Source organism: Streptomyces sp. GC420, assembly GCF_009916105.1.
Lineage (GTDB): Bacteria > Actinomycetota > Actinomycetes > Streptomycetales > Streptomycetaceae > Streptomyces.
Window position 1 is genome coordinate 1 of record NZ_JAAAXQ010000018.1, and the last position, 40991, is coordinate 40991.

Genomic DNA, 40991 nt, shown 5'->3' on the forward strand with positions numbered 1-40991 from the left:
CCCGCGACGGCGGCGACCCCGCAGGCCCCGCCGACCCCACCAGCCTCGCCGGCCTCCTCCGCGACTACCCCACCGCCCTCGAGACCTCCGCCCGGCTCCGCGCGCCCGACCGGCTCGCCCGCCACCTCGAAAGCACAGCCGACGCCCTCCTCGGGTTCCAGCACACCGTGCTGCCCCGCGGCGACGAGAAACCCTCGGCCGCCCACCGGTCCCGGCTCGCCCTCGCCGAAGCCGCCGGGACGGTGCTCGCCGGCGGCCTGTCACTGCTCGGCGTCAGCGCACCCGAACACCTGTGAGACCTGAGAGAGACGCAGAGCATGAGCCGATCCGCACACCCCGCCGGGCCCCGTCATGCCGACGTACTGCCCGACGGGCACTACGTCGCCCCTCCCGCCGACCTGAACTCCCTTGAAGAGAAGGTGTGGGCGCGCACCGTACGCAGGCACGACGACGGTGTCGTCGCCGTCGGCGGCATCCCCGTCACCCGTCTCGCCGAGGAGTTCGGCACCCCCGCCTACATCCTCGACGAGGACGACTTCCGCGGCCGCTGCCGCGCCTGGCGGGAGGCCTTCGGGGACGACGCCGACGTCTTCTACGCCGGCAAGGCCTTCCTCTCCCGCGCCGTCGTGCGCTGGCTGCACGAGGAGGGCCTCAACCTCGACGTCTGCTCCGGCGGCGAGCTGAGCACCGCGCTCAGCGCCGGGATGCCCGCCGAGCGCATCGCCTTCCACGGCAACAACAAGACGGTGCACGAGATCGAGCGGGCCGTCGAGGCCGGGGTCGGCCGCCTCGTCGTCGACTCCTTCGAGGAGATCGTCAGGGTCGCGCACATCGCCAGGCGGGCCGGGCGCCGCCAGCGCATCCAGATCCGGGTGACGGTGGGTGTCGAGGCTCACACCCACGAGTTCATCGCCACCGCGCACGAGGACCAGAAGTTCGGTTTCTCCCTGGCAGGCGGGCAGGCCGCCGAGGCGGTGCGCCGCGCGCTGAAGCTGGACGGCCTGGAACTCGTCGGCATCCACTCGCACATCGGCTCGCAGATCTTCGACATGGCGGGCTTCGAGGTGTCCGCCCGCCGCGTCGTCGGCCTTCTCGCCGACATCCGCGACGAGCACGGCATCGAGCTGCCGGAGATCGACCTCGGCGGCGGCCTCGGCATCGCGTACACCGCGGACGACGACCCGAGCGAGCCCCACGACATCGCCAAGTCCCTCGGCGAGATCGTCACCCGGGAGTGCGAGAGCGCGGGACTGGCCACGCCGCGCCTCTCGGTCGAGCCCGGCCGGGCCATCGTCGGCCCCACCGCCTTCACGCTCTACGAGGTCGGCACGGTCAAGCCCCTCGAAGGGCTGCGCACCTACGTCAGCGTGGACGGCGGCATGTCGGACAACATCCGCACCGCGCTCTACGACGCCGAGTACAGCGTGGCGCTGGTCTCCCGGACCTCCGACGCCGAGCCCATGCTGTCCCGCGTCGTCGGAAAGCACTGCGAGAGCGGGGACATCGTGGTCAGGGACGCGTTCCTGCCCGGCGACCTCGCTCCCGGCGACCTGCTCGCCGTGCCCGCGACCGGTGCCTACTGCCGGTCGATGGCCAGCAACTACAACCACGCGCTGAAGCCGCCCGTCGTGGCGGTCCGCGACGGCGGGGCGCGTGTGATCGTCCGGCGGGAGACGGAGGAAGATCTCCTGCGTCTCGATGTCGGGTAATTGAGAAACATGTCTCGCAATCTGGACCAGGCTTAGAAACCGCCGTCCGGTGAGTGAGACTGGTCCAGCCAAAAGGTGTAGAGGAAACGAGGTCGGATGATGCGTACGCGTCCGCTGAAGGTGGCGCTGCTGGGCTGTGGAGTGGTCGGCTCAGAGGTGGCGCGCATCATGACGACGCACGCCGACGACCTCGCCGCCCGGATCGGGGCCCCGGTGGAGCTCGCCGGTGTCGCCGTCCGGCGCCCCTCGAAGGTCCGTGAGGGCATCCCCCAGGAGCTCATCACCACCGACGCCACCGCCCTGGTCAAACGCGGGGACATCGACGTCGTGGTCGAGGTCATCGGCGGCATCGAGCCCGCCCGCACCCTCATCACCACCGCTTTCGAGTACGGCGCCTCGGTGGTCTCCGCCAACAAGGCGCTCCTCGCCGAGGACGGCACCACCCTGTACGCCGCGGCCGAGGAGCACGGCCGCGACCTCTACTTCGAGGCGGCCGTCGCGGGCGCGATCCCGCTGATCAGGCCGCTGCGCGAATCCCTGGCCGGCGACAAGGTCAACCGCGTCCTCGGCATCGTCAACGGCACCACCAACTTCATCCTCGACCGGATGGACACCCACGGCGCCGGGTACTCCGAGGCGCTGGACGAGGCCACGGCCCTGGGCTACGCCGAGGCCGACCCGACCGCCGACGTCGAGGGCTTCGACGCCGCCGCCAAGGCCGCCATCCTCGCCGGTATCGCCTTCCACACCCGTGTGCGCCTCGACGACGTCTACCGCGAGGGCATGACCGAGGTGACGGCCGCCGACTTCGTCTCCGCGAAACGGATGGGGTGCACGATCAAGCTGCTCGCGATCTGCGAGAGGGCGGCGGACGGCAAGTCCGTGACCGCCCGTGTGCACCCCGCGATGATCCCGCTCAGCCACCCGCTCGCCTCCGTCCGCGAGGCGTACAACGCCGTCTTCGTCGAAGCCGAGGCGGCCGGCCGGCTGATGTTCTACGGACCCGGCGCGGGCGGTTCTCCCACCGCCTCCGCCGTTCTCGGCGACCTCGTCGCCGTCTGCCGCAACCGGCTCAACGACGCGACGGGGCCCGGCGAATCCGCGTACACCAAGCTTCCGGTCAGCGACATGGCCGAGGTCGTCACGCGGTACCACATCAGCCTCGACGTGGCCGACAAGCCGGGCGTGCTCGCCCAGGTGGCGACGGTCTTCGCCGAGCACGGCGTATCCATCGACACGGTGCGCCAGCAGGGCAAGGACGGCGAGGCGTCCCTCGTCGTCGTCACCCACCGTGCCGCGGACACGGCCCTGTCCGGGACCGTCGAGGCACTGCGCAAGCTCGACACCGTGCGCGGTGTCGCCAGCATCATGCGGGTTGAAGGAGAGTAGGAACCATGGCCCACCAGTGGCGCGGGATCATCGAGGAGTACCGGGACCGGCTGCCGGTCAGCGACACGACACCGGTCGTCTCGCTCCGCGAGGGCGGTACGCCGCTCGTGCCCGCGCAGGTGCTGTCCGAGCGCACGGGCTGCGAGGTCCACCTCAAGGTGGAGGGCGCCAACCCGACGGGCTCCTTCAAGGACCGCGGTATGACCATGGCGATCTCCAAGGCGAAGGAGGAGGGCGCGCAGGCCGTCATCTGCGCCTCCACCGGCAACACCTCCGCCTCCGCCGCCGCCTACGCGGTACGCGCGGGCATGGTCAGCGCCGTCCTCGTCCCCCAGGGCAAGATCGCGCTGGGCAAGATGGGGCAGGCGCTGGTGCACGGCGCCCGCATCCTCCAGGTCGACGGCAATTTCGACGACTGCCTGGACCTGGCCAGGGCGCTGTCCGAGAAGTACCCGGTGGCGCTGGTCAACTCCGTCAACCCGGTGCGGATCGAGGGGCAGAAGACCGCCGCGTTCGAGATCGTGGACATGCTGGGCGACGCGCCGGACATCCATGTCCTGCCGGTCGGCAACGCCGGCAACATCACGGCGTACTGGAAGGGCTACAAGGAGTATGCGGCCGACGGGATCGCCCGGCAGCGCCCGCGCATGTGGGGCTTCCAGGCGTCCGGCTCCGCGCCCATCGTGCGCGGTGAGGTCGTCAAGGACCCGTCGACCATCGCCACCGCCATCCGGATCGGCAACCCGGCCTCCTGGGCGTACGCCGAGGCCGCGCGTGACGAATCGGGCGGTCTCATCGACGAAGTGACGGACCGTGAGATCCTGCGTGCCTACAAGCTGCTGGCCGCGCAGGAGGGCGTCTTCGTCGAGCCGGCGTCCGCCGCATCCGTGGCCGGTCTGCTGAAGGCCGCCGAGCAGGGGAAGGTCGACCCCGGTCAGCGGATCGTCTGCACGGTCACCGGCAACGGGCTCAAGGACCCGGACTGGGCCGTCGCGGGCGCGCCGCAGCCCGTCACCGTACCGGTGGACGCCGACACGGCGGCGCGGAGCCTCGGTCTGGCCTAACCCCGGCACTGCCCGGGGTGCCGGTTCCAGCCATCTGTGATCGTATGGATCAAGGGACTGGAACAGACGACAGGGGGCACGGGAGACATACGACACGCATCGTGCGCCTCCCGTGCGCCCTATGTCGCCACGTAACCCACCTTCGATAGGCTGTACTGAACCCGCCCGCGCGTAGAGGCCCGCCGCATGTGCCGCGGAGCCGTCCAGGGCGTCGGTTCGAATCCGAACACACCAAGGAGAGTCATCGAGCGATGGCCGGTCCAGCGTTCCGCGCCGCCGCCGTACGGGTGCGCGTCCCCGCCACCAGCGCCAATCTCGGTCCGGGCTTCGACGCCTTCGGACTCGCGCTGGGGCTCTACGACGACGTCGTCGTCCGGGTGGCCGACAGCGGGCTGCACATCGACATCGCGGGCGAGGGCGCCGAGACCCTGCCGCGTGACGAGAGCCATCTGCTCGTACGGTCCCTGCGCACCGCCTTCGACCTGCTGGGCGGCCAGCCGCGCGGCCTCGAGGTGGTCTGCGCCAACCGCATCCCGCACGGCCGCGGCCTCGGCTCCTCCTCCGCCGCCATCTGCGCCGGCATCGTCGCCGCGCGCGCCGTCACGATAGGCGGCGAGTCGCGGCTCGACGACACCGCGCTGCTGGAACTGGCCACCGAGATCGAGGGCCACCCCGACAATGTCGCCGCCTGTCTGCTCGGCGGCTTCACCATCGCCTGGATGGACGCGGGAGCGGCCCGGGCGATCAGGATGGACGCATCGCGGTCCATCGTTCCGGTGGTTTTCGTGCCGTCCAGGCCGGTGCTGACCGAGACCGCGCGCGGCCTGCTGCCGCGCACGGTGCCGCACGTCGACGCGGCGCACAACGCGGGCCGTGCCGCACTGCTCGTCGAGGCCCTGACCAGGCGCCCCGAGCTGCTGCTCCCCGCGACGGAGGACCGGCTCCACCAGGAGTACCGCGCACCGGCGATGCCGGAGAGCGTCGCACTGGTCAACCGGCTGCGGGCGGACGGCGTCCCCGCGGTCATCTCCGGCGCGGGGCCCACGGTGCTCGCGCTGGCCGAGGACGGCGCGGCCGACAAGGTCGCGCGGCTGGCGGGAGAGGGCTGGGCGGCGAACCGCCTGACCCTGGACGCGGCGGGTGCGAGCGTCCTTCCGCTGTCCGGTTCCGGCAACGGGACCGGTTCCGGCAACGCGACAGGGGCCGGTGGGGGCACCGGCGCCGGGACGGACGCCGGTGAACGGGCGGCGGGCGCCGACAGGAGCGGCGATTGCCGGTGAACGAGAGGGGGAATGTTTGTTGGGTCGGGTAGTGTTAATCTCAAGTCGGCACCCAGCATCCTCGTGGTGCGGTGTCTGGTGTCCCCTTTCGGGACCGTCATTCTTCCGGGAGCCTCCCAAACTGCCTGAGCAACCTGGCTGAGCAGTGCCGAGCACGCTCCGGAACCGGCGCGACACCTCCATTCTCGCGTCGTAACCATGCATGTATTCCTCCGCCGTAATTGTTGGCGGACCACCGCCCCGGCCGGTCCACGAACCCAGGGACCACAGCCGGACAGCACAACCGGTCGCCGAGCCAGAAGGCCGACGTCCGCTCCAGGGAAGGACCCTTCGTGAGCGACACCACCGATCTGATGGGCGTGACTGCCGACAGTAGTGTCGACACCACTGCCGCGCCCGCCACGGGCGCCACTGCGGGCACTGCCCCGCGGCGCCGCCGTTCCGGCACCGGCCTTGAGGGCATGGTCCTGGCAGAGCTGCAGCAGGTCGCGTCCGGCCTCGGGATCAGGGGCACCGCGCGGATGCGCAAGAGCCAGCTGATCGAGGTCATCAAGGAGGCGCAGGCCGCAGGGGGCTCCGCCCCGGCCAAGAGCGCCGACGCGTCCGAGGCCGAGGCCAAGCCGAAGCGCCGCGCCACCTCCCGGGCCCGTACGGGCGACACGGCCGCAGCGGCCCCGGACAAGGCGGACACGGCCGCGCAGCAGGACAAGGCCGAGAAGGCCGTCGCCGTCGCCCAGCAGCAGATCGAGATTCCTGGCCAGCCGGCCAGTGACGACCAGCAGGCCGGCGAGCGTCGCCGGCGCCGGGCCACCGCGCCCGCCGGCGCCCCCGAGGCCGCCCACGAGGAGGCGCCGAAGGCCGCCGAGGGCGAGGCCAGGGAGCCGAAGCAGGCCGACCAGAAGGCCGAGTCCGCCGCCGACACCGCCGAGGGCAAGGGCGGCCGCCGCGACCGCCGGGACCGCGGCGAGCGCGGTGAGCGGGACCGCGGCGAGCGGGCCGAGCGGGACCGCGGCGAGCGTGGCCAGCGCGACCGCGACCGCCGCGGCAAGAGCGACGAGCAGGGCGGCCAGCGCCAGCAGCCGAACCAGGGCGGCCAGCAGCGCCAGGGCGGCGGCGGCCAGGGCCAGGACGACGACGACTTCGAGGGCGGCAGGCGGGGACGCCGCGGCCGCTACCGCGACCGCCGCGGCCGCCGGGGCCGCGACGAGTTCGGACCGGGCGAGCCCCAGGTCGCCGAGGACGACGTCCTGATCCCCGTCGCGGGCATCCTGGACATCCTCGACAACTACGCCTTCATCCGGACCTCCGGCTACCTGCCGGGCCCCAACGACGTGTACGTCTCCCTGGCCCAGGTCCGCAAGAACGGCCTGCGCAAGGGCGACCACGTCACCGGCGCGGTGCGGCAGCCGAAGGAGGGCGAGCGCCGCGAGAAGTTCAACGCGCTGGTCCGCCTGGACTCCGTCAACGGCATGGCCCCCGAATCGGGGCGCGGCCGCCCGGAGTTCAACAAGCTGACGCCCCTTTACCCGCAGGAGCGGCTCCGCCTGGAGACCGACCCGGGCATCCTGACCACCCGGATCATCGACCTCGTGTCGCCGATCGGCAAGGGTCAGCGAGGGCTGATCGTGGCCCCGCCGAAGACCGGCAAGACCATGATCCTCCAGGCGATCGCCAACGCGATCACCGTGAACAGCCCCGAGTGCCACCTGATGGTCGTCCTGGTCGACGAGCGTCCGGAAGAGGTCACCGACATGCAGCGGTCGGTGAAGGGCGAGGTCATCTCCTCGACCTTCGACCGTCCCGCAGAGGACCACACCACCGTCGCCGAACTGGCCATCGAGCGTGCCAAGCGCCTCGTCGAGCTGGGTCACGACGTGGTCGTCCTGCTGGACTCCATCACCCGTCTGGGCCGCGCGTACAACCTCGCGGCGCCCGCCTCCGGACGCATCCTGTCCGGTGGTGTCGACTCCACCGCGCTGTACCCGCCGAAGCGGTTCTTCGGCGCCGCGCGCAACATCGAGGACGGCGGCTCGCTGACCATCCTGGCCACCGCGCTGGTCGAGACCGGCTCGCGCATGGACGAGGTGATCTTCGAGGAGTTCAAGGGCACCGGCAACATGGAGCTCAAGCTCGACCGGAAGCTCTCCGACAAGCGCATCTTCCCGGCGGTGGACGTCGACGCGTCCAGCACCCGCAAGGAGGAGATCCTGCTCGGCGGCGAGGAGCTGGGCATCGTCTGGAAGCTGCGCCGGGTGCTGCACGCGCTCGACCAGCAGCAGGCGATCGAGCTGCTGCTGGACAAGATGAAGAAGACGAAGTCCAACGCGGAGTTCCTGCTGCAGATCCAGAAGACGACCCCGATGCCGGGCAACGGCGACTAGCCGCCGCTCGAAGGGACGTCACAGCAGGTCCACAGGGCCGCCCCCGCCATCCGGTACGCCGGAGGCGGGGGCGGCCCTGAGCGTTGTCAGGGGCGAGGGGTACGATCGCGGCTCACTTCGATTCTTCGAACAGATCTTTCACAGGGGGGACTTGAGTGCGTTTTTCCCGTTCCGAAGGCCGTCACAGACGCCGCCTCAGCCGGATAATCCCCGCCGCGGCGGCGGCCCTGGCACTGCTGACGGGCGGGACGCTCGTCGCCACGTCGTACGCGGGTGAGACCGGCTCCGAGAAGGTCGGAAAGCTCCAGGAGGGCATGACCCTCGCCGAACCGGAGACGGCGCAGGAAGCCGACGCGGGCGTCTCCACCCGGATCATCGGCGGCACGAGCACTTCGGCCTCCTGGATGGTCCAGCTGTTCTACGACGGCTACTTCTACTGCGGCGGCACACTGGTCGCCCCCAACAAGGTCCTGACCGCCGCGCACTGCCTGTACGACGGAAGCGGCAACAAGCTGGACTGGGGCACGTACGGCGAGGTGCTCGCCGGTACGAGCGTCAGCGGCACCGTCGCGGGCCACGGCGGCACCTGGGTCGACGTCACCCGCGGCTGGACGCACAAGAGCTACAGCGACGCGACCATCCAGAACGACGTGGCCGTGCTCACGCTGGCCAAGCCCCTGAGCTACTCCACGCTGGAGATGGCCAAGCCGGCCGATTCCGCTCTGTACGCCCCGGGCACCGATGCGACCGTGTACGGCTGGGGCATGACCTCGTCCACCGACCCCAACAGCATCGCCTCGAACCTGCTCAAGACCACCCTGCCGCTCAACTCGGACACCGACTGCACCGAGTACTTCAACGAGGCGATCGGCGGCGGCTTCGTCAAGGACAAGATGCTGTGCGCCGGGGAACCGGCCACGGGTGACGACGCGACGGCCAAGACCACCTGCCCCGGGGACTCCGGCGGCCCGCTGGTGGTCGGCAACAAGATCGTGGGCGTGGTCTCCTGGGGCATCGGCATCGAGGGCAGCAAGTACTGCAACGTCGAGGGCAGCTACGAGGTCTTCTCCAAGGTCTCGACGTACCACCGCGACGCCCGTCCGCGGGTCGACGACACCGACATCAGCCGCAACGGCAAGGCCGACCTCTTCCTGCGCTCCGACTCCGCCCACGGCGGCAAGGGCTACGTGAAGTACTCCACCGGAACCGGGTTCGGCTCCCGCAGCCAGCTCTCCGGCTCCTGGAGCGCGTACAACCTGATCATCCAGGCCGACCTCAACCGGGACGGCTACCAGGACTACGTGATGCGCCGCAGCTCCGACGGCGCGATGTACTGGCGGCACCGCTCGGCGTCCAGCTCCACCTTCACCGACACCAAGATCGCGTCGGACTGGGGGACCCGGAAGTTCAACGCCGTGCCGGGCGACGTCACCGGCGACCGCTTCCCCGACCTGGTCTCCGTCACCTCGGGCGGCACGCTGTACGTCTACCCGGGCAAGGGCAACGGGACCTTCGGCACCAGGGTCACCGGCGGCACCGGCTACGGCGCGTACAACATGCTCCGCGGCAAGGGCGACTTCACGAACGACGGCAAGTCCGACCTGATCGTGCGCGGCAGCGGCGGCAAGGTGTACGTGCTCCCCGGTACCGGCAAGGCCTCCGCGCCGTTCGGGACCGCGATCCACGTCCGCACCTGGGACAACTTCAACGCCTACGCGGCCCCCGGTGACGTCACGGGCGACGGCAGGCCCGACTTCGTCGTCCGCTCCACCGCCGGGAACCTGTACCTCTACCCGGGCACCGGCAAGGCGACGTCCGAGATCTTCGGCACCGCCGTCAAGATCGGCAGCGGCTACGAGCAGTACAACATCTTCGGCTGAGACCGGCACCGGGGCGGGGGCGGCTGCCGTCCCCGCCCGCCGGTCCTGCGAACGAGGGCCCACCGCCACCGGCGGTGGGCCCTCGGCCGTGAGGGCCGCCGGAGGGCTCAGCCACCTGGGGCACCCCGCCGGTCCGGTACGACCTTGCGGACCCCGATCGGGTGATGATCCCGCCGGAGAAGCGGTCCCCGCACGTCGGCGCCGCGCTGCGGCGGGACCGCGCCGTCCCCGCCGTCCCCGCCGTCCGCCGCCGGACCGCGCGGGGCAGCGGGGCGGGAGACCCGCCACCGCCTCCTGAGCGCCGCCTCGGCACCCGCCGCCCACCCGGGAACGAGCCGGGAATAGATCACTTCACTCCCCGGTTTTGGGAGATACGGCCAGTCCTGGCAGACTGGTACGTCGGCCCCGGTTCACGTACCCGCATCCCGCGCGTGCGACCCGGCGCCCTCCCGAACCTAGGAGAAACCTTGAAGCGCGACATCCACCCCGAGTACGTCGAGACCCAGGTGAGCTGCACCTGCGGCGCGTCGTTCACCACCCGCAGCACGATCGAGTCCGGCACCATCCGGGCCGAGGTCTGCTCCGAGTGCCACCCGTTCTACACGGGCAAGCAGAAGATCCTCGACACCGGTGGCCGTGTGGCCCGCTTCGAGGCCCGCTTCGGCAAGAAGGCCGCTGCCGGCTCCGCCAAGAAGTAGCGAGCCACCGCGCCGGTCCTCGGCCGCCCCGCTCCACGGGGTGTCCGGGGCCGGCGCTTTTGGCGTCGCGGCCTTCCGGCCTTCCGGCGCCGGCCCCGAGCAGCAGCGTTTTCCCTCAGCAGTACGATATTCAGGAGCCCGGAGATGTTCGAGGCGGTCGAGGACCTGATCGGTGAGCACGCCGATCTGGAGAAGAAGCTCGCGGACCCCTCGGTCCACGCCGACCAGGCGAACGCGCGCAGGATGAACAAGCGCTATGCCGAGCTGACCCCGATCGTCAGCACGTACCGCGCGTGGAAGCGGACCGGCGACGACATCGTGACGGCCCGCGAGTTCGCCGCCGACGACCCGGACTTCGCCGCCGAGGTCAAGGAGCTGACCGAGCAGCGCGAGGAGCTCACCGAGAAGCTGCGGCTGCTGCTGGTCCCGCGCGACCCGAGCGACGACAAGGACGTCATCCTGGAGATCAAGGCGGGCGCGGGCGGCGACGAGTCCGCCCTGTTCGCCGGCGACCTGCTGCGGATGTACCTGCGCTACGCCGAACGGATCGGCTGGAAGACGGAGATCATCGACGCCACCGAGTCCGAGCTCGGCGGCTACAAGGACGTCCAGGTCGCCGTGAAGACCAAGGGCGGCCAGGGCGCCACCGAGCCCGGCCAGGGCGTCTGGGCCCGGCTGAAGTACGAGGGCGGCGTGCACCGCGTGCAGCGCGTGCCCGCGACCGAGTCGCAGGGCCGCATCCACACCTCCGCGGCCGGTGTCCTCGTCACGCCGGAGGCCGAGGAGGTCGACGTCGAGATCAACCCGAACGATCTGCGCATCGACGTCTACCGCTCCTCGGGGCCCGGCGGCCAGTCCGTCAACACCACCGACTCCGCGGTGCGCATCACGCACCTGCCGACCGGCGTCGTCGCCTCCTGCCAGAATGAGAAGAGCCAGCTCCAGAACAAGGAGCAGGCCCTGCGCATCCTGCGGTCGCGGCTGCTCGCCGCCGCGCAGGAGGAGGCCGAGAAGAACGCCGCGGACGCCCGCCGCAGCCAGGTCCGCACGGTCGACAGGTCCGAGAAGATCCGTACGTACAACTTCCCCGAGAACCGCCTCTCGGACCACCGGGTCGGTTTCAAGGCGTACAACCTCGACCAGGTGCTCGACGGTGACCTGGACGCGGTCATCCAGGCTTGCGTCGACGCCGACTCCGCCGCCAAGCTCGCGGCCACGTCCTGAAAAGCCCAGGGGCCAAAGCCGGCTCCGGCACCCCGAAGACCCCTGTACGTTCCGGCTGGAGGAAGAGCGTGAACCTTCTGCTCGCCGAGGTGGCCCAGGCCACCCAGCGGCTGGCCGACGCCGGTGTGCCCTCGCCGCGTTTCGACGCCGAGGAGCTCGCCGCGTTCGTGCACGGCGTCAAGCGGGGTGAACTGCACAACGTCAAGGACGCCGACTTCGACGCCCGCTACTGGGAGGCCGTGGCGCGCCGCGAGGCCCGCGAACCGCTCCAGCACATCACCGGCCGCGCGTTCTTCCGCTACCTCGAACTCCAGGTGGGTCCGGGGGTGTTCGTGCCCCGGCCGGAGACCGAGTCCGTCGTCGGCTGGGCCATAGACGCGGTGCGGGCGATGGACGTCGTCGAGCCGCTGATCGTCGACCTGTGCACCGGCTCGGGTGCCATCGCCCTGGCCATGGCACAGGAGGTGCCCAGGTCGCGGGTGCACGCCGTGGAGCTGTCCGAAGAGGCACTGCGGTGGACCCGCAAGAACGTCGAGGGTTCCCGGGTGGTGCTGCACCAGGGCGACGCGCTGACGGCCCTGCCCGAGCTCGACGGGCAGGTCGACCTGGTCATCTCCAACCCGCCGTACATCCCGCTGACCGAATGGGAGTACGTCGCGCCGGAGGCCCGTGACCACGACCCCGAACTCGCCCTCTTCTCGGGCGAGGACGGACTCGACACGATCCGCGGCATCGAACGGACGGCGCACCGGCTGCTGCGGCCGGGCGGGCTCGTCGTCGTCGAGCACGCCGACACCCAGGGCGGCCAGGTGCCGTGGATCTTCAACGAGGAGGCCGGCTGGACGGACGCGGCCGACCACCCCGACCTGAACAACCGGCCCCGCTTCGCGACGGCCCGCAGGGCGATGCCGTGACGATGCCCGAGCTTCACGCCGGCTTGGCGGCGCCGGCCGTCCGCATGCCCGCGGGCGGGCCGCAGCGGCACGCCCCCGGCCACCGCCGGGGGAGCCGCCGCACGGGCACCGGCGCCCCCGAGGAGAACCGAGTACTGGAGAACAAGGAGGCCGGCGAGTAATGGCTCGGCGATACGACACGAACGACGCGACCGACCGTGCGACCGGCCTGCGCGAGGCCGCTTCCGCCGTGCGCCGCGGTGAGCTGGTCGTGCTCCCCACCGACACCGTGTACGGCATCGGCGCGGACGCCTTCAGCTCCGAGGCCGTCTCCGACCTGCTGCAGGCCAAGGGCCGGGGCCGCAACATGCCCACGCCCGTCCTCATCGGCTCCCCGAACACCCTGCACGGACTGGTCACCGACTTCTCCGAGCAGGCGTGGGAGCTCGTCGACGCCTTCTGGCCCGGCGCACTCACCCTGGTCGCCCGGCACCAGCCCTCGCTGCAGTGGGACCTCGGCGACACCCGCGGCACGGTGGCGGTGCGCATGCCGCTGCACCCGGTCGCCATCGAGCTGCTGACCGAGGTCGGCCCCATGGCCGTGTCCTCCGCGAACCTCACCGGCCACCCGGTCCCGGAGAACTGCGACGCCGCGCAGGAGATGCTCGGCGACTCCGTCTCCGTCTACCTCGACGGCGGCCCCACCCCCGGCATCGAGCCGTCCTCGATCGTCGACGTCACCCGCAGGGTCCCGGTGCTGCTGCGCGCGGGAGCGCTCTCCGCAGACGAGCTCCGCAAGGTGGTACCCGACCTCGAGGTGGCCAATTGACGGCCCCTGAGGGGCGTGGCATAGGCGAACCCGGAAGCGACACCTTCCGCATCCTCCACGTCAGCACCGGCAACGTCTGCCGCTCGCCGATCACCGAGCGGCTGACCCGCCATGCCCTGGTGGACCGTCTCGGCGACCCCGTCGTGCGCGGCATGATCGTGGAGAGCGCCGGCACCTGGGGCCACGAGGGTGCGCCCATGGAGGCCAACGCGGCGGCCGTCCTCGCCGAACTCGGCGCGGACGCCACCGGTTTCGTGGGGCGTGAACTCCTCGACGAGCACGTCATCACCGCCGACCTGGTGCTCACCGCGACCCGCGACCACCGGGCCCAGGTCATCTCCATGGGCCACTCGGCCGGACTGCGCACCTTCACCCTGAAGGAGTTCACCCGGCTGGTGCGGGCCATAGACCCCGCCACCCTCCCGGACGCCCGGGAGGAGGGCGTCGTCGAACGCGCCCAGGCACTGGTGCGGGCCGCGGCCGCGCTGCGCGGCTGGCTGCTCGCGCCGAGCGTGGACGCCGACGAGGTGCTGGACCCTTACGGGGCGCCGATCACCTTCTTCCGGTCGATCGGCGAGGAGATCAACCAGGCCCTGGAACCGGTCGTGACGGCCCTTACGGGTGTTCCCGCGAGGATGTGACCGTACGCCGCGGGCGGAGGCGCCCACGCGGGCCTACATTGGCTTTCGAGAACCCCTCGAGGCCCGGAGTCACGCCATGCTGCCGGATACCGCTCATGCCCCACGCACGCAGCTCCCCGCCCCCCTCGGGGGCCCGGACTTCGAGGCCCTGCGGCGGCAGGACCCGCAGCTCGCCGACATCGTCCTCGGCGAGCTGGACCGCCAGTCGACAACCCTGCAGCTGATCGCCGCGGAGAACTTCGCCTCGCCCGCGGTGCTGGCGGCGCTCGGCTCACCGCTCGCGAACAAGTACGCGGAGGGATACCCGGGCGCCCGCCACCACGGCGGCTGCGAGTTCGCCGACGCCGCGGAACGCCTCGCGTGCGAACGCGCCACCACCCTCTTCGACGCCGAGCACGCCAACGTCCAGCCCCATTCGGGCTCCTCCGCCGTGCTCGCCGCCTACGCCGCGCTGTTGCGGCCCGGCGACACCGTGCTGGCCCTCGGCCTGCCCTTCGGAGGGCACCTCACCATGGGCTCGCCCGCCAACTTCTCCGGCCGCTGGTTCGACTTCGTCGGCTACGGCGTCGACGCCGAGACCGGCCTGATCGACTACGAGCAGGTGGCGGCGCTCGCCCGCAAGCACCGGCCCAAGGCTCTCGTCTGGGGCTCGATCTCCTACCCCAGGCACCCGGACTACGCGGCGTTCCGGGAGATCGCCGACGAGGCCGGCGCCTACTTCATCGCGGACACCGCGCACCCGATGGGTCTGATCGCCGGGGGAGCGGCGCCCAGTCCAGTCCCGTACGCCGACGTCGTCTGCGCCACCACGCACAAGGTGCTGCGCGGGCCGCGCGGCGGCATGATCCTGTGCGGCGAGGAACTCGCCGACCGCATCGACCGGGCCGTCTTCCCGTTCAGCCAGGGCGGCGCGCAGATGCACAGCGTCGCCGCCAAGGCCGTCGCCTTCGGCGAGGCGTCGGGGCCCGCGTTCGCGGCGTACGCCCGGCAGGTCGTCGCCAATGCCCGGGTGCTCGCCCGGGCCCTGGCCGCCGAGGGCTGCGAGATCACCACCGGGGGCACCGACACGCACCTGATCACCGCCGACACCGCGCCGCTGGGCGTGGAGGGCCGGGCCGCCCGCGGCCGGCTGGCCGCCGCCGGGCTGGTGCTGGACACCTGCGCGCTGCCGTACGCCAAGGACCTGCGCGGGCTGCGCCTGGGCACCGCGGCGCTGACCACGCAGGGGATGGGCGAGGCGGAGATGGAGCAGGTCGCGGCGCTGTTCGCGGCGGCGCTGCGGGAGGAGCCCGGGGTGCGTGAGCGGGTCAGGGAACTCGCGGGGAGATTTCCGCCCTATAAGGGGTAGAGGGGGACGGGTGCAACCGATCCCGCTACCCGGAAGTCCACATCATTATGCGTACGAAGCTAGGGTGTGGGGCTGAGATGGCCAGCGATACCTCTGGGGCAGCCCGTGCGTGAATACCTGCTGACGCTCTGCGTCACGGCCGCGGTGACCTACCTGCTGACCGGGCCGGTGCGGAAATTCGCGATCCTGACCGGGGCGATGCCGGAGATCCGCGCGCGGGACGTGCACCGGGAACCCACACCGCGGCTCGGCGGCATCGCCATGTTCGGCGGGCTGTGCGCGGGCCTGCTGGTCGCCGACCACCTGCAGAACCTCAACAGCGTCTTCGAACTGTCGAACGAGCCACGGGCACTGCTCAGTGGCGCCGGGCTGATCTGGCTGCTGGGCGTGCTGGACGACAAGTGGGGCGTGGACGCGCTCATCAAGCTCGGCGGGCAGATGATCGCCGCCGGTGTGATGGTGATGCAGGGCCTGACGATCCTCTGGCTGCCCATCCCCGGCGTCGGCACCGTCTCGCTGACCTCCTGGCAGGGCACGCTGCTCACGGTCGCGCTGGTGGTCATCACCATCAACGCGGTGAACTTCGTGGACGGCCTGGACGGCCTCGCCTCCGGCATGGTGTGCATCGCGGCCGCGGCGTTCTTCATGTACTCGTACCGCATCTGGTACGGCTACTCGATCGAGGCCGCGGCGCCCGCGACGCTGTTCACCGCGATTCTGATGGGCATGTGCCTGGGCTTCCTGCCGCACAACATGCACCCGGCCCGGATCTTCATGGGCGACTCGGGCTCGATGCTGATCGGTCTGGTGCTGGCGGCGTCCGCGATCTCCGTGACGGGCCAGGTGGACCCGGACGCGATGAAGCTCTTCGCCGGCGGCGAGCGCGAGGCGACCCACGCGATGCTCCCGGTGTTCATCCCGCTGATGCTGCCGTTCACGATCATCGCGATCCCGGTCGCCGACCTGGTCCTCGCCATCGTCCGCAGGACGTGGAACGGGCAGTCGCCGTTCGCGGCGGACCGCGGGCATCTGCACCACCGGCTGCTGGAGATCGGTCACTCGCACAGCCGAGCGGTCCTGATCATGTACTTCTGGTCGGCGCTGATCGCCTTCGGCGCGGTGCTGTACTCCGTGCACTCCGCGAGCATGTGGATCGTGCTGGCCGTCGTCGCGCTCAGCTTCATCGGCCTGGTCCTGCTGCTGCTGCCGCGCTTCACCCCCCGTGCGCCGCGCTGGGCGGAGCACCTCGTCCCGCCGCGCTACCGGCGCCGCGGGAAGCCGGCGGCGCGGACGGGCGCCCCGCAGGACGCGCAGGGCGCGCAGGGCGGGCAGGACGGCGGGCAGGACACGGACGGCGCCGACGGCACGGAGGCGGGATCCGCGGCGGAGGACGGCGCGCCGCGGGCCGGGACGGAGGCCGGGGAGGGTGCCCGGCAGCGGGTGCCGGTCCCGGTGGGCGCCGCGCGTGCCGCCGGTGCCGCCGGTGCCGCCGGGGCCGATGCGGCCGCGCACCGCTCCGAGGGCGTCAACGGGGCGACCGCGATCGGTGCCCGATCCCGCTTCGCCGACCGGCGGAGGGCCGGAACCCCGCGTTGACGAAACGGCCATTCGGCGCCATTACCACACATAGCGGCCGGTGATAATGCACACACGGGCGGGGTCACTCTCATGTGTGACAGTCCGCACAGTGTGTAGGTAAAGACCTCATCAAATAGTTTGTGATACGGTTCACGAGAACCGGCGACAGTGCCGAATGACCGCAGTGCGACGGTCACTTGGCCCGAGGTTCCTCACTCGTCCCGGGCTTACGCTCGTCCATGACGACACTCGTTCCCCCAGCAAATAAGCGGAGCTGCCGCCATGCAGGCCAATGACGCCCGAAGCGTTCTCCATGCCGCCGTGCCCACGGCGGCCGCCGGAGCGATCGCCGCTGTCATCAGCGGTGTCGTCGCCGGCGGCAAGGGGGCGGTCGGCGCGATCGTCGGAGCACTGGTGGTGATCGTCTTCATGGGGATCGGGCTCGTCGTGCTCGAACGGACGGCGAAATCGCTCCCCCAGCTCTTCCAGGCCATGGGCCTGATGCTCTACACGACGCAACTGCTGCTGCTTCTCGTGTTCGTCGCGCTGTTCAAGGACACGACGCTCTTCAATCCGAAGGCCTTCGCGGCCACGCTCGTCGCGGCCACTCTCGTGTGGATCGCGGCACAGGCGCGCGCCCACATGAAGGCCAAGATCCTCTATGTCGATGCCGAGAAGACGGGTCCCGCGACGTGAGGGGTAGGGCCGGGATAAGTGCGCGTTCGAGATACTGCTATCGTCCGGTTCCAACTGCGGCACCGCGGGCAAGGGCATCCGATCTGACGCCCGCACCATCGCGAGGCTCGATGCCTGACCGCCGCCCCCACATTCGTAAGACCACCAGTCCGGTGCCGACCCGCGGCTGCGCGCCGCGCCGACACAACGAGGTTGCCGAACCTATGCGCCACGCTGAAGGAGCCCGCGGTGAGTGCTGACCAGACCCAGCTCGCCTTTGACTGGAGCTGCCGCATCCTGTCCGACGACGGCTGTGGCTTTCCGGCTCCGGGCCTGCACTCCTTCCTGTTCCAGCCGATCTTCACCGCCGGCGGGTTCGAGTTCAACAAGGTGATGCTGCTCGCGCTGATCACCACTCTCCTGGTCGTCAGCTTCTTCTGGGCCGCTTTCGGCAAGGCGAAGGTCGTCCCGGGCAAGCTCCAGATGATCGGCGAGGCGGGCTACGACTTCGTGCGCCGCGGCATCGTGTACGAGACGCTCGGCAAGAAGGAGGGCGAGAAGTACGTCCCCCTGATGGTCTCGCTGTTCTTCTTCATCTGGATCATGAACATCTGGTCCGTGATCCCCCTGGCCCAGTTCCCGGTGTCGTCGATCATCGCCTTCCCGGCCGTGCTCGCCGCCGTGGTGTACGTCGTCTGGCTGGGGCTGACCTTCAAGAAGCACGGCTTCGCGGGCGGCTTCAAGAACCTGACCGGCTACGACAAGTCGCTCGGCGCGGTGCTGCCGCTCGTCGTCGTCATCGAGTTCTTCTCCAACGTGCTCGTCCGGCCGTTCACGCACGCGGTGCGACTCTTCGCCAACATGTTCGCCGGTCACCTGCTCCTGGTGATGTTCACCGTGGCCAGCTGGTACCTGCTGAACAGCTACATGATCCCGGCCGCCGGTGTCTCCTTCGCGATGACCGTGGTCATGATCCTGTTCGAGCTCTTCGTCCAGGCCGTCCAGGCGTACGTGTTCGTGCTGCTGGCCTGTTCCTACATTCAGGGCGCTCTCGCCGAGCACCACTGAGCCATCACCGCCCCGAAAGCCCCGACACGTCCGGTGGCCAACCCCCACCGGTCCTGAAAGAGAAGGAAGAGACAGCATGTCCGCTGTGCAGATCGCCGCTGAGGTCTCCGGTTCGCTCGGCTCCATCGGCTACGGCCTCGCGGCCATCGGCCCCGGTGTCGGCATCGGCATCATCTTCGGCAACGGCACCCAGGCGCTCGCCCGTCAGCCCGAGGCCGCCGGCCTGATCCGCGCCAACCAGATCCTGGGCTTCGCCTTCTGTGAGGCTCTCGCCCTCATCGGCATCGTCATGCCGTTCGTGTTCGGTCAGTAATCACCTCACCGACACGTATCGACGAAAGGCACTGATGTGATCGCCAACCTGGTACAGCTGGCGTCCGAGGAGAAGCAGAACCCGCTTCTCCCGCCGGGCCCCGAGCTGCTGATCGGCGCCATCGCCTTCGCCATCGTGTTCTTCTTCTTCTGGAAGAAGGCCCTCCCGAACATCAACAAGGTTCTCGAGGAGCGCCGCGAGGCGATCGAGGGTGGCATCGAGAAGGCCGAGGCGGCTCAGGTCGAGGCCCAGAGCGTGCTGGAGCAGTACAAGGCCCAGCTCGCCGAGGCCCGTCACGAGGCCGCGCGCCTGCGCCAGGAGGCGCAGGAGCAGGGCGCCGCGCTCATCGCCGAGATGCGTGCGGAAGGCCAGCGGCAGCGCGAGGAGATCGTCGCCGCCGGTCACGCGCAGATCGAGGCCGACCGCAAGGCCGCGTCCCAGACGCTGCGGCAGGACGTCGGCAAGCTCGCCACCGACCTGGCCGGCAAGCTCGTCGGTGAGTCCCTCGAGGACCATGCCCGGCAGAGCCGTGTCATCGACCGCTTCCTCGACGAGCTCGAGGACAGCGCGACGAAGGCCGAGGCCGCCCGATGAACGGATCGAGCCGCGAGGCACTGGCTGCCGCGCGCGAGCGCCTCGACGCGCTGACGGACTCCACGTCCGTCGACGCGGCGACGCTCGCCGGGGAGCTGGCCGCCGTCACCGCGCTGCTCGACCGCGAGGTGTCCCTGCGTCGGGTCCTCACCGACCCGGCGCAGACCGGTGAGGCCAAGGCCGACCTGGCCGGGCGCCTCCTGGGCGGCCAGGTCGGCGGCGAGACCGCCGACCTGGTGAGCGGCATGGTCCGCTCCCGCTGGTCGCAGTCGCGTGACCTGGTCGACGCGCTCGAGGAGCTGGCGATCACCGCCGAGCTCACCGGCGCGCAGAAGTCCGGTGCGCTCGACGACGTGGAGGACGAGGTCTTCCGGTTCGGCCGGATCGTCACCTCCAGCACCGAGCTGCGTGCGGCACTGACCGACCGGGCCGCCACGGCGTCCGCCAAGACGGAGCTGCTGCGCTCGCTGCTCGGCGGCAGGGCCAACCCCGTCACCGAGCGCCTGGTCGTGCGTCTTGTGACCCAGCCGCGGGGACGTAGCCTGGAAGCGGGACTGGAGTCCCTGTCCCGGCTGGCCGCCGCCCGCCGGGACCGCGTGGTCGCGGTGGTCACCTCCGCGGTGCCGCTCAGCGACCGGCAGAAGCAGCGGCTGGGCGATGCTCTGGCCAAGCTCTACGGCCGCCGGATGCACCTGAACCTGGACGTGGACCCCGAGGTCCTCGGCGGGATCTCGGTGCGGGTCGGTGACGAGCTCATCAACGGCACCGTCGCGGACCGCCTCGACGGGGCGAGCCGCAGGATGGCCGGCTGACCGTCAGCGGTCACCAACTCAACAAGCAGGACGACGGCCCGAGTTGGGCCGTAACAGAGGATGCGTAGTTATCTGGGGGGCGCCCCCAGTAGCACACCCCCAGAAGCAACTTCGGGCCCAACAAGGAGAGCAGGGAACCCAGATGGCGGAGCTCACGATCCGGCCGGAGGAGATCCGGGACGCGCTGGAGAACTTCGTCCAGTCGTACAAGCCGGACGCGGCCTCGCGCGAGGAGGTCGGTACGGTCAGCGTTGCCGGCGACGGCATCGCGAAGGTCGAGGGTCTTCCCTCGGCCATGGCCAACGAACTGCTGAAGTTCGAGGACGGCACCCTCGGCCTCGCCCTCAACCTCGAGGAGCGCGAGATCGGTGCCATCATCCTCGGTGAGTTCAGCGGCATCGAGGAGGGTCAGCCGGTCACGCGTACCGGCGAGGTGCTGTCCGTCGCCGTGGGCGAGGGCTACCTCGGCCGCGTCGTCGACCCGCTCGGCAACCCGATCGACGGCCTCGGCGAGATCGAGACGTCCGGCCGCCGCGCCCTCGAGCTGCAGGCCCCCACGGTCATGCAGCGCAAGTCGGTGCACGAGCCGATGGAGACCGGCTACAAGGCCGTCGACGCCATGACCCCGATCGGCCGCGGTCAGCGTCAGCTGATCATCGGCGACCGGCAGACCGGCAAGACCGCGCTGTGCGTCGACACGATCATCAACCAGCGTGACAACTGGCGCTCGGGCGACCCGAAGAAGCAGGTCCGCTGCATCTACGTCGCCATCGGCCAGAAGGGCTCCACCATCGCGTCCGTGCGCGGCGCGCTGGAGGAGGCGGGCGCCCTCGAGTACACCACGATCGTCGCCGCCCCGGCGTCCGACCCGGCCGGCTTCAAGTACCTCGCCCCCTACACCGGCTCGGCCATCGGCCAGCAGTGGATGTACGAGGGCAAGCACGTCCTGATCATCTTCGACGACCTGTCGAAGCAGGCCGACGCCTACCGCGCCGTCTCCCTGCTGCTGCGCCGCCCGCCGGGCCGCGAGGCGTACCCGGGTGACGTCTTCTACCTGCACTCCCGTCTGCTGGAGCGCTGCGCGAAGCTCTCCGACGACATGGGTGCCGGTTCGATGACCGGTCTGCCGGTCGTCGAGACCAAGGCCAACGACGTCTCGGCGTTCATCCCGACCAACGTCATCTCCATCACCGACGGCCAGTGCTTCCTGGAGTCCGACCTGTTCAACGCCGGTCAGCGCCCGGCCCTGAACGTCGGTATCTCGGTCTCCCGTGTCGGTGGCTCGGCCCAGCACCCCGCCATGAAGCAGGTCTCCGGCCGGCTCCGTGTCGACCTCGCCCAGTTCCGCGAGCTGGAGGCGTTCGCCGCCTTCGGTTCCGACCTGGACGCGGCCTCGAAGGCGGCGCTGGAGCGCGGTAAGCGCATGGTGGAGCTGCTCAAGCAGCCCCAGTACCAGCCGATGGCGACCGAGGACCAGGTCGTCTCCGTCTGGGCCGGCACCACCGGCAAGATGGATGACGTACCGGTCGCGGACATCCGCCGCTTCGAGCGCGAGCTGCTGGACTACCTGCACCGCGAGGAGAAGCCGCTGATGACCTCGATCCGCGAGGGCAAGAAGATGTCGGACGACACGCTGGCCAAGGTCGCCGAGAGCATCGCGGCCTTCAAGAAGCAGTTCGAGACCTCGGACGGAAAGCTTCTGGGCGAGGACGCTCCGTCCGCGACCTCGAAGTGACGGCGGAAGGGACCTGACTCATGGGAGCGCAGCTCCGGGTCTACAAGCGTCGTATCAAGTCGGTCACCGCGACGAAGAAGATCACCAAGGCGATGGAGATGATCGCCGCCTCGCGCATCGTCAAGGCGCAGCGCCAGGTGGCGGCCTCCATGCCGTACGCGACCGAGCTCACCCGCGCGGTCACGGCGGTGGCGACCGGCTCGAACACGAAGCACCCCCTGACCACCGAGGCGGACAACCCGACCCGGGCCGCGGTCCTGCTCCTCACGAGCGACCGCGGTCTGGCCGGCGGCTACTCCTCGAACGCCATCAAGGCGGCGGAGCGGCTCACCGAGCGGCTCCGTGGTGAGGGCAAGGAGGTCGACACGTACATCGTCGGCCGCAAGGGCGTGGCCTACTACGGCTTCCGTGAGCGCAAGGTCACGGAGTCGTGGACCGGCTTCACCGACAACCCGACGTACGAGGACGCCAAGCGCGTCGCCGCGCCGCTGATCGAGGCCGTCGAGACGGAATCGGGTCAGGGCGGGGTCGACGAGCTGCACATCGTCTTCACGGAGTTCGTGTCGATGCTGACGCAGAACCCGGTGGACAACCGGATGCTGCCGCTCAGCCTCGACGCCGCTGCCGGGCAGGCGGGCGCCAAGGGCGAGATCCTTCCGCTGTTCGACTTCGAGCCGTCGGCGGAGGACGTCCTCGACGCCCTGCTGCCGCGCTACGTCGAGAGCCGTATCTACAACGCGATGCTGCAGGCGGCCGCTTCCGAGCACGCCGCCCGCCGCCGCGCGATGAAGTCGGCTACCGACAACGCCGGGGAACTGATCAACACCCTCTCCCGGCTTGCCAACGCGGCCCGCCAGGCCGAAATCACCCAGGAAATCAGCGAGATCGTCGGAGGCGCCAGCGCCCTGGCCGACGCGACCGCGGGGAGTGACAAGTAAGTGACGACGACTACCGAGAACACTGTGACGGCCGCCGCCACGGGCCGCGTCGCCCGGGTCATCGGCCCGGTCGTCGACGTGGAGTTCCCCGTCGACGCGATGCCGGAGATCTACAACGCGCTGCACGTCGAGGTCGCCGACCCGGCCCTCGAGGGTGCCACCAAGACGCTGACGCTCGAGGTTGCCCAGCACCTCGGCGACGGCATCGTCCGCACCATCTCCATGCAGCCCACCGATGGTCTGGTCCGCCAGGCCCCGGTGACCGACACGGGCGCGGGCATCAGCGTCCCGGTCGGCGACTTCACCAAGGGCAAGGTGTTCAACACCCTCGGTGAGGTGCTGAACCACCCCGAGGAGAACGCCAACGTCACCGAGCGCTGGCCGATCCACCGCAAGGCCCCCGCCTTCGACCAGCTCGAGTCCAAGACCGAGATGTTCGAGACCGGCCTGAAGGTCGTCGACCTGCTGACCCCGTACGTCAAGGGCGGCAAGATCGGTCTGTTCGGCGGCGCCGGTGTGGGCAAGACCGTGCTGATCCAGGAAATGATCATGCGTGTCGCCAACCTCCACGAGGGCGTCTCCGTCTTCGCGGGCGTCGGCGAGCGCACCCGTGAGGGCAACGACCTCATCGCGGAGATGGAGGAGTCCGGCGTTCTGGACAAGACCGCGCTGGTCTTCGGCCAGATGGACGAGCCCCCGGGCACCCGTCTGCGGGTCGCCCTGGCCGGTCTGACCATGGCGGAGTACTTCCGCGATGTGCAGAAGCAGGACGTGCTGTTCTTCATCGACAACATCTTCCGCTTCACCCAGGCCGGTTCCGAGGTCTCCACGCTGCTCGGCCGCATGCCGTCCGCGGTGGGTTACCAGCCGAACCTGGCCGACGAGATGGGTCTCCTCCAGGAGCGCATCACCTCGACCCGCGGTCACTCGATCACCTCGATGCAGGCGATCTACGTCCCCGCGGACGACCTGACCGACCCGGCGCCGGCCACCACCTTCGCCCACCTCGACGCGACGACGGTTCTGTCCCGTCCGATCTCCGAGAAGGGCATCTACCCCGCGGTGGACCCGCTGGACTCCACGTCCCGCATCCTGGACCCGCGCTACATCACGCAGGAGCACTACGACGCCGCCATGCGCGTCAAGGGAATCCTGCAGAAGTACAAGGACCTCCAGGACATCATCGCGATCCTCGGTATCGACGAGCTGGGCGAGGAGGACAAGCTGGTCGTCCACCGCGCCCGCCGGGTCGAGCGCTTCCTGTCCCAGAACACCCACGCGGCGAAGCAGTTCACCGGTGTGGACGGTTCGGACGTGCCGCTCGACGAGTCGATCGCCGCGTTCAACGCGATCTGCGACGGTGAGTACGACCACTTCCCCGAGCAGGCGTTCTTCATGTGCGGTGGTCTCGAGGACCTCAAGAACAAGGCGAAGGAGCTCGGCGTTTCCTGAAACGCCTGAGTTCTAAAGCGACTCGTGTGAGGGGGCGGGCACGTCCCGCCCCCTCACCCATGTCCACCCTCCGGCCGGCCGGCCGGAGCGGGCCCCGGCACAAAGGTGCCGGTCGCCCTACTAGACTTATGAACCAACACCCGGCGGCCCCGCCGGGTGGTGACCCGAGGAGCCATCTTGGCTGCTGAGCTGCACGTCGCGCTGGTCGCCGCCGACCGTCAGGTCTGGTCCGGTGCGGCCACCCTGGTCGTCGCGCGCACCACGTCCGGCGACATCGGCGTCATGCCCGGTCACCAGCCGCTGCTCGGTGTGCTGGAGTCGGGCCCGGTGACCATTCGTACGACCGACGGCGACACCATCGTCGTCGCGGTGCACGGCGGATTCATCTCGTTCGCGGACAACAAGCTGTCCCTGCTGGCCGAGATCGCCGAGCTCGCGGAGGAGATCGACATCCAGCGTGCGGAGCGTGCGCTGGAGCGCGCGAAGATGGAGGAGGACATGCACGCCGAGCGGCGTGCCGAGGTCCGACTCCGCGCGGTGGCGGCGGCGCGCTAGCGCTTCCGCCTTCGACGACACACCCTCAGCCGCGGGCCGAGCTGGTTGACGCCAGCACGGTTCGCGGCTGAGGCGAATACTGGCGAATACTGAGGCGCATACCCGGGTTCTGTGATTCGGTTCCCCTACTGGATGAGACGAGGAGGTCGATGGAAATGGTCCTCGCTCTTCTGGTGGGCGGACTCGTTGTCGCGCTCGTGGTGATCGCGCTCTTCGTCTTCGGTCTGCGCCGGCGGCTGATCCAGCGCTCCGGCGGCACCTTCGACTGCAGCCTGCGCTGGGACGTGCCGGAGAAACCGGACACCGGCGGCAAGGGCTGGGTCTACGGCGTCGCCCGCTACAGCGGCGACCGCGTCGAGTGGTACCGCGTCTTCTCGTACGCGCCCCGCCCGCGCCGGCTGCTGGAGCGCTCGGGGATCGAGGTGGTCTCGCGCCGCGCCCCGGACGGCGAGGAGGAACTGGCGCTGCTGTCCGACGCCATCGTGCTCGGCTGTGTCCACGAGGGGACCCGCCTGGAGCTGGCGATGAGCGAGGACGCGCTGACCGGTTTCCTCGCCTGGCTGGAGGCCGCGCCCCCCGGCCAGAGAGTCAACGTGGCCTAGTGCCGCGTCGGCCGAGGTTCGCCCCGTCGCGACGCCCTGCACGGCACTCTCCCCCGCAGCCCTCCGGGCGCGGGAGGTACCCCCCACGCTGCGTTGGCCGAAAGCCCGAGCAGGCCCACTACGAGGGCTTCCGGCCGCCTTGCGATGCTCCCCCTGCCTCCGGCGGGAGGTGCCCCCGGCACCGGACGCCGCTCCTCAGCGGGCAAACCCCGACCGACGCGGCACTAGCCGCGGCCCGGACGCGCCCCCCGACGGCGTTCGCCGCGAGACGAGACGAGACGGCGGCCGGGCGGTGTCCGAGGCGTCCGGCAGACTGCGCGGCGTGGACCTGGACGAAGTGCTGCGCTGCCTCGCGGAGGCGGACGGGGACCGTCGCCGGCCCGGACTGCAGGGCGGGCGCTACCTCGCGGTCGCATACGGCGAGGGGCTGGAGCTCGACGTCTCGCACCTCAGCGCCCTGAGGGCGGAGGGTTTCGCCGAGCGCGGCTGCGCCGCGTCCCTCTCGGGAGCTGGGGGCCGGCCAGTGCCGTGACCGGCGCACAGGCGCAGGCCTTCCGGCATGCGCACGTGCTGTCGGCCGTGGTCCGCAAAGAGCCGGTGAGGCGGGGGACGGACCCGCCTCACCGGCCGTTTCTCTGTGCGAGAGCCGTGGTCCGGAAGGACCGGAGGGCTAGCCGAGGCCGTTGCTGACCGCGGCCGCCAGTTCGCCGTCGGCCGTGTCCCCGCTGAATTCCCAGTAGAAGGCTCCGCGCAGGCCCTGGTTCTTCACGTAGGACATCTTCCCGGCGATGGTGGACGGGGTGTCGTAGCTCCACCAGTTGCTTCCGCACTTGGCGTAGGCCGTCCCGGCGATGGTGCCGGTGGCGGGGCAGCTGCTCTTGAGGACCTTGTAGTCCTCGATGCCCTGCTCATAGGTGCCGGGCGCCGGCCCGGTGGCGGTGCCGCCCGGGGTGGCCTGGGTGACGCCGGTCCAGCCGCGGCCGTAGAAACCGATGCCGAGGTTGAGCTTGCTGCCCGGGACGCCCTTGCCCTTGAGCTTCTGGATCGCGGCGTCCGAGTTGAAGCCCTCGGTGGGGATGCCGCTGTAGGAGGTGAGCGGGGAGTGCGGGGCGGTCGGACCGTCCGCGTCGAAGGCGCCGAAGTAGTCGTACGTCATGACGTTGTAGAAGTCGATGTACTGGGCGGCGCCCGCGTAGTCGGCGGCGTCGAGCTTGCCGCCGTTGCTGCCGTCGGCGGTGATGGCGGCCGTGACCAGGTTGTTCGTTCCGAACTTGGCCCGCATGGCCTGCATCATGTTCTTGAAGGCGGCGGCGCCGCTGGTGTCGCAGGACAGGCCGCAGGCGTTCGGGTACTCCCAGTCCAGGTCGATGCCGTCGAAGACATCGGCCCAGCGCGGGTCCTCGACCAGGTCGTAGCAGGACTGGGCGAAGGCGGCCGGGTTCTGCACCGCCTGGCCGAAGCCGCCCGACCAGGTCCAGCCGCCGAAGGACCAGAGGATCTTGATGTCCGGGTACTTCTGCTTCAGCTTGCGCAGCTGGTTGAAGCTGCCGCGCAGCGGCTGGTCCCAGGTGTCGGCGACGCCGTCGACGCTGTCGGCCGCGGTGTAGGCCTTCTCGTAGTCGGCGTAGGAGTCACCGATGGTGCACTTGCCGTTCTGGACGTTGCCGAAGGCGTAGTTGATGTGCGTGATCTTCGCGGCCGTGCCGGAGGTGACCAGGTTCTTCACGTGGTAGTTGCGGCCGTAGACGCCCCACTCGGTGAAGTAGCCGAGCTTGACCTTGTCGCCGGGGGAGGGGGTGGTTCCGCCGGTGGTGGTCACGGTCAGGGTGCCGCTGGACGGGCCGACCTGGTCGGCGGTGTCGCGGGCCTTCACGCTGTACCCGTACGCCGTGCCGGCGGTCAGGCCGGAGTCCGCGTAGGTGCGGCCGGTCACCGTGGCGATCTTGGTGGTGCCCCGGTAGACGTCGTAGTTCTTGATGCCCTTGTCGTCGGTGGCCGCGCCCCAGCTGAGGGTGAGCGAGGTGTTGGTGACGTTGCTCGCGGTGGGTGTGCCGGGGGCGGAGGGCGGTTCGTCACCGGGGACCGAGGGGCCGCCGTCGCACGAGGCGCCGTTGAGGGTGCAGCCGCTGGGGGAGCCGGAGCCGGTGCCGTTGAATCCGAAGGAGACGCTGGCGCCGGGGGCCAGAGTGCCGTTCCAGCTCTTGTTCTTGGCGGTCCAGTGGTTGCCGGAACTGCTGACGTCGGCGTCCCAGGCGGAGGTGACCGAGGTGCCGGAGGGGAAGTCCCACTCCACGGTCCAGCTGCTGATGCTGCTGGTCCCGGTGTTCTTCACCGTCCACTTGCCCTCGAAGCCGGTGCCCCAGTCCTGGGTCTTGGTGTAGGTGGCGGTCGCCTCCGCGGCCTGGGCGGGGGAGGCGAGGCCGACCATCGCGGCGAGGGGGAGCAGCAGGGCCGTGAGGCCCGCTGTCGCTCTCGCTCTGAATCGGTTTGCACTGCGTGTGGTGCTGGTGCTCAAGGGGGACTCCTCGAGTGCGGTCCGGAGTGATGGGGGGTAGGACCTGCGCCGCCCGGTGAGCGAAGTGCATGGGAAGGGCCGGAATCCCTGATGTCATGCGCACGCTCACCACACAGTTTTGTGCGGTGAGCGTAGAAAGGTCTGGACCATCAGTCAAGAGGTCCAGACCACCGGTCTGGAGAGTGGGAGACGGACCGTCAGAGGCCCCACTCCTGCGCCAGCACGGCCGCCTGCACTCTGCTGCGCAGCCCCAACTTGCCCAGCAGCCTGCTGACGTGCGTCTTCACCGTCGCCTCCGCCATGTCCAGCCGCACCGCGATCTCCGCGTTCGACAGCCCTTCGCCGAGGCGGGCCAGCACCTCGCGCTCGCGCCGGGTCAGCGTGTCCAGCACGGCCGTGTCGGGCGCGGACCCGCGGCGTGCGGACCCGGCCGCGAACTCCGCGATCAGCCGCCGCGTCACGGCCGGGGCGATCAGCCCTTCGCCGCGCCCGACCGTGCGCACCGCCTCCACCAGGTCCTTCGCCTCCGTGTTCTTGAGCAGGAAGCCGCTGGCACCTGCCCGCAGCGCCCCGAAGACGTACTCGTCCAGGTCGAAGGTGGTCAGCACCAGGACGTCGGCCAGCCCCTCCGTAGTGACCTGACGGGTCGCCGACACGCCGTCCAGGCGCGGCATCTGCACATCCATCAGCAGGACGTCCGGCCGCAGCTCCCGCGCCAGCGCGACCGCCTCCTCCCCGTCCGCCGCCTCGCCCACCACTTCGATGTCCGGGGCGCTGCGCAGGATGAGGACCAGTCCGGCGCGTACGGCGGACTGGTCCTCGGCGACGAGGACGCGGATCCGCTCCCCGGTCACCGGGCCACCACCTGGCGCACTCCCATGGCCGGTCCCACGACGGGTCGTCCTCCGCGCCGGCTCGCCCGTTTCATGGCTGCCTCCTCCGCCCTCTCCTGCTTCTGACGTTCCGTCGTCCAGTCGTTCCGTCGTCCAGTCGTTCCGTCGTTCTGCCGTGCCCGCGTGCTGCGGCGCTGCCGTCCTCATCGGAGGTCCGCCCGCACGTCCCCGGCCGGCGGCCGCCCCTCCCGGTCCGCGGGCAGTTCCGCACGAACCCGCCACGTCCGCGCCCCGGCCACCGTGACGGGACCGGCTTCGAACGTCCCGCCGAGCAGGGCCGCCCGCTCGCGCATGCCGACCAGGCCGGCCCCGGCACCCGGCGCGCGCGGGTCCGAGGTGTCGCGGTGGGGGCTGGTCACGGTGACCGACAGCGTCCCGGTGCCCTCGGCGGCACCGGATACGGGCCGCCCCGTGCCGGCGGCCGGCCGGTCGTGGGCCAGGACGATCCTTACCTCGCCCGGCGCGGCGTGCTTGATCGCGTTGGTCAGCGATTCCTGCACGATCCGGTAGGCGGCCAGCTCCACGGGGGCCGGTAGCCGGGCACGAGAGCCGGAGCCTTTGTCCGCACGGCCGCCGCCGGCCGCCTGTCCGCCGCTCCCTCTGCGGCGGGGAGCGGCGGCGCCGGTGCGGTCGTCCAGCACGAAGGTCAGGCCGCTCGGTGCCCCGTTGACCCGGGCCTGCTCGACCAGGGAGCCGAGACCGTCCAGCGTCGGTGCCGCGGTCGGCTCACGGTCGGACCCGCCGCTGTCCCGGAGGAGACCGATCAGCCGCCGCATCTCCGCCAGACCCTCCACACTGTTCTCCCGGATCACGGTCAGAGCGTCCCGGGTCGTGCGCGGGTCGTCGATCGAGAGCGCGGCCGTGGAGTGGATCGCGATGGCGGACAGATGGTTGGCCACCATGTCGTGCAGTTCGCGGGCCATCCGGGAGCGCTCCGCGGTGACCGCCTGTACCCGGTCCATCTCCGCGAGCAGCGCGGTCTGTCCGGCCTGCAGCCGGGCCGTCTCCGCCGCGCTGCGATGGTTGCGCACGATCGCGCCGGTCGTCGCCGGGGCGAAGCCGACCAGGGCGGTCACCACCCCGACCAGTACGGCCTCGGGGGTGCGGAACCAGGCGAGCAGGGTGACCGTCACCGCCACCGACACCAGCCCGGTGACGACCGGGATCCGGCGGGCCGCCGTCGCCGGGCCGTACAGCACCGCCGCGTAGACCAGGTCGGTGAACATCACGACGGTGGCGATGTTCCCCTGGGTGAACTGGTCGGCGAGCAGCGCGGCCGTGCCCGCCAGCAGCGCGGCGCGCGGCGCGGTCCTGCGCAGCGGCTCCAGCGCGGCCGTCATCACCAGCGGTACCAGCGCCGGCCATCCGCGCACCGGCGCGTAGTCGGTTCTGAGGTGCAGGCCGAGGGCCCACAGCAGCACGCCGCCGAGCAGGCCGACGGCGCCGATGAGCAGGCCGTCTCGGGACGGCCGGGGGAACGGCTTCACGCCTCCATCCAACACGCCGTGCCCGCCGCGGACCTCCGCGCGGCGGCGGAGCGGCGACTACATCGAAGGATGCAGTCGAGGTTCGTCACGGGCGACGACGATCCGGCGGCGCGGGGACGGAAGGCTGGAGGCATGCCCGCCGGGGGAGACCGAGAGGAGAACCACCATGGTCGTCACCCTCATCCTGGTCTGCGAGATCGCATTCTGGGTGCTGCTCATGGCCGGCCTGAGCCTGCGCTACCTGGCCCGGATGCCCCGCACCGGAGCCGCCCTGCTGCTGTGCGAACCACTGCTCGAGGTCGTGCTGCTCGTCGTCACGGCGATCGATCTGAAGAACGGCGCCGAGCCCGACTGGAAGCACGGACTCGCCGCCGTGTACATCGGCTACACCGTCGGGTACGGCCACTACACGGTCAAGCGGATCGACGGGCACTTCGCGCACCGGTTCGCGGGCGGTCCGCCCCCGGCCCGCCCGCCGAAGTACGGCGCCGCACGCGCCCGGCACGAGGGCGCGCTGTGGCTGCGCACGGTGCTGGCCGCCGCCGTCGCCCTGGTCCTGCTCCAGGGAGCGGTCTGGTACGTCGGCGAGGACGGCGAGACCGGTTCGCTCGTCTCCTGGCAGGCGACGGTGCTCAGGGTGGCCGGCATCCACGGTCTGATCGCGCTCAGCTACGCCCTCTGGCCGAAGAAGGCCCCGGCGGAGGACGGGCGGAAGGACGGGGAGACGAACGCGGAGAAGGACGGGCCGAAGGCCCCGGCCGGGGACGGGGCCGCTTGGCGGACGGGCTCAGCGCTCCCCGCCCGGGACCCACAGGACGTCCCCGATCTCCTTGTTCGCCGTACGGGCGAGGATGAACAGCAGATCCGATAGCCGGTTCAGGTAGGTCGCCGTCAGCGGATTCATGGTCTCGCCGTGCGCGTCGAGCGCCGCCCACGTGGAGCGCTCGGCGCGCCGTACGACGGTGCATGCCTGGTGCAGCAGGGCGGCGCCCGGGGTGCCGCCCGGAAGGATGAAGCTGCGCAGCGCCTCGAGGTCCGCCAGGAAGCGGTCGCAGTCCGCCTCCAGCTTGTCGATGTACGTCTGCTCGACGCGCAGCGGCGGGTACTTCGGGTTCTCGACCACCGGCGTCGACAGGTCGGCGCCGACGTCGAAGAGATCGTTCTGGACGCGGACGAGGACCTTGACGACCTCCTCGGGAAGGCTGCCCAGGGCGATGGCGGTGCCGATGACGGCGTTCGCCTCGTTGGCGTCGGCGTAGGCGGCGATCCGCAGATCGGTCTTGGAGGTCCGGCTCATGTCGCCGAGGGACGTGGTGCCCTTGTCGCCGGTCCTTGTGTAGATGCGCGTCAGATTGACCATGCGATCAGCCTATTCCCGGCCGGGCTCCCGCCCGCCGGAAGAGCCGTGTGCCGACCGTCACGGCGAGGGCCGGGGTGGGGCACTCCGGCCGACAGCCCGGCCGACAGCCCGGCCGGCGCCCCGGTCGGCACACCGGCCGGGGTGCCCCGCGAAGCCCGGGTGCCACTCGGCGAGATGGAGGACCGGCTGAGCGAGAAGGTGCTCAACTGCGCCGTCAGGACCGCCGGGTGAGCGCCCCCGGTGTGATGTCCGTCAGATGAGACGTGACGCGCGTTACTTACCGGTCACACCGGCCCTCACGGACGCTAATCTCCGCCGGAGAGGTCCACGGGTGCCGCGTCCTCCCGGGGGATGTCCCCGGACCCACGGCGGCAGGAGCGAGACGTGCGGGTACGGCCCGCCCGGTCTCGCGCGACCGGAGCCGGCCGGACAGAAACGAAGGGGAAGCGACGTGGCAGGGAAGCTCGCCGTCATCGGGGCAGGCCTCATGGGGTCAGGCATCGCGCAGGTGTCCGCGCAGGCGGGCTGGGACGTGGTGCTCCGCGATGTCACCGATGCCGCCCTCGCCCGTGGCACCGACGGCATCAAGGCCTCGTACGACAGGTTCGTCTCGAAGGGGAAGCTGCCGGCCGCCGACGCCGAAGCGGCCCTGGCCCGGATCACCACCACCACCGACCTCGACGCGGCCGCGGACGCGGACATCGTGGTCGAGGCCGTCTTCGAGAAGCTCGAGGTCAAGCACGAGATCTTCCGGACGCTCGACGGACTGGTGAGGCCGGAGACGGTTCTCGCCTCGAACACCTCCGCCATCCCGATCACCAAGATCGCGGCGGCGACCGGGCGGCCCGACCGGGTCGTCGGCGTCCACTTCTTCTCACCCGTCCCGATGATGCGGCTCTGCGAACTCGTGCGCGGATACAAGACCAGCGACGAAACCCTCGCCGCCGCACGCGAGTTCGCCGAGTCCGTCGGCAAGACCTGCATTGTCGTCAACCGCGACGTGGCGGGCTTCGTCACCACCCGGCTCATCTCCGCGCTCGTCGTCGAGGCCACCAAGCTGTACGAGTCGGGCGTGGCCACCGCCGAGGACATCGACCTGGCCTGCCAACTGGGCTTCGGCCACGCCATGGGGCCGCTCGCCACCGCCGACCTCACCGGGGTCGACATCCTGCTGCATGCCACCGGCAACATCTACACCGAGTCACAGGACGAGAAGTTCGCGCCGCCCGAGCTCATGCGGCGCATGGTCGACGCGGGCGACATCGGCCGCAAGAGCGGCCAGGGCTTCTACAAGCACGACTGACCCGCGCGCCAGTCCAACTCACCCCTGCGGGTGAATTTGGTATCGGTTCGCTCACAGACGGCAACTCCGCTACCGGTGCGGCCGTCAGTTGCAGTGAGACATTCACGACGTACGAACGAACGCACCCGCAAACGAATCCCGGGGAGCACATATGCATATCAGGGGCGACGACGCCCAGCTCGTCGTCGGGGGCCGCCTCGACGTACGCAGCGCGGCGGACGCCCGCACCGTCCTGCACTCCGCACTCGACGAGGGCGACGGTGACCTCGTACTCGATCTCAGCGAGCTGGACTCCTGGGACGCGACCGGGCTGGGCGTCATCATGGGCGCCCACCGGAAGGCCGGCCGTGCGGGCCGCCGGCTGGTGCTGCGCGGGGTTCCGCCGCAGATGCAGCGGCTGCTGGTGGCCACCAGGCTGCACCGCATCCTCGCCATCGAGGGCGGTATCGCGGCCGAGTGCCTGCCGCGTCTCTGACCCGACCGCACCGCGGGACAAGCGGCACGACCCCGTACACCTCGGCACGTCCGCCCGCAATCCTCACGAGACTGTGACGCTTTGGTCCGCGCGCCCCTGAGCGGCTTTCATAGATACTGTGCGAAGGTCTAGGGTTCGGTCGCCTGCCGAAAAACCCTGTGGCGGGCACCGGACCAGAAGCGTGTGCGAAGGCCGGGGAGAGGCAGCAGCACGCGACGCATCTGGGGGGCTTGACCATGGACCCGAAGAACCGGGGACCCGAAGACTTCAGCCACAACGACGACAGTGCCGCGCACGGCAGCCGTGCGCGCGACAGCGGCACACACGGCGGCGATCCGCGCGACAGTCGCCGCGACAGCCGTCCGCACGACAGCGGTCCGCAGCGGCCGCCGCGCGACGTCATCACCGCCGACTTCGGGCACGGTTCACCGGCGCTCGCCCGGACCGTGCAGCTCGTGTCGGACGATCTGCTGCTGACGGTCAACCCCGTCGACGGCAGCGAGGTCGAGACCTGCCCGCCGGCCGAGCTGCCCGGCAGGCCCGAGAGGAACACGCCCGAGGAACGCGCGGAGCTGCTGCGCGCCGCGAAACCGCCGGTACCCCCGGGCCCGCCGCTGCCCGCGTTCCCGCTGCTGGAGCGGCAGGAGGAGCGTGAGCGGCTGGTCCGCCTCCTCGCCCGCGGCCGCTCCGTGCGGCTCGTCGGACCGGGCGGCTCCGGACGCACCGCGCTGCTCGACGCCGTCGCCGAGGACTGCGCCGACCTCGCGCCCGACGGGCTGATACGCCTGTCCGGCTACCGGCGCGGCCCGCTCGACCTGCTCCACGAGCTGTGCGCCACCGTATACGCCATGCCGCTGTACCGGCCCGGCAAGGAGACCCTCCTCGAACTCGTCCGCGGCATCGGCGCCGTCGTCGTCCTCGACGACCTGGAGTTCGGCGGAGCCCAGCTCGGCGAACTCCTCGACGCCACACCCGAGTGCGCCTTCCTCCTCTCCGCTCTGCCCGACGTGCCCGCGCCCTCCGCCGACTCCCACGTCGAGGACGTCTTCCTCGGCGCCCTCGGCCGCAGCACCTGCCTCGACCTGCTGGAGCGGGCCGCGAACCGGGAGCTCAGCGAGGACGAGGTCAACTGGGCCGGGGACCTGTGGTTCGAGTCCGAGGGCCTGCCGCTGCGCTTCGTCCAGGCCGGTGCGCTGCTGCGGCAGCGCGACGACCTGCGCTCCGAGCCGCCCACGGTCTTCACCGAGGGCCGGGACGTGCCGCTGCCCACCCTCGCCGAGGGCGCTGCCCCGGCCGCCCTGCTCGCCTCCCGGCTCAGTGAGTCCGCCCGCGAGACCCTGCGCCTCGCGCTCGCCCTGGACGGCGAGCTCCCGCACCCCTCGCACCTGCCCGCGCTCGTCGGCGACACCCACGCCGACGCCGCCCTCGCCGAACTCGTCGGCTGCGGCCTGGTCAGCCCGGCCGGCTCGCACTTCCGGCTCGCGTCCGGGGTGCCGGCCCAGTTGGAGGCCGCCGGATTCGGCGACGGCGCGGCCGAGTGCGCGCACACCGCCGGACAGCACTATGCCTGGTGGGCCGGCCACGCCTCGGTCACACCCGAACGGGCCGCCGCCGAGTGCGACGCCGTGCTCGCCGCGCTGGGCGCCCTGGTGCCGGGCGTGGCCGACGGCCACGCCGCCACCGCCGTACAGCTCGCCCGTGCCGCCGCACCCGCCTTCGCGGCGGGCATGCACTGGAGCGCCTGGGAACGCGCGCTGCGGCACGGACAGGAGGCCGCCCGCATCTCCGGGGAGGTCGCCGACGAGGCGTACTTCCACCACGAGCTCGGCGTACTGGCCCTGTGCACCGGCAACACCGACCGCGCCCGTGTCGAACTCGAGGCCTCCATCGGGCTGCGCGGCGCCCTGGCCGACAAGCGCGGCACGGTCGCCGGACGGCGCGCGCTCGCCCTCGTCGCGGACCGCTCCGGCGGCGGGCTCGTGCCGCTGCCCGCCGTCCGCACGGCGGCCGAGGAGGTGCCGGACGCGCGGTACGAGGAGTCGGCCTCGCCGCCCAGTGGCATCCCCGCCGTCACGGCCGTCGCCGCCCTGCCGCCGGGGCGGCCCGTGGACGACGAGACGGTCACCGTGGTCGCAGGTCACCCGGCCGGCCGGTTCGCCGGCGCCAGGCACACCCTGCTGAGCGGCGCCCGGCGCAACGTGGCCGCCGCGGGCGCGGGCGCGATGCTCATCGCCCTCCTCGGCACCGTCGTCACCCTCGGTGCCACCTCCGACGGCGAGGACACGCCGTCCGACCGCGTCACGACCCGGCAGTCCGCCAACCCGGGCGAGGACGGCGGCGGCCTGCCCGCCGACGGGGCGGAGAGCGACGTGGACTCCACGCAGCGCCCCGGCGGGGCCGGAGCATCCACCGTGGAACCGGGCGCGTCCGGCACCGTGTCCCCGAGCGGCGACGGCGCTTCGGAGTCCGGCGAGCCGACGGGCAGCTCCGAGCCCGGCGACGGCGAGACGACGGGCGGGCCCTCGGACAGGCCCAGCCCGACCCGGACGACGCCCAGGCCCTCTGCCTCGTCCTCGTCCTCCAAGCCGCCCACCTCCGAGCCGCCGACCTCCGAGCCGCCCACCGAGTCGCCGACGTCCGAGCCGTCCACGGGGGAGCCGAGCCCGCCGGGGTCCGCCTCGGCGAGCGGACCGGAGTCCAGCGCGTCGGTCTCGTCAGGTGCCCCGGAGTCGTCCCCGGAGTCGGGCACGTCCTCGGCCTCCGGCACGGTGATCTGACCGCACGGCCCGCACGGGAGAGGGCTTCGGATCCGGACGTCCGCCCGGGTCCGAAGCCCCCTGCCGTGCCGGCCTGCCCCGGCCCTCAGAAGAGGCGCAGCTTGTCGTCCTCGATGCCGCGCAGGGCGTCGTAGTCCAGGACGACACACCCGATGCCGCGGTCGGTGGCGAGGACGCGTGCCTGCGGCTTGATCTCCTGGGCCGCGAAGACGCCGCGCACCGGTGCCAGATGCGGGTCGCGGTTGAGGAGTTCGAGATAGCGGGTGAGCTGCTCGACACCGTCGATCTCGCCGCGGCGCTTGATCTCGACCGCCACCGTCGCGCCGTCCGCGTCCCGGCACAGGATGTCCACGGGGCCGATGGCGGTGGGGAATTCACGCCGAATCAGCGAGTAGCCCGCGCCGAGGGTCTCTATGCGGTCCGCGAGCAGCTCCTGGAGGTGTGCCTCGACACCGTCCTTGATGAGGCCGGGGTCCACTCCGAGCTCGTGCGAGGAGTCGTGCAAGACCTCCTCCATGGTGATGATCAGTTTCTCGCCGGTCTTGTTGATCACCGTCCACACATGGGCCTCGTCCCCGCTGCCCTCCTTCAGGGTGCACGGCGGCGACATCCAGTTGAGCGGTTTGTACGCGCGGTCGTCCGCGTGGATGGAGACGCTGCCGTCCGCCTTCACCAGGATCAGCCGGGGTGCGGAGGGGAGATGGGCGGTGAGCCGGCCGGCGTAGTCGACCGAACACCGGGCAATGACGAGACGCATGGTCGGAAACGCTACTCGACGTCCGCCGTCCCGCGCGATTCGCCCCGGAAGCCGTGACATTCCCGGGCGGTCTCCCGGCCACCCCGGGGCCCCGTTGAGTCAGCACCGGGCGCAAACGAGCACGGTCGGTCACCTCTGAGTGCACCACTTGCACCCCTCGAGCCACTATTAGGACGACCGCGTTCGAGTTTGGCTGGTTGTGTTCTCAATCTCCTGGTGCGGTAAGGGTCACCGGCATAACGTGGATGCAGGAGGTCGCCGCGCGTGCACGGAGCGTTGCGGTCTCCTTCCCTGCCCGTATGCCCCTGCCCAGGCGGCGGGGGCACGAGAGGAGAACCCATGTCGCTCGACGTCTCACCGGCCCTGCTCGAACAGGCCGAGCGAGGCGAGGTCGACGAAGCCGCATTCGTCGACTGCGTCCGGACCTCCCTGCCCTACGCATGGGAGATGGTCAGCTCTCTGGTGGCCCGACTGAAGGTGGACGGCGGCGAGTTCGCCGACAACCAGACTCCGCCGCCGGACGAGCAGGCACGCGGTCAGCTGCTGCGTGCGCTTGCGAGTGACGCGATACGCGGTTCGCTGGAGCGGCACTTCGGAGTGCGACTGGCATTCCAGAACTGCCACCGCGTGGCGGTGTTCCCGCTGGATCCTTCCGTCGACGACCGGCTGGCCAAGTTCACTTCCATCCGTGGCCAGTTGCTCAATCAGTCGCCGGAACTGCGGGACTGCTGAGGTCTTGTCGCTGCCGCTCCGCGTGCGGGAGGTGCAACGGTGCCGGAGCGGCAGCAGCACGTCGTGCCGGAGGCCGGCCGGCGGAGGCCGGCCGGCCTCCGCGGATTTCAGCCGACCGGCGCCGGAGAGGCGGTGGGCGAGGGCAGTTGCGGCAGAACCTCCTCGCCGAGGCGGCGAATGTTCTCCTCGGTCGCCGCGAGGTCCCCCGAACCTTCCACGAGCAGCGCGAACCGGCTGATGCCGGTACGTTCCGCGGTCGCCGCGAGCCTGTCGGCGCACTGCCGCGGCGTCCCCACCGGGTGCAGCCCGCAGAGAAGTTCGGTGTACGCGACGGGATCGCGCATCTGACGCGGCCTGTCGTCCACCGTCATATGGGCCCCCAGCCCTTCGCGCAGCCAGCCCGGCATCGCCTTGCTCAGCAACTCGGCCGCGTCCGGCCCGTGATCGGCGATCTGCACCACGCCTGCCGAGACATGTCCGGCGGCCCTCACCTCTTCAGGCGAATGCCCGGCCTCCCTCGCCGCCGCCTGCCAGAGCGCGACCATCCCGGCCTTCTCCTCGTCCCCGCAGTGCATGCCCAGCAGCATCGGCAGGCCGCGCAGTCCGGCGAGCCGCACGCTCGCGGGCGAGGTGCACGCGACGATGACCGGAGGGCCCTCGGGGTGCTCCGGGCTCTCGTCGGGCCGCGGGACGACCGGGACCTCGCGGAAGGCGAACCGTTCCCCCCGCGCCGACACCCGCGGCTCGCGCAGCCAGCGCAGCAGCAGGTCCAGTGACTCGGGGAAACCGCTCTCGTAGGCCCGCAGGCCGGCGCCGAAGACTTCCAGATCCACCCAGGGACCGCCCCGGCCGACGCCCAGGGAGAACCGCCCGCCCGAGGTCAGATGCAGCAGCGCCGCCTGTTCCCCGAGCGCCACCGGGTGCGCGGTGGGCAGTACGCTCACCGCCGTGCCGACACCGATCCGGCTGGTCCTGCCCAGCAGCAGAGCGGCCATGGTGACCGCCGACGGGCAGACACCGTAGGGCACGAAGTGGTGCTCGGCGAGCCACACCGAATCCAGGCCCGATTCCTCGGCGATCTCCGCGGCACGCACCGCTCGGTGCAGTGCCTCGCCATGCCCCTGGCCCGGGAACTGTGCGGCCAGTACAAACGCTCCAACGCGCATCGCCTCTTGCCTCCTTGCGGCCGACGCGACTCCCCCCTGTATGGCATTAACGCGTGACACATGCCAAAGACACGGCTGTCCGGGGAGATATTGCGATTGTCCGCGAAATGGCCGCCCAGGGGTGGAAAACCCAGGAAGGCCACCCGGACCGGCCGCTGCCCGTAACCTTGTTGTGCACTGTCCGGTCTCCCCAACGAGGTATCCCGTGTCTCCGCGCAAAAACCGCCCCAAGGGCGGCGACGGTCCGAGCCGGTACGACGACGTGGACGCCGGCGGACGGTACGGACTGCACCGCACGGAGAGCTGGCAGGGCGAGGAGTGGAACGTCCGCCATGTCGCGGGCGGCAGCGCGCCGGGCAAGCGCTACCGCTGCCCCGGCTGCGACCAGGAGATCCCGTCCACGATGCCGCATGTGGTGGCCTGGCCGGAGTACGGCGGTGTGGACGACCGCAGGCACTGGCACAAGGCGTGCTGGAACGCGAAGGACCGCCGCACCAGCAGGGTGCAGCGGTCCAGGAACGCGCCTCGCCACTAGTGCCGCGTCGGTCGGGGTTTGCCCGCTGAGGAGCGGCGTCCGGTGCCGGGGGTACCTCCCGCCGGAGGCAGGGGGAGCATCGCAAGGCGGCCGGAAGCCCTCGTAGTGGGCCTGCTCGGGCTTTCGGCCAACGCGGCGTGGGGGTACCTCCCGCGCCCGGAGGGCTGCGGGGGAGTGCCGTGCAGGGCGTCGCGACGGGGCGAACCTCGGCTGACACGGCACTAGACCGGCGCGGGACCGGCGCCGTCCGCCCGGAGGCCGTCGCCCGCCGGGCGGGAGTTCGCGCCGCGAGCCGGGCGGGAGTTCAGGACCACGGTCGGGCGTCGGCACCGGCCGGTCAGACGTCCCGCTTCTCCAGCAGGACGAAGGCACCGGCGATGGCCGCCGCCGTCACACCGGCGAGCAGCCCCAGCTGAGGCAACCCGTTCTGGGTGGCGCCCTCCCCCTCCATCTGGAAGAGCAGGGCGATCGAGGCCGTCGAGTTGTACTCCAGCATTTTCTCGCCGACCGTGCGGGTCGCGCTCGAGATCAGCAGGAAGCCGCCGGCGACCGCGGGCAGCAGGACGACACCGAGCATCGCGGTGATCGCTCCCGCCGAGTGCCGCAGCATGGAGCCCACGGCCAGCGACAGCACGCCGAGCAGCGAGACGTACAGCCCCGCCCCCAGCACCGCGCCCGTCCAGTGGGCGCCGTTGGTCGCGGCCACGCCCGTGGTGCTGTGCAGGCCCGAACTCACCAGCCCGACCAGGAGGATGGAGAGCGTCGAGGTCACGAAGACGAGCGCGAAGAACACCAGCAGCTTCGCGGTGAGGACCCGCCACCGCTTGGGGGAGGCCGTCATCGTGGCGCGGATGAGCCCCGTGCCGTACTCGGACGAGACCACGAGCACGCCAAGCGTGATCATGCAGACCTGACCGAGGATCAGTCCGAAGAAGGCGGGGAACGTGACCGGCGCCGCGATGTAGTCCTCGTCGTCGGTGAGCAGGGCGATCACCAGGCCGATGCCGACGACCAGCACCAGGAAGATTCCCAGCGTCCACACCGTTGAGCGCACAGACTTGATCTTCGTCCACTCGGAGGCTATGGCGTGCCCGAGGTGCGTGCCGCGCACGGGGATCGGCGACACGTACGAGGGGTACGAGGGGTACGCCCCGCCGGGCGCCCCGCCGCCCCACTGCGGATGCGGGGGCGGAGCCGCCTGCGCCGGCGCCTGCGGGGGAATCGCCGGCTGCTGCTGGTGCGGTGTCGTCATCGCGGGTCCTCGTTGGTGTCGTGCTTGCTCAGGTCGGGAGCGGGAGCGGGGCCGGCGGCCGGGGGTGCGGGCTCCTGGGCC

39 protein-coding genes are annotated in these 40991 nt (G+C 70.9%); 32 read left to right on the forward strand and 7 right to left on the reverse strand.

The window, feature by feature from the left end; genetic code table 11:
• The 26 genes from GUY61_RS03975 to GUY61_RS04100 all read left to right on the forward strand — a co-directional run.
• On the forward strand, nt 1–296 hold a 296-nt coding region (locus tag GUY61_RS03975; protein ID WP_243766168.1), incomplete at its 5' end, for a DALR anticodon-binding domain-containing protein.
• Between the two features lie 21 nt (nt 297–317).
• Nucleotides 318–1709: a diaminopimelate decarboxylase gene (gene lysA / locus GUY61_RS03980; RefSeq protein WP_166628636.1), complete on the forward strand. Its 1392-nt coding sequence runs from the start codon at nt 318–320 to the stop codon at nt 1707–1709.
• Between the two features lie 96 nt (nt 1710–1805).
• Nucleotides 1806–3098 carry a homoserine dehydrogenase gene (locus tag GUY61_RS03985; protein WP_166628637.1) on the forward strand — a complete coding sequence of 431 codons (1293 nt, stop codon included), beginning with the start codon at nt 1806–1808 and terminating at the stop codon, nt 3096–3098.
• 5 nt (nt 3099–3103) lie between these two features.
• Nucleotides 3104–4162, forward strand: coding sequence for a threonine synthase (gene thrC, locus GUY61_RS03990; protein WP_166628638.1), 1059 nt, complete (start codon nt 3104–3106; stop codon nt 4160–4162).
• Nucleotides 4163–4413: 251 nt separating this feature from the next.
• Nucleotides 4414–5442 carry a homoserine kinase gene (gene thrB, locus GUY61_RS03995; RefSeq protein ID WP_166628639.1) on the forward strand — a complete coding sequence of 343 codons (1029 nt, stop codon included), beginning with the start codon at nt 4414–4416 and terminating at the stop codon, nt 5440–5442.
• A 332-nt stretch (nt 5443–5774) separates the two neighbouring features.
• On the forward strand, nt 5775–7823 hold the full coding sequence (rho, locus tag GUY61_RS04000; RefSeq protein WP_166628640.1) for a transcription termination factor Rho: 2049 nt from the start codon (nt 5775–5777) through the stop codon (nt 7821–7823).
• Nucleotides 7824–7978: 155 nt separating this feature from the next.
• Nucleotides 7979–9703 carry a trypsin-like serine protease gene (locus GUY61_RS04005; RefSeq protein ID WP_313896499.1) on the forward strand — a complete coding sequence of 575 codons (1725 nt, stop codon included), beginning with the start codon at nt 7979–7981 and terminating at the stop codon, nt 9701–9703.
• A gap of 467 nt (nt 9704–10170) precedes the next feature.
• On the forward strand, nt 10171–10401 hold the full coding sequence (rpmE, locus tag GUY61_RS04010) for a 50S ribosomal protein L31 (RefSeq protein WP_166628641.1): 231 nt from the start codon (nt 10171–10173) through the stop codon (nt 10399–10401).
• Nucleotides 10402–10545: 144 nt separating this feature from the next.
• Nucleotides 10546–11625 (forward strand): peptide chain release factor 1, encoded by a 1080-nt coding sequence (gene prfA, locus GUY61_RS04015; protein ID WP_166628642.1) that lies wholly within the window; start codon nt 10546–10548, stop codon nt 11623–11625.
• Between the two features lie 68 nt (nt 11626–11693).
• On the forward strand, nt 11694–12539 hold the full coding sequence (gene prmC / locus GUY61_RS04020) for a peptide chain release factor N(5)-glutamine methyltransferase (RefSeq protein WP_166628643.1): 846 nt from the start codon (nt 11694–11696) through the stop codon (nt 12537–12539).
• 2 nt (nt 12540–12541) lie between these two features.
• On the forward strand, nt 12542–12700 hold the full coding sequence (locus tag GUY61_RS04025) for a hypothetical protein (protein WP_166628644.1): 159 nt from the start codon (nt 12542–12544) through the stop codon (nt 12698–12700).
• A complete protein-coding gene (locus GUY61_RS04030; protein ID WP_166628645.1) occupies nt 12700–13347 on the forward strand; it encodes an L-threonylcarbamoyladenylate synthase in 648 nt (215 codons plus the stop codon). Before GUY61_RS04025 ends, GUY61_RS04030 begins: the two co-directional genes overlap by 1 nt.
• Complete coding sequence (locus GUY61_RS04035; RefSeq protein WP_166628646.1) at nt 13344–13988, forward strand: protein-tyrosine-phosphatase; 645 nt, start codon at nt 13344–13346, stop codon at nt 13986–13988. The genes GUY61_RS04030 and GUY61_RS04035 overlap by 4 nt, the downstream gene beginning before the upstream one ends.
• Nucleotides 13989–14064: 76 nt before the next feature.
• Nucleotides 14065–15336 carry a serine hydroxymethyltransferase gene (glyA, locus tag GUY61_RS04040; RefSeq protein ID WP_166628647.1) on the forward strand — a complete coding sequence of 424 codons (1272 nt, stop codon included), beginning with the start codon at nt 14065–14067 and terminating at the stop codon, nt 15334–15336.
• A gap of 105 nt (nt 15337–15441) precedes the next feature.
• Nucleotides 15442–16932: an MraY family glycosyltransferase gene (locus tag GUY61_RS04045; protein WP_166628648.1), complete on the forward strand. Its 1491-nt coding sequence runs from the start codon at nt 15442–15444 to the stop codon at nt 16930–16932.
• Between the two features lie 264 nt (nt 16933–17196).
• Nucleotides 17197–17610, forward strand: coding sequence for a hypothetical protein (locus GUY61_RS04050; protein WP_166628649.1), 414 nt, complete (start codon nt 17197–17199; stop codon nt 17608–17610).
• Nucleotides 17611–17886: 276 nt separating this feature from the next.
• Nucleotides 17887–18657, forward strand: a complete 771-nt coding sequence (gene atpB / locus GUY61_RS04055) for a F0F1 ATP synthase subunit A (RefSeq protein ID WP_166628673.1) — start codon at nt 17887–17889, stop codon at nt 18655–18657.
• Nucleotides 18658–18733: 76 nt separating this feature from the next.
• Nucleotides 18734–18970 (forward strand): ATP synthase F0 subunit C, encoded by a 237-nt coding sequence (gene atpE, locus GUY61_RS04060; protein WP_166628650.1) that lies wholly within the window; start codon nt 18734–18736, stop codon nt 18968–18970.
• Nucleotides 18971–19006: 36 nt separating this feature from the next.
• Nucleotides 19007–19564, forward strand: a complete 558-nt coding sequence (locus tag GUY61_RS04065; protein WP_166628651.1) for a F0F1 ATP synthase subunit B — start codon at nt 19007–19009, stop codon at nt 19562–19564.
• A complete protein-coding gene (locus GUY61_RS04070; protein WP_166628652.1) occupies nt 19561–20376 on the forward strand; it encodes a F0F1 ATP synthase subunit delta in 816 nt (271 codons plus the stop codon). The genes GUY61_RS04065 and GUY61_RS04070 overlap by 4 nt, the downstream gene beginning before the upstream one ends.
• Before the next feature lie 142 nt (nt 20377–20518).
• Nucleotides 20519–22111, forward strand: coding sequence for a F0F1 ATP synthase subunit alpha (atpA, locus tag GUY61_RS04075; RefSeq protein ID WP_166628653.1), 1593 nt, complete (start codon nt 20519–20521; stop codon nt 22109–22111).
• Between the two features lie 20 nt (nt 22112–22131).
• On the forward strand, nt 22132–23049 hold the full coding sequence (locus tag GUY61_RS04080) for a F0F1 ATP synthase subunit gamma (protein ID WP_166628654.1): 918 nt from the start codon (nt 22132–22134) through the stop codon (nt 23047–23049).
• Nucleotides 23050–24501 carry a F0F1 ATP synthase subunit beta gene (gene atpD / locus GUY61_RS04085; RefSeq protein ID WP_166628655.1) on the forward strand — a complete coding sequence of 484 codons (1452 nt, stop codon included), beginning with the start codon at nt 23050–23052 and terminating at the stop codon, nt 24499–24501.
• A 177-nt stretch (nt 24502–24678) separates the two neighbouring features.
• Nucleotides 24679–25056, forward strand: a complete 378-nt coding sequence (locus GUY61_RS04090; protein WP_166628656.1) for a F0F1 ATP synthase subunit epsilon — start codon at nt 24679–24681, stop codon at nt 25054–25056.
• A 155-nt stretch (nt 25057–25211) separates the two neighbouring features.
• Complete coding sequence (locus GUY61_RS04095; protein WP_166628657.1) at nt 25212–25658, forward strand: DUF2550 domain-containing protein; 447 nt, start codon at nt 25212–25214, stop codon at nt 25656–25658.
• 322 nt (nt 25659–25980) lie between these two features.
• Entirely contained in the window at nt 25981–26190 is a 210-nt protein-coding gene (locus GUY61_RS04100; RefSeq protein WP_166628658.1) for a hypothetical protein, read from the forward strand.
• 138 nt (nt 26191–26328) lie between these two features.
• On the opposite strand, the gene GUY61_RS04105 is transcribed toward GUY61_RS04100, so the two are convergent.
• The 3 genes from GUY61_RS04105 to GUY61_RS04115 all read right to left on the reverse strand — a co-directional run bounded on the left by GUY61_RS04105 (nt 26329) and on the right by GUY61_RS04115 (nt 30553).
• Nucleotides 26329–28173, reverse strand: a complete 1845-nt coding sequence (locus GUY61_RS04105; RefSeq protein WP_166628659.1) for a glycoside hydrolase family 18 chitinase — start codon at nt 28171–28173, stop codon at nt 26329–26331.
• Nucleotides 28174–28370: 197 nt separating this feature from the next.
• Nucleotides 28371–29027: a response regulator transcription factor gene (locus GUY61_RS04110; protein ID WP_166628660.1), complete on the reverse strand. Its 657-nt coding sequence runs from the start codon at nt 29025–29027 to the stop codon at nt 28371–28373.
• Between the two features lie 182 nt (nt 29028–29209).
• A complete protein-coding gene (locus tag GUY61_RS04115) occupies nt 29210–30553 on the reverse strand; it encodes a histidine kinase (RefSeq protein ID WP_166628661.1) in 1344 nt (447 codons plus the stop codon).
• A 166-nt stretch (nt 30554–30719) separates the two neighbouring features.
• Here GUY61_RS04115 and GUY61_RS04120 point away from each other — a divergent pair, with 166 nt between their 5' ends.
• Nucleotides 30720–31424, forward strand: coding sequence for a hypothetical protein (locus GUY61_RS04120; RefSeq protein ID WP_166628662.1), 705 nt, complete (start codon nt 30720–30722; stop codon nt 31422–31424).
• Here the strand turns inward: GUY61_RS04120 and GUY61_RS04125 are convergent.
• Entirely contained in the window at nt 31341–31913 is a 573-nt protein-coding gene (locus GUY61_RS04125; RefSeq protein ID WP_166628663.1) for a cob(I)yrinic acid a,c-diamide adenosyltransferase, read from the reverse strand. The two genes, GUY61_RS04120 and GUY61_RS04125, sit on opposite strands and share 84 nt — an antisense overlap.
• A gap of 451 nt (nt 31914–32364) precedes the next feature.
• Here GUY61_RS04125 and GUY61_RS04130 point away from each other — a divergent pair, with 451 nt between their 5' ends.
• From GUY61_RS04130 to GUY61_RS04140, 3 genes are all read left to right on the forward strand, one after another.
• Entirely contained in the window at nt 32365–33216 is an 852-nt protein-coding gene (locus GUY61_RS04130) for a 3-hydroxyacyl-CoA dehydrogenase family protein (RefSeq protein WP_166628664.1), read from the forward strand.
• A 151-nt stretch (nt 33217–33367) separates the two neighbouring features.
• Complete coding sequence (locus GUY61_RS04135; protein WP_166628665.1) at nt 33368–33691, forward strand: STAS domain-containing protein; 324 nt, start codon at nt 33368–33370, stop codon at nt 33689–33691.
• A 236-nt stretch (nt 33692–33927) separates the two neighbouring features.
• Nucleotides 33928–36468: an ATP-binding protein gene (locus GUY61_RS04140; RefSeq protein WP_166628666.1), complete on the forward strand. Its 2541-nt coding sequence runs from the start codon at nt 33928–33930 to the stop codon at nt 36466–36468.
• 85 nt (nt 36469–36553) lie between these two features.
• Here GUY61_RS04140 and nucS read toward each other — a convergent pair whose 3' ends face one another.
• A complete protein-coding gene (nucS, locus tag GUY61_RS04145; protein ID WP_208105536.1) occupies nt 36554–37225 on the reverse strand; it encodes an endonuclease NucS in 672 nt (223 codons plus the stop codon).
• Between the two features lie 339 nt (nt 37226–37564).
• Between nucS and GUY61_RS04150 the strand changes: the two genes are divergently transcribed.
• Nucleotides 37565–37957: an SCO5389 family protein gene (locus tag GUY61_RS04150; protein WP_166628668.1), complete on the forward strand. Its 393-nt coding sequence runs from the start codon at nt 37565–37567 to the stop codon at nt 37955–37957.
• Between the two features lie 107 nt (nt 37958–38064).
• On the opposite strand, the gene GUY61_RS04155 is transcribed toward GUY61_RS04150, so the two are convergent.
• Entirely contained in the window at nt 38065–39123 is a 1059-nt protein-coding gene (locus tag GUY61_RS04155) for an LLM class flavin-dependent oxidoreductase (protein WP_166628669.1), read from the reverse strand.
• 205 nt (nt 39124–39328) lie between these two features.
• Between GUY61_RS04155 and GUY61_RS04160 the strand changes: the two genes are divergently transcribed.
• Complete coding sequence (locus tag GUY61_RS04160; RefSeq protein WP_166628670.1) at nt 39329–39658, forward strand: ATP/GTP-binding protein; 330 nt, start codon at nt 39329–39331, stop codon at nt 39656–39658.
• A gap of 337 nt (nt 39659–39995) precedes the next feature.
• Here the strand turns inward: GUY61_RS04160 and GUY61_RS04165 are convergent, their stop codons facing one another.
• Nucleotides 39996–40910 carry an ABC transporter permease subunit gene (locus GUY61_RS04165; RefSeq protein WP_166628671.1) on the reverse strand — a complete coding sequence of 305 codons (915 nt, stop codon included), beginning with the start codon at nt 40908–40910 and terminating at the stop codon, nt 39996–39998.
• Nucleotides 40911–40991: the final 81 nt, after the last annotated feature.

What these genes read in the sequence shown, in the direction of transcription:
- lysA (WP_166628636.1), top strand. Translation starts at nt 318, where the DNA reads ATGAGCCGATCCGCACACCCCGCCGGGCCCCGTCATGCCGACGTACTG.
- GUY61_RS03985 (WP_166628637.1), top strand. Translation starts at nt 1,806, where the DNA reads ATGATGCGTACGCGTCCGCTGAAGGTGGCGCTGCTGGGCTGTGGAGTG.
- thrC (WP_166628638.1), top strand. Translation starts at nt 3,104, where the DNA reads ATGGCCCACCAGTGGCGCGGGATCATCGAGGAGTACCGGGACCGGCTG.
- thrB (WP_166628639.1), top strand. Translation starts at nt 4,414, where the DNA reads ATGGCCGGTCCAGCGTTCCGCGCCGCCGCCGTACGGGTGCGCGTCCCC.
- prfA (WP_166628642.1), top strand. Translation starts at nt 10,546, where the DNA reads ATGTTCGAGGCGGTCGAGGACCTGATCGGTGAGCACGCCGATCTGGAG.
- GUY61_RS04025 (WP_166628644.1), top strand. Translation starts at nt 12,542, where the DNA reads ATGCCCGAGCTTCACGCCGGCTTGGCGGCGCCGGCCGTCCGCATGCCC.
- GUY61_RS04030 (WP_166628645.1), top strand. Translation starts at nt 12,700, where the DNA reads ATGGCTCGGCGATACGACACGAACGACGCGACCGACCGTGCGACCGGC.
- glyA (WP_166628647.1), top strand. Translation starts at nt 14,065, where the DNA reads ATGCTGCCGGATACCGCTCATGCCCCACGCACGCAGCTCCCCGCCCCC.
- GUY61_RS04050 (WP_166628649.1), top strand. Translation starts at nt 17,197, where the DNA reads ATGCAGGCCAATGACGCCCGAAGCGTTCTCCATGCCGCCGTGCCCACG.
- atpE (WP_166628650.1), top strand. Translation starts at nt 18,734, where the DNA reads ATGTCCGCTGTGCAGATCGCCGCTGAGGTCTCCGGTTCGCTCGGCTCC.
- GUY61_RS04070 (WP_166628652.1), top strand. Translation starts at nt 19,561, where the DNA reads ATGAACGGATCGAGCCGCGAGGCACTGGCTGCCGCGCGCGAGCGCCTC.
- atpA (WP_166628653.1), top strand. Translation starts at nt 20,519, where the DNA reads ATGGCGGAGCTCACGATCCGGCCGGAGGAGATCCGGGACGCGCTGGAG.
- GUY61_RS04080 (WP_166628654.1), top strand. Translation starts at nt 22,132, where the DNA reads ATGGGAGCGCAGCTCCGGGTCTACAAGCGTCGTATCAAGTCGGTCACC.
- GUY61_RS04095 (WP_166628657.1), top strand. Translation starts at nt 25,212, where the DNA reads ATGGTCCTCGCTCTTCTGGTGGGCGGACTCGTTGTCGCGCTCGTGGTG.
- GUY61_RS04120 (WP_166628662.1), top strand. Translation starts at nt 30,720, where the DNA reads ATGGTCGTCACCCTCATCCTGGTCTGCGAGATCGCATTCTGGGTGCTG.
- GUY61_RS04125 (WP_166628663.1), bottom strand. Translation starts at nt 31,913, where the DNA reads ATGGTCAATCTGACGCGCATCTACACAAGGACCGGCGACAAGGGCACC.
- GUY61_RS04135 (WP_166628665.1), top strand. Translation starts at nt 33,368, where the DNA reads ATGCATATCAGGGGCGACGACGCCCAGCTCGTCGTCGGGGGCCGCCTC.
- GUY61_RS04140 (WP_166628666.1), top strand. Translation starts at nt 33,928, where the DNA reads ATGGACCCGAAGAACCGGGGACCCGAAGACTTCAGCCACAACGACGAC.
- nucS (WP_208105536.1), bottom strand. Translation starts at nt 37,225, where the DNA reads ATGCGTCTCGTCATTGCCCGGTGTTCGGTCGACTACGCCGGCCGGCTC.
- GUY61_RS04150 (WP_166628668.1), top strand. Translation starts at nt 37,565, where the DNA reads ATGTCGCTCGACGTCTCACCGGCCCTGCTCGAACAGGCCGAGCGAGGC.
- GUY61_RS04155 (WP_166628669.1), bottom strand. Translation starts at nt 39,123, where the DNA reads ATGCGCGTTGGAGCGTTTGTACTGGCCGCACAGTTCCCGGGCCAGGGG.
- GUY61_RS04165 (WP_166628671.1), bottom strand. Translation starts at nt 40,910, where the DNA reads ATGACGACACCGCACCAGCAGCAGCCGGCGATTCCCCCGCAGGCGCCG.